Below are 57,671 nucleotides of genomic sequence, written 5' to 3' on the forward strand. Positions count from 1 at the left end.
TCTATGTCGAAATCCAGCGCGGCGGCCAGGCCAACCAGGAAGCGCAGGTGCGCCATGCGGTGGCGCTGGCGGCCAAGCTCGGTTTACCCGTGGTGGCCACGCATCCCGTCCAATTTATTTCCCCAGAGGAATTTATTGCCCACGAAGCCCGCACCTGTATCGCCGAAGGCGAAATGCTGGCCAACGCCAAGCGCGTGAAGCGCTTCAACGACAGCCAGCGCTTCCTGTCGCAGGCGGACATGGCGGAATTGTTCGCCGACTTGCCGGTCGCATTGGCCAATTCCGTGGAAATCGCCAAGCGCTGCAACCTGACCTTGACCCTGGGCAAGCCACAACTGCCGAACTTCCCCACGCCGCCCGGCATGACGATCGACGAGTTCCTCGTTGCCGAATCGCAGGCGGGCCTGGAAAAACGGCTATTGCAGCTGTATCCCGATCCCGAGCGCCGTGAAAAGGAGCGCCCGCGCTACGAGTCGCGCTTGAAATTCGAGACGGACACGATTTGCAACATGAAATTCCCCGGCTACTTCCTCATCGTGGCCGAGTTTATCCAGTGGGCCAAGGAAAACGGCGTACCCGTCGGCCCGGGCCGCGGTTCGGGTGCCGGTTCGCTGGTGGCGTATTCGCTGCTCATTACCGATCTGGATCCATTGCAATACAACCTGCTGTTCGAGCGTTTTCTCAATCCCGAACGCGTCTCGATGCCCGACTTCGATATCGACTTTTGCCAGGAAGGGCGCGACCGCGTCATCCAGCACGTCAAGGATTTGTATGGCAAGGAGGCCGTCTCGCAGATCGCCACCTTCGGTACCATGGCCGCCAAGGGCGCGATCCGCGACGTGGGCCGCGTGATGGACTTCGGCTACAACTTCTGCGACGGCATCTCGAAGCTGATCCCGTTCAAGCCGGGCAAGCCCGTGTCGATCGCCGACGCCATCGAGGAAGAGCCGCTGCTCAAGGAGCGGCTGGAGAACGAGGAAGAGGTCAAGCAGTTGCTGGAGCTGGCGCAGCAAGTCGAAGGCATCACGCGCAATATCGGCATGCACGCGGGGGGCGTGCTGATCGCCCCCGGCAAGCTGACAGACTTTTGCCCGCTGTACACGCAGGGTGGCGACTCGGGCGTCGTGTCGCAGTACGACAAGGATGACGTGGAGGCCGTCGGCCTGGTGAAGTTCGACTTTTTGGGTCTGACTACGCTCACCATCCTCGACCGCGCCGTACGCTACATCAAGCAGCTCGATCCCGCGCAAGCCGATTTCGACCTGGCCACCTTGCCGCTGAACGACAAGCCGTCCTACGACTTGCTGACCAAGGCCAAGACCGTGGCCGTGTTCCAGCTCGAGTCGCGCGGCATGCAGGGCATGCTGAAAGACGCGCGTCCCGACCGTTTCGAAGACATTATCGCGCTCGTGGCCCTGTACCGTCCGGGCCCGATGGACCTGATCCCCGACTTCTGCAAGCGCAAGCACGGCGAACGCTTCGATTACCCCGATCCGCGCACGGAAGCGATTCTGTCCGAAACCTACGGCATCATGGTGTATCAGGAGCAGGTGATGCAGATGGCGCAGATCGTCGGCGGCTACTCGCTGGGCGGCGCCGACATGCTGCGCCGCGCCATGGGTAAAAAGAAGGCCGAAGAGATGGCCGAGCACCGCGAGATCTTCCGTGCCGGTGCGGCCAAGGATGGCTTGACGGCCGCCAAGGCCGACGAGATCTTCGACTTGATGGAAAAGTTCGCCGGTTACGGTTTCAACAAATCGCACGCCGCCGCCTACGCCTTGCTGTCGTACCACACGGCGTATTTGAAGGCGCACCACACGGCCGCCTTCATGGCCGCCAACTTGTCGCTGGCCATGGATGACACGGACAAGATCAAGATCCTGGTGGAAGACTCGCTGGAAATCTGCAAGCTGACCTTGTTGCCGCCGGATATCAACGAATCGGACTACCGCTTCACGCCGAGCGGCGCGGCGCCGTCCGTGAGCGGCAAGAAAGTCACGCAGATCCGCTATGGCCTCGGCGCCGTGAAGGGTTCCGGCCAGAACGCCATCGAAGCCATCATCGCCGCGCGCGAAGCGGGCGGACCCTTCACCAGCCTGTTCGATTTCTGCAAGCGCGTGGATAAAAAGCAAATTAACCGCCGCACCATCGAGTCCCTGATACGCAGCGGTGCCTTCGACTGTCTGAAGGTCGACCGCGCCATCCTGCTCGCATCCGTGGCGTTCGCCATGGAATGCGCCGATCAGGCCGCCAAGGCGGCGAATCAGGTGAGCCTGTTCGGCGGCGACGACAGCGACATGGTGGCGCCGCCCGAGTACGTCAAAGTGCCCGTGTGGAGTGACAAGCAGCGCCTGACGGAAGAAAAGATCGCCCTGGGCTTTTACCTGTCCGGCCACCTGTTCGATTCGTATGCGCCCGAGGCGCGCCGTTTTGCGCGCACGAAACTGTCTGAATTGTCGCCGTCGCGCGAACCGCGCATGATGGCGGGCGTCATCACGGGCTTGCGCACGCAGATGACGCAGCGCGGCAAGATACTCATCGTCACCCTGGACGACAAGAGCGGTACGGTGGAAGTGACCGTGTATGGCGAATTGTTCGATGCCAACCGGAAAATCTTCAAGGAAGATGAATTCCTCGCCGTCGTGGGCAAGGTGTCGGAAGACCGTTTTTCGGGTGGCTTGCGGATTACGGCCGAGAGCGCCTTCGACATCATCGCCGCGCGCGTGCAGTATGGCCGCCAGTTGGGCCTGACCTTGCCGGCCACGCTGGATGCCAAGCGTATCCGTGACGTGATCCTGCCGCACCGGGCCGAGACGGGCTTGCCGATCGCTGCGCGGGTCAGCCCGCAAGGCGTCAGTTGCGTGCTGCAGTTCGGGGACGAGTGGAAAGTGGCGCCATCGGATGAATTGCAGATGGCACTCGAGCAAATGCTGGGTGCGCAAGAGGTGGCGGTCGAATACTGACCGGCACCGCCCGGCGCAGACAACAAAGCCAAACTGCAGACATGCTGGTTTGGCTTTTTTCGTTTACATGTCTTTCAGGCCCGTGATCGCGTAACCCTTGGCGGCGATCTGCTGGTGCGGCTGTTCGATATGGTAGTCGGGCAAGATCTCGGCATCGTCGGCCACTTCGCTGGCGCGTACTTCGAGTTGCCAGTCGGTATTGGTCACCTCTTCAGGAATGATCTTTCCTTCCGGCACGGCGAGGTAGGAAAAAATGCCGTCGTGCTCGGCCCGGCGGTAGATGTCTACGCGCATGAATGCCTCCTAGTAAACGTTGGGGGAACCGGCGCACCGCAGTGCGTGCCGATAGTGCTAGCGTAACAGGATTGTGCCGTGCGCGGGTTGAAGCGTGTGCCGCAGGGGGGCTCAGGCCGCAGCGTCAGCGTAGTCGTTGTCTTCCAGGTCGGTCGCTTGCCGTGCCTCGTTGGCGGCTGCCGCAGTGCCTGCCGTGGCGACCTGCACCGGGCTGCGATGGGCGTCGAGGCCGCTACGCAGACTGCCGATCATGGCCAGCGTCAGTTCGTGGCGTTTGCGTGCTTCCGAGCGTTTTTTTGACGGAATGTCTTCCAGGGCAGGCAGGGGCAGGTTTTCGCATGGCAGCTCAAAATCGCCATCCTTGCGTGCCTGGGCGCCAAGTTCTTGCCAAAGGGAATTGTAGTCGGCGAACAGCCGGCCCTTTTTGGCGGAATGGTGGACGGCGCGGTTGGCGTTGCCTACAAGCACCATGTTGCGGCAGCCATGTTCATGTCCCAACTGGCGCACCAGGCGTACCATCAGGGCCTTGGGGCGCATGCCATGCAGGTCGCGCGTGGCTTCGCGCACGCGGCGCAAGCCTTCCGCGCCGCGCGGACCCTGGATGCAGCCGATGCCCACGCCCATGCTGGCGCGTGCGCGGGAACCGAAAAAGGAAAACGCGACCGAGTAGATCACATCATCGCCATGCGCCAGTTGCAGGACCATCTCGCCTTCGCGGTCCATCGGTTGTAGCGAGCACAGCTGCAGGTGGTAGGGCGCACCCGATTTTCCCAGTACGGTACCCAGACGCACGGGCGCGCGCGCCGCCTGCGTCATCAACTTGCCCCAGCCTTGTTGCAGGATGAAATGATAGTGCTCGACCAGCAAGGCGACGCGCTGGCGGCATGACAGGTTCGTGCTCAGGTAATGGCGGTACACCTTGTGCATCATGCGCGGATAGGCTTGCAGCAAGTCCTTGAACACGGGATGGGAATTGAGCAGCTGTAACCAGATGCGCGTCTGCCGGCGCTGAAGCTGCGCCCGCAATTGCAGCTTGAGCAGTTCGCGCACGCGTGACATGCCCGGCTGCATATTGCTCAGGCCCGCATGCAGGGTAATAGTTTGTGTCATCAAAGAGTTTCCATGTGTGTGTATGGCGGGCGCCGGCGGCGCTTCAGGCAGGCGGCGGCCCGCTCATGCCGTCGGTATCGGCCAGCAAGACCGTGGCGCTGCGCGTGGCGCGCGCCAGCTTGCGTGCCAGCGCGCCGGCAAAGCGGCGCTGCCAGGGACCGTGCCGCAGGGCCGGCGGGACGATTTCGTGGCAACCGAGCAATTCAGCCGTATCGAGGATCGTAAACAGCAGCTCGCCGGCGACAATATGCGTGCTGAAGGCGAGCTGCGAACGGTCTTGCCGCCCGCGCCTGCGGCGCTGTCCCGGGCGCGGTGCATGCATGGAAGGGATGGCCATAGTCGGAAAACCATGCCATCTTATCCATGCTGTTCCCCTCTGTAAATTAGCGAAACAGCGTACGGGTTCCCCTTATGTCGCCCCGGTTTTAATAGCGGTAGGTGACATACACGGCGCCGATCGGGGATGTCTTGCGCTGCACGATGGGGCTCTTGGCCGCGTCGCCCATGCGGTGCTCGACGCCGACCAGGGTATTGATGCCCCAGCGCGCATCGAAGCGGTGCTCCCAGTTGACGGTGGCCTGTGCTTCATAGAAACCGCCCTTGGGCGTGTATTGCTTGAACGAAGTATTTGCGGCCTGGGTGGCCGTTACGCCATACATGGTCTGCACGTACTTGCGCTCGCCCCAGCCCAGCTGGCCACCAATGCTCACGCTGTCCTGCTGCACACCCTTGGCATCGGCGCGGCCGTAGATCTGGCCTGTTGCGCCGAAATGCACGTTCGCGCCATTTTCGCGATTCGACAGGGGAATGTCGCTCGACACGCTCAGCGACAGGCCCGGCAATGGCGAATAGCCTGCGCTGAGCAAGGCGCTGGCGTTGCCCTTGACCTCTCCCATGCCCTTCAGATAATCGCTGCCACCCCAGCCGTTGACGCCCGTGCGCTTGTGGTCTTCGCGCTTGCCGCGGTAGCCCAGCGCGGCGCCATAACTGAAGGACCCAGCCTGGCCGCCATAGCCGATGCCGCGCGAGGTGCTGATGAACAGGCCATTGGCCATGGCATAGTCGAGGATGATCAGCGGCGAAGCCGACAGTTTGTCGGAGCCGGAATAGCTGGATACGGCGGCGACGCCGCCACCGATGGTGAAGACGTTTTCCGCAGGCGGTTCGGCCGCCACGGCGGCCAGGGGGGTGAAGATCATGCCGCTGGCAAGTGCCAGCGAGGTCAGCAGGGTTGTGGGTGCGTGCATGGGTTTTCCGTCAGGTGGAGAACCGAGTCCGGAGTGGCTCGATTGACTGCTGACAGTATCGGCCTGTGCCATGAAGGAAAAATGAGCCTTTTATTAAGATTGCATGAAGAGCGTGTCTTTACCCATTCTTCAGCTTGTGATGGTTTAATACTCACCATGAAGATACTGCTGATTGAAGACGACATGGACCTGGGCAACGGCGTGCGCATCGCCTTGCGCGACCAGGGCATGCAAGTGGTGTGGGTGCGCAGCCTGGAGGATGCTGCGCGCAGCATCGAACACGACAGCTGCGAACTGGTGCTGCTGGACCTGGGCTTGCCGGACGGCGATGGCCTCGACTTGCTGGCCCGGCTGCGCGCAGCCCGCCTGCCGGTGCTGATCCTCAGCGCCCGCGATACGCTGGAACAGCGCCTGCGGGGTCTGGACGGCGGCGCCGACGATTACCTGGTGAAGCCGTTTGTGCTGGCCGAACTGCTGTCGCGCGTGCGCGCGCTGGCACGCCGCAGCTATGGCTTCGATGGCGACACCATCGAGTTGCGCGGCCTGTTGCTGCAAGTGCCCACGCGCCGTGTCAGCGTGCACGGCCGGCCGGTGGAGCTCACCGCCAGTGAATATGCCTTGCTGAAGACCTTGCTGATGCGCGCCAACCGCGTCATTACGCGCCGCGTGCTGGAGGAACATATCCTGCCCGGCGGGCTGGCCAATGCCAGCAATACCCTCGATGTGCATATGGGTAACCTGCGCCGCAAGATAGGCGAAGGCTATATCCGTACCGTGCGCGGCGTTGGCTATGTCATCGACCAGCAAGGCGAAACATCCACTCCGCCGGGTGCCGGCGCATGATGGGGCGTTTCTGGGCCATGCTGCGCCGGCCTACCCTGGTGCGCCGCCTGATGCTGGCGCAGATGCTGATGCTGACCGTGCTGTGGAGCCTGGCGGTCGCGTATGTGCTGATCGAGGGTACGGGCGAAGCGAGCAATGTGGGCCGTGGCGTCTTGCACGCCATTATCAGCGTGGCCGATAACCTGGCCGAGCAGCCGCCGCGACAGGAGCAAAGCTTGCGCGCCATCGACGAAGCCTTGCGCGAAGAGTTTGAAATGGGGAAAGTGCCGGAACTGGCGCCGCGCATCCTGGTCTGGCGCGAGGGCACGCTGGTCTACAAATCCCCCGCAGCACCCAGCGGTATTCGCAGCGCCGGCCCCGAGCAGATGGAAGTGATCTACATCAAGGGACAGGCCTGGCGCAGCCGTAGCCTGACTGAGGGGACCACGCGCGTGACGGTGCTGGAAGTGGGCGGGCCCTGGCAGTTTTTTATCACGATCAATTCACATGGCTATTACCTGTTGCCGCTGCTGATCAGCCTGCCGTTCTTGCTGGTGCCGGCCTGGCTGTCGATCCGCCTTGCCATGCGCCCGTGGCGCAAGGTGGCGCAGGAGGTAGCGGCGCGCGGGCCGCAGGATTTGCGTCCGCTGGCGTTCAAGCCGCCGCATGGCGAACTGGCGGCATTGGTCGACAATATCAACGCTCTGCTGCAACGGGTCGATGCCAGTGCCGCGCGTGAACGTAGCTTCATCGCCGACGCTACGCATGAGCTGCGCACGCCGCTGGCGGCCATGCGCGTGAATGTCGAGGCCTTGCAGGGCCAGGCACATGACGCACGCCAGCAAGAGTTGCTGGACGGTATCTTGAACAGTGGTAACCGTGCCGCGCGCCTGGTGGGGCAGTTGCTGCAACTGACGCGCAGCGAAGTGCAGGCAGGTGCTGGCGAGCTGCCGCGGCGGCAGGCGCTCGATACCTTGCTGCAAGATCGGCTGGCGGCCCTGTCCGGCCTGGCCCAGGCGGGCGATATCGAGCTCGAGTTGCAGGCCAGCGTTTCGCTCAGCGTGCCCGGACAGCGCGAGAGCCTGGTGTCGCTGATCGACAATCTGGTGGAAAACGCCATCAAGTACAGTCCGCGCGGCAGCAGCGTGACGGTGTCGCTGCATGCGGAGCGGGGCCAGGCCGTGTTGCATGTGGCCGATCAGGGGCCGGGTATCGCGCCGGCGCTGTATGCGCGCGTGTTCGATCGCTTTTTCCGCGCGCCGCAGCAGGTACAGCCGGGCAGTGGCCTGGGCTTGTCCATCGTCGCTTCTGTCGTGCGCCAGCACGGCGGCACGATTCAGTTACATAGCGGTAATGGCGGTATGGGCTTGCTGGTGGAGGTCAGGTTGCCCTTGGCCGATGCCTGAGTGCGCTGGGGAGCTTTGTGATATGGCATGAAGATTATTGCATGTGCTTGTAACGCAAGATGACATGGCGTGGCGCGCGCCTGCGATGCATAATGCGGGACAGTTAAAAAAACACCGTTATGCGCCCATTCCTGTCCCGCTACCTGCCGTATCCGTCCTTTGTCGGCCTGTATCTGCTGTTTGACTGGGCCACGTATATCGACCCGATGTAAGGGCTGAACATCACCCCCTGGAATCCCGATCCCGCGCTGGGCCTGGTGTTTTGGCTGATCCACGGCCGCAAGGCGGCTCTGCCGTGGTTTATTGCCTTGCTGGCTGGCGAGGTGCTGGTGCGCGGCATGCCGGCAGGTCTGCCCCTGACCTTGCTCTGTTCGGCGTGGCTGGTGCTCGGCTATGGCGGTATCGGCGCTGCTTTGCGCCGCAGTTTCAGCAGCGGCGATATCTTCGACAACCGGCGCCGCCTGGGTACCTGGGTCGCCATCGTGCTGTTGGGCACCGTGCTCAATGCGCTCGGCTATATTTCATTGCTGTCGCTCACGGGACGCATACCGGCCGGCGAGTGGGGCACGGCCGTATGGCGTTTCGGCATCGGCGACACGGTCGGGATGCTGGTGTCGATGCCGCTGATCTGGGTACTGTTCAGCGAGCGCGGGCGGGAGCGCCTGCATGCCGCCGTCTGGCGCTGGGAAACCCTGGCGTATCTGGCCCTGGCCAGCTTTGTGCTGTGGAGTGTCTTCGGTTCCATCGTGCGTTCCGAATACAAGCATTTCTATTTCCTGTTTCTTCCCGTGATCTGGGCCGCCTCGCGCCAGGGCTTGCATGGCGCCGTGCTGGCCGTGTTTGTATTGCAACTATGCATCATCACCCTGGTGAAATGGACGCATGCGGTCGATATTCAGTTTTATGAATTGCAACTGCTCGATGCTGTGCTGGCCCTGGTGGGATTTTTTATCGGCATCGTCGTCGATGAAATGCGCCAGGTGGCTGACGAACTGAAACACACGATGCGGCTGGCGGCTGCCGGCGAGATGGCAGCCGCGATCGCGCATGAGCTGAACCAGCCGTTGACGGCCTTGTCCACTTACGGCAAGGCGTGTGAATACCTGCTGGAACGGGGCGAGAACGGCGCCTTGCTGCAGAGCGCCATCGGGCACATGATCGTTGAATCGGGACGCGCCGCGGACGTGGTGCGCCGCCTGCGCGACTTTTTCCGTACCGGCGCGATGCAGCTCGAGGCGGTGGAGGCAAGCGCCTTGATCGAAGGCTTGGCGCGCCAGTTCACGCCGCTGTTCCATGAACATGGCATCGAGCTGCTGCTGGCGCCTCCGTCGCCGCTGGCCGTCAATGCGGACCGCCTGCAAATCGAGCTGGTACTGCGTAACTTGCTGGCCAATGCACAGGATGCGGTGATGGGCCAGCCGCGCGGCCAGCGCCGCATCACGGTCTCGGCCGAGCCCCTCGACGGCGGTCGGCTGCGCCTGTCCGTGGAAGATAGCGGGCCCGGCATTTCCAACAGCCTGGCCGCACGCCTGTTCGAACCGTTTGTCTCGACCAAGGCCAGCGGCCTGGGGCTGGGGCTGGTGCTCAGCCGTAGCATCGTCGAAGCGCATGGCGGCCAGCTATGGGCCGAAGTGGGCAAGCATGGGATTTTTCGTTTTATCCTGCCCTTGGCGCACGCCAGTGCAGCCGCGACGGGAGAGTGTGGTGACAAGTAATTTGACGGTATTTATCGTGGACGACGATCCCGCCGTGCGCGATGCGCTGGGTTTGCTGTTGGGTATACGCGGCTATCGCACGGCCCTGTTTTCCTGTGGCGAGGATTTCCTGCACAGCTGGCGGCCCGAGTGGGCCGGTTGCCTGCTGATCGATATCCGCATGTCGGGCATGGATGGCCTGAGTCTGCAGCGCCGCCTGCTGGAGCTCAACTGCATGCTGCCCGTCATTATCATCACGGGGCACGGCGACGTGGCGCTGGCACGTCAGGCATTCAAGGCGCAGGCCAGCGATTTCCTGGAAAAACCATTTGACCACGACAAGCTGCTGGCCGCCATCGATGAAGCGTTTTCGCGCGAGGCGCACGCACGCGGCCAGTTGCAGCGTCAGGTGGAGGGCCAAGCTTTGCTGCGCGCCTTGACGCCGCGCGAGCGCGAGGTGATGCAGTTGGTGGTGACGGGTCAGCACAACCGCGATATCGCCCCGGCGCTCGGCATTTCCGTGCGTACGGTGGAAGTGCACAAGGCGCGCCTGATGGACAAGCTCGGTGTCGATAATGTGGCCGACCTGGTGCGCATCAGCATGCTGGGCACCGGTTAGCCGCTGCGGCGTTGTCTAGGCGATGGTCTGCAATACCTGATCGACCGAGATCGCCTTGACCCAGTCGCTGCGTCGCGCCACCGTGATGACGGTGCTGTTGGCGCTGTCGAACGGGGCCCATTCGGGATTTTTCTTGCGCATCAGCGCCACCACGGGCACATGCACGGCGTTCGCCAGATGCATGATCGACGTTTCCACCGAAATAATCAGGTCACATTGCGCCAGCATGGCCGGCAGCTGGAAAAAGTTGTCGACGGCGCTGAAGGCTTGCGTGCGCGGCAAGCCATGCGCTTGCACCACGGCATTCACCTTGGCCAGTTCCTGCGGCATGGCATTGATCAGGAAGCAGGCATTTGCCCACTTCGGCATCGCCTGCATGCGTGCGATCAGCTCGGCAATGCGCTCCAGCGGCCAGCCGCGCTTGTGCGATTTGGCGAACGGATTCAGGAGTACGAGCGGACCCTGGCGCGGGGCGAAGCCCCAGGCGTTCAACTGTTCCTGCGCCTGCTGCAGCGCGAGTTCGGGAACGTGCACGAAGGGATAGCGTTCTGCCACGGGAATGTCGAGTCCCGTCAATTGATGGAACCAGTCCGCATACACGCTGCTGATATGGTGCTCGCCGGCATCCTGCCCCGCATACGACGCCAGCACGGCATCGATCTTGCGGTAGGCCAGGTAATGCCAGGGGCGTAGCGGGCTGAACGGTTTGCGCGTGCCGATCACCAGCCCACGCGGGCTGATCGCGCGGGCAAGATCCGCGTACTGCTGCGGCCGTACGTGGGCCAGCGACACGACGACAGGATAGTGCTCCGCCTGTGCTTCGCGCAAGGATTCTTCGTAGAGCGCGGGGCTGTAGGTCTTGCGGTACACCTTGGCGAACAGGCCCGACTGTTCTACCCAGTCATACAGCGAATAGGTGCGCAAGCCTTCCCATTGCCTGGCGTCGGACGTGCGGCGGACTTCGTCGACCCACAGGTGGATCTGGATATGGGGATAGGCCGCAGCAAAGGCGCGGAAACCGTTTTGCAGGTAGGTAAAGTCTCCCAGCGCCAGATGGGCGATGAAAAGAATTTTGTCCGTCTTTTGTAGAAGTTCGGCGGGAATCAGAGGCGTCATGTATCAGTACGATTTCAGGTATTCATTCGATGGTGTCAAATTACTGCTGGGAAAATTGCAGGCGATGCAGATTGGCATACGCGCCGTTGGCATCCAATAATTGCTGGTGACAGCCGGTTTCCATTATTTTCCCATGTGACAATACCACGATACGGTCCGCACGTTCAATTGTTGATAGCCGATGAGCAATAACTAAGGTGGTTTTACCTTGCATCAGGTATTCCAGTGCCGCTTGCACGGCCCGTTCCGCCTCCGTATCCAGTGCCGAGGTGGCTTCATCAAGGATCAGGATGGGCGCATCTTTGTAGATGGCGCGGGCGATGGCCACGCGCTGGCGCTGGCCGCCGGACAGGCGCGAGCCGTTGTCGCCCAAGCGTGTTTCCAGGCCATCGGGCAAGCCGTCGATGACGTCCGACAGGAAGGCGGCCGTGGCGGCCGCTTCGATGCGCTGCCGGTCCGGGGCCGCATCGCCATACGCGATATTCGCGGCCAGGGTATCGTCGAACAGTACCACCTGCTGGCTGACCATGGCGATCTGGCTGCGCAGGCTGGTCAGGGTGATGGCGTCGATATTCTGACCATCGAGCAAGATCTCGCCACTGCTGGCCGAGTAAAAGCCGGGCAGCAGGCTGACCAGAGTCGATTTGCCGCCGCCGGACATGCCGACAAAGGCGACCGTTTGTCCTGGCGCGATGCTCAGATCGATGTGCCGCAGGGCAGGCTCCTGATGTCCAGGGTAGGCAAAGCTCACGTCCTTGAATTCGATGCGGCCTTTGCTGCGGTCAGCGAGCGGCTTGCCACCCGTGCGTTCCGGCGTCTTGTCGATCAGCTGGAAGACTTCCTCGGCGGCGGCCATGCCGCGCTGCAGGGGGCCATTGACTTCGGCCAGCTGTTTTAACGGTGTCAGCAGCATCAGCATGGCCGTGATGAAGGAGACGAAGCCGCCGACCGTGATTTGGCCCTGTTCCGACTGAAACAGGGCCATCACGATGACCAGGGCCACGGCGGCGGCCGTGATCACCTGGGTGATGGGCACGGTGGCGGAAAAGGTCGTCGTCATGCGCATGCTGTAGCGGCGCAATTGCTCGGCACGCTCTTCGAAGCGCGATTTTTCGTAGTCCTGGCCGCCAAAGATCTTGATCACTTGCTGGGCGCGCGTGGTTTCCTCGATGACCTGGGTCAGCTCGGCATTGACGGCCAGCGAGTCGCGGTTGAGTTTTTTCAGGCGCTTGCCCGTGGTGCGCACGACGACGGTCAGCAGGGGCAGCAGCACCAGGGTCACCAGGGTCAGCACCCAGTTCAGGTACAGCAGCCACGCCAGCAGGCCCAGCACGGTCAGCGAGGAGCGCACGATCGACGTAAACACCTTGGTCACCATTTCGATGATCTGCTGCACTTCAAACATGATGGAGTTGATGACTTTGCCCACCGTGTGCGTGTTATAGAAGTCGATGGGCAAGTTCAGCATGCTGGCAAACATCCTGCGCCGCAGTTCGTTGAGGATGCGTGTGGAGACATAGCTCATCAGGTAACTGCTGGCAAACGTCGATGCGCCGCGGATGGCAAAGATACCGATGACGATCAGCGGCACCAGCCAGAAGGAAAAATTCACCTTGCCGCCAAAGCCATTGTCGAGCAGCAGCTTGAGCGCATACGGCAACAGCGGCTCCGTGGCCGCCGTGGCGACCATCGCCAGCAAGGCCAGGGCCAGATGTTTCTTATAGGGCGCGTGCAGCGCGGTGAGGCGCTTCAGGTCGGGCGTGAGCATCGGTATGGTTCCTTGCAGGGGACAGCAAAAACGGTCAGGCGGAAAACGAGCTCAGGGAGTGCGTTCTTGCTGGCGCAGCATGGACCACAATATCACCATCGGGAAAACCAGCATGATGATGCCGATATTTAAGGTGAGCGAGCTCGTTGTCAGGCCAAAAATCATGTAGCACGTGCATAGCACCACGCCGGCCAGCGCATAGGGCTGGGCCGCAGCGCTGTCGCGCCGCAAGGAGCGCGCGAAGAGCGCCAGCGGCACCAGGAACAGGGTCAGCAGGGCCAGTACGCCGGTGATGCCGCGCTTGACCAGCACATCCAGGTAATCGTTATGGGCATTTGTATAGTTACGGATCACTGCAGTCATTTTCCCCTCGTCCGCCAGCGCATATTTTCGCGCCAGGTAGCCCGTGCGTCCCATGCCTGTCCATATATTATGCGCGTCGACCATTTGCAGGGTCATGCGCCACATTTCCAGGCGTTCTCCGATGGAAGTGTTGATATTGTCATTGTTGTCGAACTTTTCCAGCTCGCTCATGGCGGTGGTTGTACGTTCGCGTAATGTCGAGTTCGGCATGAGATAGGCTGCGGCCCCTATGGCGAACAGGAGCGCCAAGGCGCCGCCAAGGTAACGTTGTCCATGTGCCTTGGCGTAGTGGACGGCGATGCAGCAGATACATATGGGTAGGGCGAGCCAGCCACTACGACTGCCGCTGATAAGGGAACCAAGGATGCCTGCCAGGCCGCCAGCGAGCAATAGAAGCGTCCAGGCCGTGCGCTGGCTCTGCGCGCGCGCCCAGCCCAGGCCGCATAGTGCAAGCATACCGAACAGCATGCTGACATTCCCGTAATGGATGGCATTGCTGGTTGCGGCCAGAGGACGTTCCATCTGCAGCGCGAGCAGTTGCCAGGTCGCCAGCATGACGCCAGCGATGGCACCGATGGACAGGCCGCCCCACCAGGCAGCGGGCGCAGGCGGATATGCAAGCAGCAGCAGCAGTACCGGCACGGCCAGCAGCGCCCTTAATGGTATGTCGAATTCGCGTCCAGGATCGCCGTGATACAGCATATTGGCGGTGAAAATAAGGAAATAGGCCAGCATCACGCCCATCAGCAGATAGTCCCGTCGCTGCAGATGCAGACGGGGGCGTTTCCAAAGCAGCCAGCTGCTGGCCAGCAACAGCACCAGCGCGCCAAGGGAGTATCCGCTGTTGACAGCCAGCGCCAATGCCGAAAAGAGAAAAACACAAACAGAGGTCAGGCCGAGCATGAAAATCCTTGGTAACGCACGTCATCGCCATTCTGGCAACTGTAGCAACATAAAGTAGGCGTCATTGTAATCGAAGGTGGCTGCAAAAACGCCTCCACGGAATTTGCTTTTTGATAACTATGTGCGCAATCTCAAGGGCGAAATGAAAAAACCATGGTTTTCAGCCATGGTTTTTTTGTAAGCAATGGTAACTTGCTGCTATTTTGCCAAGCCCGGCAGACCGCTCATGCGTTTCAGGCGCTGGCCGGCACGCGCGTGGCCACGCCGGTGGCGATGGCCGCTTGCGACACGGCAGGCGCGACCCAGCTGCGCAGGCGCTCGTCGAACGGCGACGGTATCAGTTGCAGCGGGCTCAAGGCGCTGGTTTCGTGGCCCGGCAATGGTTCTTTTGCCAGCGCGGCGATGGCGCGCACGCAGGCCAGCTTCATCTCTTCGTTGATGGTGGTGGCGCCCACGTCGAGCGCGCCACGGAAGATGTACGGGAAGCACAGCACGTTGTTGATCTGGTTCGGGTAATCCGAGCGCCCCGTGGCCACGATGGCGTCGTCGCGCACGGCATGCACCTTTTCCGGGGCGATTTCCGGATGCGGATTGGCCAGGGCGAAGATCAGCGGCTTGGCGGCCATCGATTCGACCATCTGCGCGCTGACCACGCCGCCCTTCGAGACGCCGATGAAGATGTCGGCGCCGAGCATGGCGTCGGCCAGGTCGCGGTCGCTCGTGTCGTTCGCGTAGCGCGCCTTGTTCTCCTCCATATTGGCATCGCGGCCCGGGTAGATCACGCCCTGGCTGTCGCACACTTTCAGCAGCGACTTGTTCAGGCCTAGCGAGACGAGCAGGTCGAGGCAGGCGATCGAGGCGGCGCCGGCGCCAGAGACGGCCACTTTCACATTGCCGATATCCTTGCCCACCAGTTCCAGGCCGTTCAGGATGCCGGCTGCGACGATGATGGCCGTGCCGTGCTGGTCGTCGTGGAAGACGGGAATGTTCATGCGCTTGCGCAATTGCTGCTCGATATAGAAGCAATCGGGCGCCTTGATGTCTTCCAGGTTGATGCCGCCGAAGGTCGGCTCCATGCGCACCACGGTGTCGATGAACAGGTCGGGATCGTTCTCGGCCAGTTCGATGTCGAACACGTCGACGTCGGCAAATTGCTTGAACAGGCAAGCCTTGCCTTCCATCACCGGTTTACTGGCCAGCGGGCCGATATCGCCCAGGCCCAGCACCGCCGTGCCATTCGTGATCACGGCCACCAGGTTGCTGCGCGAGGTGTAGATGCCGGCCGTGCGCGGATCTTCCACGATGGCTTCGCAGGCGAAGGCCACGCCTGGCGAGTATGCCAGGGTCAGGGCGCGGGCGTCGCCCAGCGGTTTGGTTGGCGTCACGGAAATCTTGCCTGCGCGGGGTTCCGCGTGATAGGCGAGGGCGGCTTCTTTCAGGTTGAAGGTTTCGCCGTTCTGTTCGGCGTGCTTGCTGTGGGAAGTAGACATAAGAATTCTGGGAAGGGCAACCAGGCCCGAGTGGTCAATCCGGGCCATGTTATGCAAGCGTTTGCACGCTGTCAAGGCTGGATTGTACTTAACAGTCTCAAAACCGCTTTGGGCAACGGCATTATTTCAATGCAAGCGTTTGCTCGGTTTTTGACGGCATGGGCATTTTTTGCGATAAAATCAGCGTATTGCGATCCGGGAAGCCCATGACAAACAAGAACCCCACCTTAAGCGACGTCGCGCGGGCCAGCGGCGTGCACTTTTCCACCGTCTCGCGCGTGATGAACCCGGCAACGCGGCAAATGGTCAGCGCCGAGGTGGCGACGCGCGTGCTGGCCGAAGCGGGCCGGCTCGGTTACCGGCCCAACCGCGCCGCCTCCACCCTGGTCACGCGCAAGTCGCGCATCATCGGCGTAGTCTTGCCCGACATAACCAACGCGGTATTCCCGCCTATCCTGCTGGGCATCGAGGAAGGCTTGCGCAAGCATGGCTACCTGGCCATCGTCGCCAACGTGGGTGCCGACGAGCAAGAGCAGCTGTTCGTCATCAACCGCCTGCTTGGGCAGCAGGTCGACGGCCTGATTTTGGCTACGGCACGGCGCCACGATCCCGTCATCAAGATGTGCATCGACCAGAATGTGCCTGTCGTCACCGTCAACCGCAGCGACGAGACGGGCGTCGCTTCCTGCGTCGTCAGCGACGACGTGGTCGGCATGCGCCTGGCCGTCGAACACTTGCTGGCGCTGGGCCACCGCCATATCGCGCACATTGCCGGCCCGGAAAACCTGTCCACGGGGCATGTGCGCCGGCTCGGTTTCCTGGCCGCCATCCAGGCCAGCGAACTCGATCCCTCGCAAGCGTTCGTGTTTGAAAGCAGCGGCTATTCGCGCGAATGCGGCAAGGCGGCCCTGCTGGCGCTGTTGCGCCAGTCGCCGCAGACGACGGCCGTGGTGACGGGCAGTGACCTGGTGGCCATCGGCTGCTACGATGCCATCCGCGAACTGGGCTTGAGCTGCCCGGAAGATATTTCCGTGGTGGGCCACAACGACATGCCGTACATGGACATGATCCGTCCACCGCTCACCACTATCCGCATCCGCCACCACGGCATCGGCACGGAAGCGGCGCGGCTGATCCTGCAAACCATCGCCTCGCCCGATTCCGCGGTGCTCGACGTGCGCCTGAAACCCGAGCTGGTGGTGCGCGAATCGACGGCGCCGCCGCGCGCTTGAACCGCCTCCGTTCCCCGGCTTGCCATTCCACTGGCGAACACCTGCTGACATGCAGGATCGTCCTGCGCCATCTGCTATAGTGAAATGCCAGACGCTATCGTTGGCCTGGCATTGCCGGCTGTGTTGGCCGGCTCAACGATGGTCATCTGTGCTCAATCTCACTTGACTAAGGAACTACATTGAAAACACCTTCTCCCCGTAAGATGCGCATGGCGCTCCTCGTGTTCAGCGTCGCCAACTTGCTGATGCTGTCAGGCTGCACTTGGCCGATCTTTAGAAACTGAGCCATCGGCGCCTGGCACGCGCACCAAAGGTGTCGCACCGTCCTGCTCCCGCCTGGCATGGCATGAAAGCGGCCGCAAGGTGTGCCGCTGCTGCCGCATGGTGTTAAACTGGCGGCCCTCATTGTTTCCCTTGCCCTCCATCGCCATGACAAAAACCACCACGCCTTCCCCGAAACGCCGCGAAGAGGGCGTCGCCAAGCTGACCGTCAATCCCTTCCTCGACGCCGAGTTTTACGCACGCATGCGCGATTACACGGAGCGCGATGCGGCCATCATCAAGGAATTGAAGGCGATCGCCGAAATTCGCGCTGGCAACAAGCAGCCCGATCCCCGCCTGGCGCCGTCGCTGCAAGCCCTGCGCGATACCGTCAAGAAAGGATTGAGCTTTGGCGAGATGCTGGAGCGCATGGCCGCCGGCAAGGAAAAAGGCCTGTGGGAACCGTGGATGACGACCTTCGGCATCGAGATCCGTGCCGTCAACTACGGCGCCGGCCCGCGCAACGCCTGCCTGGTGCTGGACCTGGCTGCAAATGCCCCCGCGCACGCGATGTTCGCCAAGGCCGGCATCCAGAACTGGCGCAGCCTGGCCGCCGACGACTGCTCCGTCGTGCGTTCGGAAAAAGCCACGGAAACGTCGCCACTGAAAGTGTACGCCGTGTTTTACCTGGATCCATTGCCGGCCTGATCCGCCAACAGCACCACCGCCAGCACGATCAGCATCACGCCCGACAGCCGCTCCAGCAGCGGCAGCGCGCGCGCAAAGCGCTGCCGCAGGGCGCTGCTGCCGATGGCCAGCGCCACCGCCATATCCCACGCCAGCACGGCAACGATCATCCACGCGCCATACGCCACCATCGCCACGGGACTCGTCTGCCTGGCGGCCAGCACGGTGGCCAGGCTGACGTAGAACAGCGCATTCTTCGGGTTCAGGATGGCGGAGACAAACCCCATCGCGACACCGCCGGGCCAGCGCGCCTTGCCGGTGGCGGGCTTGGCATCCAGGCGGCTCTTGCCCGCATGGCGCAGGAACAGCCAGCCCAGGTACAGCAGATAGGCGCATCCGGCCAGCCGCACCAGCATGAATGCCGTACTGCCTGCCTTGAGCACCGATAGTCCCGCAAACGCCGCCACGATAAACACCGCATTGGCCAGCGTAATGCCCACGCATGTGCCGGCTGCGCCGCGCCAGCCGTGGGCCAGCGAGGTGCGTGCGATCAGGAAAAAATCGGGACCGGGCGACAGCAGGGAAAGAAAGTGGGCGGCGGCGATGAAGAGGAAATCGTGCATGGAGGTTGGCTCCGGCAATGGCGATGCGCGAGTATGCAGGGGCTGACGACAGCCTGTATTGAAGAAAATTGCGGGCGCCTCAGCCGCGATAGCGCCCCGGCGTGATGCCCGCATGCGCCTTGAAGACGCGCTGCAGATGGCTCTGATCCGCAAAGCCGAGGTCGCAGGCGATATCGGCCAGCGCCGCGCCTGCATGCAAGCGATGGCGCGCGCGGTTCACGCTCAGGTTCAGCTGGTACGCATGCGGTGTCATGCCGGTGGCGGTATGGAAGGCTCGGATCAGCTGGTAGCGGCTCATGCCGGCCAGTTGCGACAGGTGTTCCAGGCTGACCGGCAGCTGACCCTGCAGTCGCTGCAGGACGGGGCGCAGCCGTGCAGGAATGACCTCCCTCCCGGAGGGAAGGGGCGTCATCTCGCTGGCGTTGACGCAAGCGTGCAGGAACGTCAGCAGTGCGGCGTTTTTCGCGTGTGTACCGGTGCTGGAAAACAGTAGCGCATTCATGGTGCAGAATTGCGCGTACAGGGCGGGAACATGCAGCACGCTGGCGTTGTCCATGCACAGTTGCGGCACGTTAGCCTGTAACCATACTGCATCGAGATGCAGCATCTGGTAGCTCCAGAAGGTGTCAGGCAGGGGATTGCAGGCGTGCACGCAGCCGGCCGGCACCAGCACCAGGCTGCCATTGCCGAGGGCGACCTTGCCGTCTTTGCTGCCCGTAAAGATGCTGCCGCCAGCGTCGACGGCGCCAATCGAAAACGTGGGATGGCTGTGCGGCTTGTAGCACGCCCGGCTGTGGCAGGCGCGCCGGCTCTCCACGTGGGGCAGCGCCGGGTCGCGCCAGAAGGCGGTGGTAGTATTCATGTATGAATCAAGACCATATCGTATGGTTTAGTTGCCTTGTATATATACATCTATTAAAAAGCTACTCATGAAGTATCTTTTGCGATAGCTACTCTTGAACGAAGTATTTCGTTGGTAAATCAGAAGAGCAAGTAGCGCCGCAGAGCCATCCTACAGGGAGATGTGATTTGTCGACAAGAGCTGGATCTCACGCGGGAAGAGGATTCCGATACCAGGACGCTGTGGCGGTCCATTTCTCAGTACAGGGGTTTGTTGGTCAATCAGAGTATGCGGTGGTCGTGCCAGAAGGTGGCGACGATCTCGAACTGCGAGCAAGTGGCTCTCGTGTATTGGCGCAGGTAAAGTCGCGTCGTGACCACCTCGGCCCGTTCACTGTATATGCAGCTGCCGCCTTCATTAAGAAGATGTGGGATGCGAAGGATGTGACTAACGATGACCACTTCATATTGGTGCTTGAGAGTAATGTTGGCGAACGTCGCAGCTCAGTAGCGCAGTTTCAGGAATTGTCCGCCTACCCAGCTGTCGTCGCGAAGCTGAAAGGCCACAAGTCGCTAGCGGCTATAGTCGCTAGAACCAAGATCCTCGTTTTGCCTGATCCTCGCTCCAGTGCAATTGACCTTATCTCAGCTTGGCAAAGCTGCACGCCCTTTGAGGCGGAAATTTACGTTGCAGACCTTCTGGGTTTGGTTGGACGAATCTCTGATGATAACGGCATGCGTGCGCCTGGAACATTCAGGGACATAGCACGATCCGACGTCCAGCAACGGTTAGATGCGCTGCAGCCTCTATTGACCTCTACGATCGTCGAAGAGGCGCTATTGGCAGGTTACTGCGAGGCGGTCGATTTCCTAACACCAGACGAAGACCCTCTCTTTTATCTTGGAGTCGACGCACAAGCTTCGCACGTTGCTGCTGGTCTTGTTGTTGAGCGACCAGAGCTGCGTTCAGCGGTACTGGCTGGCTTGGAAGGGCGACATAACGTGCTCATTCACGGTGCGTCTGGCTCCGGAAAGTCTGCGGTGCTCTGGGAGGCCGCCTATGCCAGCCGTCATGCGGTCCGTTGGTTTCAAATTCGTCACCTCCCGATGTCAGCAATGCAGCCGCTGTTGCAACTGGCCCGTTCAAGGCGCGCAACAGCCGATGCGCCGGTAGGTTTCATTATTGACGATGTGGGACGAGGATTCTCTGATGGCTGGACAGCTATGGCTTTTGAGGTGGGCCGTACTCCTGGGCTGTTGCTCCTCGCGTCCGTTAGAGAAGAGGACAAGTATCCACTGGCGGATAGTCGTCGTGCCATTCAAGTTAAGGTTCAGGGTGACAATGTTTTGGCGGAACGAGTGTGGCGGGAGCTACGCGATAGAGGACAAACATCCTGGCAGGGCTGGAAAGAGCCTTGGAAGCTGTCCAAGGGCCACCTGCTCGAGTACACGCACGCGTTGACTCAGGGGCGCCGACTTAGCGAGACGTTGCACGCCCAAATTTCTACCCGGATGAATAATGTTACACGACACGATGAACTTGATGTCCTTAGGGCCGTTGCATGCGCAAACGCGACAGGTTGCAGTGCCGAAATCGCGCAGTTACCTCAGATATTGGGCAAGCTCCCGTCAGTGATTTCGCATGCACTCACCAGATTGAAAGATGAGCACTTGGTGCAAGACACAAGTGACGGCAGGATTGTTGGACTGCATGAATTAAGGTCAACAGAACTGCTTCGCCTAGCTCATGAGTTCCCGCCGCCATTGTTGTCAGCGACTGCCGCAACCACGGTATGGCTTGTACCTGTAGGTGAGTTAGCCCGGTTCCTTGCGCGCATCCTTTCAAAGCATGATAAGTGCGACGAGGCGGTTCTCCAATCGCTTGCGCTTCGCTTGGAAGCAAATCCCTCTGCTGCGTTGTTCAATTCAATCATTACAGGTTTGGATCATGCAAACGCATATCGGATCATTTTTTTATGGCGGGGTACTCCTGAAGCACAGGCCGTGGCGAAGTCAGTGCAAGGGACGCCTGCCAGTTTAGCAATTGGAGACATTGAGCCACCAGATATTGGACCGACTGTACCGGCAACCCGTCGCTTCACCGAGATCCGGTCTGAAGTACTCGCTACAGGCTTGACAGCCTGTTTCCTGGCGTTGTTGTCCCAGATCGTTCTGCGACGGGTCCTGGAGAGTTCCAGTAAGATTGGAGACTTAACTTCATGCCTTGTTGCAATGCTGGGGCAGACCATGCCGCCGAAACATCGGGCGGAATTCGTTCGGCTTACTCCGCCGCTCGTTAATGCTAATTTTCAGGATGTAGTTGCGTTGCTCGAAGTTGCCGCACGAGTCGACCGATCATTGGCAATAGGTTGGGTCGATGCGGTTGGACAGCACGCTATGTTCCAGCGGTTCTCTGAACATGTTGCATGGGCCGACGCCCCGAGCATGTCGCCCTGTGAGGAAGGGCTCGAAGTTAGGGCAAACGTTTGGTACGTAGCCTCGTCTGTTCAGACTGACCTCAATATGGAGGTAGTGCGTACATGTGAAATGTTGTTGGCACTAGCACCCACAGCAGATGTAGTGTCTAGCGTCGCGTTGGGTGCTGACGGGATCGTCATTAGTTTCATGACTGGGGGGCATCCCCTTGTACAAAAGCGTATGTCCAGGAAAAACGTTCCTTGTCTAGCGCAGGTAGTGCGCAACCGTGCATGGATTGCCATACTCAACGCACAGCTTGCCACAGAGAGCTATACAGCGTATTTGGCAGAGTGCCTTGAACTTGTTCGCCTCGTCAATCGCAACTTGAAGCTGCTTCTGGATGGACGGCTCAGGGGGAAGACAGACACAGCAGCCGTTGAAGCCTTAGGTCATATCTATGACAGCAGCCAAGCTTTGTTTGCACCACAAGAGCCGCAGTCGGTAAGCCAGTCGGAGAGATGGTCGAGGTTGCAGTCGATTCTGTCCAGTTGCTCCTTAGATCTTATTGTTAGGTTCTTCGCGCTTCCTGACGGAGCACTCGCTTATCTGGGGTGGATCAAGGACCTTCTAAAGAGCATCTCGGTTGCTCAGGTAGAAGAGTCTTGGGAAGTTTTGTCTCTCGAATCACCAAAGGAACTGGATGAGCTGTTTCGCATTATTGAGGCATTGCAGGCTTTGGCGGGTGAAGCTTATGTAAGAGGGCGATCCCCATTTTTGACGCACCTCAGAAAAACAGCTGCCAAGGGTAGCTCGTTTGACAAGGCCGGACATGCTGCGCGCCAGTATCACGACACGGAGTTCAAGGCTTTGGAGGCAAAGCTTAGGACAAAACTGTGCAGTGTCAGTGAGGGGATAGGGGTATATCTGTTGGCTGACGCTGAGATCTCCACTCTATGGCCACCAGCAGACGTACTGATTACTGTTCCAGTGACTGCTGATGGCACGACTGTCGTTCTGGTTGATAGTTGGCCTGTGTGGCGCGCGTCTGTGGATCAGGGACGCAAGATTTGCATCCTGCCTGTTATGCAGAGTTTTGGGCTGACAAACCTCGCCATATCCGGTTTCGATACGCTCATGCCTGTACTTACTCCTGAGAAGGTACAGGTGTGGTGTTCCACTGCCGGAGTGGGAGTGGCGCCGTTGGACTCGGTAAATGCATTCACTCGCCTTACGAACTCTTTAGTAGAGCTTCAAAATATCCATGCTTACTGGAAGGGTAAAGATGGAAGAACGCCTGAAGAAAAGCAAATTTATCAGACGCTCTTGGGGGCACTCGACAATGCTCGTGCGGACTGGAGCAACCTAGGGCTTCCCGATGGTTTGAAGGACGCTGTGCTGACTCTCATCGAAGCGGGTCTGCACGGTGAATTTCCTCTTGCAGATGCCACCGCAAAGTTACTGCACGGTGAGCGTACTTCCACTATTGAAATGCTTGAGATGATCTTGGTAAACCTCACCGAGTTTGACTACTTCCTTGGCGTGCCTTCGCCTCATAATTATCCTGATTAAGTTTATGATTTTTTAATAATGTAATTACATCAGAATGACGTCGTACTGCTCCTGGTGGTAGGCATTTTCCACCTGCAGCGAGATTTTCTTGCCGATGAAATCACCGAGCATGGCCAGGTGCTGCGATTCTTCTTCCAGGAATAAATCGACGACTTCCTGCGAGGCGAGGATGCGGAATTCGCGCGGGTTGAACTGTTTTGCTTCGCGCAGCAGTTCGCGCAGGATTTCATAGCAGATGGTGCGCGAGGTCTTGACTTGTCCCTTGCCGGCGCAGGCGGGGCACGGTTCGCACAGGATGTGGGCGAGCGATTCGCGCGTGCGCTTGCGCGTCATTTCCACCAGGCCCAGCGGCGAGAAATTGCTCACCGATACCTTGGTGCGGTCGCGCGACAAGGTGCGTTTCAGCTCGGCCAGCACGGCGTTGCGGTGCTCGGCATTGTCCATGTCGATGAAGTCGAGGATGATGATGCCGCCCAGGTTGCGCAAGCGCAGCTGGCGTGCGATGGCGTGCGCCGCTTCCAGGTTGGTCTTGAAAATCGTGTCGGCGAAATTGCGCCCGCCCACAAAACCGCCCGTGTTGACGTCGATGGTGGTCATCGCTTCCGTCTGGTCGACGATCAGGTAGCCGCCCGATTTCAGGTCGACCCGGCGCCCCAGTGCGCGCAAAATTTCTTCTTCCACGCCATATAGATCGAACAGCGGGCGCTCGCCCGTGTAGTGCTGCAGGCGCGTCAGTTCGCTGGGCGTGTAGATTTCCGCGAATTCGCGCAATTTCACATAGTTTTCGCGCGAGTCGACCTGGATGGTGGCCGTTTCATCGCCGACGAAGTCGCGCAGCACGCGCTGCGCCAGGCTCAAGTCCTGGTGCAGCAGGCTGGTGGCGGGACGCGTGCGCGCACCGTGCGTGATGGTGCTCCAGGTCTTGCGCAGGTAGTCGACGTCCGCCTTCAGGTCCGCGTCGGACGCGTCTTCGGCCATGGTGCGCACGATGTAGCCGCCCTTTTCATCGGGCGGCAGCAGGCTTTGCAGGCGCACGCGCAATTGCTCGCGTTCCGCTTCCTTCTCGATTTTCTGCGAGATACCGATGTGCTTGTCTTGCGGCAGGTACACCAGCATGCGCCCGGCGATGGAGATCTGCGTCGACAGGCGCGCACCCTTGGTGCCGATCGGGTCCTTGATCACCTGCACCGTCAGCACCTGGCCGTCAAAGAGGATTTTTTCAATGGGAGCGGGCGTGGTGTTCTGGCCATCGTGGCCGCGCGCTTCCCAGATATCGGCCACGTGCAAAAACGCGGCGCGCTCCAGGCCGATGTCGATGAAGGCCGATTGCATGCCCGGCAACACCCGCACCACTTTGCCGGAATACACATTGCCGGCCAGGCCGCGCGTGAGCGTGCGCTCGATGTGCAATTCCTGCACGGCGCCCTGGAGGATGAGGGCGACGCGGGTTTCTTGCGGCGTGATATTGATCAGGATGTCTTCGTTCATGGAGGCGGGGAAGTGGAGGCAACGAATGACATCATACCCGGGATCAGGGCAGGGGCAAACCTGCTTCACGCAGCAATTGCGCCGTCTCGTACAGGGGCAGGCCCATGATGCCGGAATGGCTGCCTTCGATATGCTCGACGAACAGCGCGGCGCTGCCCTGGATGCCGTAGCCGCCGGCCTTGTCGTACGGTTCCGGCGTGGCGCAATACGCGGCGATGGACGCGGGCGAGAGCACGCCGAAGCGCACTTGCGACACCTGCGTACGCTGCTCGGCGAAGTTTTTGTAGTGCACGGCGATCGAGGTGAGTACCTGATGCGTGCGGCCCGACAGTTGCTGCAGCATCGCCACGGCTTCCGCGCGGTCGGCCGGCTTGCCGAGGATGATGCCGTCGATGGTGACGGTGGTGTCGGCCGCCAGCACGGGGCGCGCTGTCAGGTGGCGACGGCGCACCAGGTCCCAGGCGAAGGCGGCTTTTTCATTCGACACGCGGGCGACATAGTCGAGCGCCGACTCGCCGGGAAGGACTTCCTCGGTGACGTCGGCGCCGCGCGGGCCGTCGCTGCGCAGTAGCAGCAATTCGAAATCGATGCCGATCTGACGCAGCAGTTCGCGCCGGCGCGGACTTTTGGAAGCGAGGTAGATCTTGTGATCAGCCGTTTTCATGGGGGAGTTCAGACGCGGTGATAGGGGTGGTTTTGCGTGATCGACCAGGCACGATACAGCTGCTCGGCGAGGATCACGCGCACCACGCCGTGCGGCAGGGTCATGCTGGAAATGCGCAGCATGCCTTCGGCACGCGCCTTGAGCTGCGGATCGAGGCCGTCGGCACCGCCGATCAAAAAGGCGGTGTCGCGGCCATCCTGCTGCCACGCCATCAACTGCTGCGACAGGCCGACGCTGGTCAGGTCCTTGCCGCGTTCGTCGAGGGCGATGATGCGCACGCCCTTGGGCAGGACGGCTTCGATACGTTCGCGTTCCAGCGCCATCGCCGTAGCGGCGGTCTTGCTGCCGGAACGCTCCACCGGCTTGATTTCTTTCAGCACGATGCGCAGTTCCGGCGGCATGCGCTTCGCGTATTCCGCGAAGCCCGTCTCTATCCAGGCCGGCATTTTATGGCCGACCGCAGCGATGATGAGCTGCATCGACGCTTACGCTTCGACTTTTTTGATACGCTTGATCACGGTTTTTGCCGGTGCAGCATCGGCTGCCGGTTTGGCCGCGCGCGGGGTGCGCACTTTTTTCTCTGGCAGCGCTTTCAAGGCTTTCACGGCAGCCGCTTCGGTCTTGGTCGGCGCGATTTTCACGGTCTTGCCGACAGCTTTCGAGGCGGCTTTTTTCGCCGGGGCTTTCTTGGCGGCGGTGGCTGCCGTGGCTTTCTTCGCTGGTGTTTTCTTTTCGATCACGGGCGAAACTTCGACCTTGGCCTTGCTCGCTGCCAGATGGCCGCTGATTTTCTTCGGCTCGTCGTCGCCGGCTTTTTTCGGCGCGCGCTTGGCGGCACCGAGCTTGATCGGGGTATCGCCCCAGATTTCTTCCAGGCGGTAGTAGGCGCGGATAGGAGCTTGCATGATGTGAACGATCATGTCGCCCAGATCGACCAGCACCCATTCACCCGTTTCCTCGCCTTCCATGCCGATGATCTGGCCGCCGGCGTCCTTGACCTTGTCGCGCACCGAGGCGGCCAGCGCCTTGGTTTGACGGTTCGAGGTACCGGAGACGATCGCGATGCGGTCGAACAGGCTGGTCAGGTGACTCGTTTCGAAGACGGCGATGTCTTGGCCTTTGACGTCTTCAAGGGCGTCAACGACGAGGGTTTGCAGTTTTTTGATGTCCATTTAGCTTTTGTATAAATTATGTTGTTCAATATAGTCTAGCACTAGCGGGGAAACAAGCGAGTTTGCCCGATTCCCCCGTTGTAATGCCGCACGTATTTCGGTGGCGGAGATATCCACCGCGAAGTCCTGTGCCAGATAAGTCAGACCGTGCGGCGTGTTGCGGATGCTGTCCAGCGACCCCAGGCGGCGCGAAAACTCGTCGGCGACCACTTGCGGTACTGCTGTGTCATTCAGCGCGAAGCCGGGGCGGGCCGCGACGCAGATATGCGCGTATTCAAATAATTGCTGCCATTCGCGCCATGTCGCGAGCCGCTGCAGCTGGTCGGCGCCCATCAGGAAAACGATGCAAGCGCGCGCTCCCAGCTCGGCGCGTACCTGGCGCAAGGTATCGATGGTGTAGCTGGCCTGGCCATGTTCGCTGCGCTCGATTTCCTGGCGGTCGATCACCACGGGCAGGGGCAGGCCGGCAAAAGCCAGGCCGGCCATCTCGGCGCGCTGCAGGCCGGTGGCGCCCAGCTTGCTCTTTTGCCAGGGCGCGCCCGCCGGAATCACGCGCAGCTCATCGGCGTGCAGCAGGCTGGAAAAATGCGTGCCCAGCGCGACATGGCCCATGTGCACCGGATCGTAGCTGCCGCCCAGCAGCGCCACGCATGCCGTACTGCTCGCAGTACTACCGTCGTTCACGCCTGCAGCCAGTCGCGATGCACGAGGAAGTCAGTATACAACGCCGCTTCGGGACTGCCCGCTTCCGGGTGCCAGTCGTAGCGCCACTTGACCACTGGCGGCATCGACATCAGGATTGCCTCGGTGCGTCCGCCCGACTGCAGGCCGAACAGGGTGCCGCGGTCAAACACCAGGTTGAACTCGACATAGCGTCCGCGCCGGTAGCACTGGAAATCGCGTTCGCGTTCGCCGTAGGGCGTGTCCTTGCGCCGCGCCAGGATCGGCACATAGGCGTCGATGAAGGCGTCGCCGGCGCTGCGCAGCATCGCGAAACTGTCTTCAAAGCCCAGGGCATTGAAGTCGTCGAAGAAGATGCCGCCGGCGCCGCGCGCTTCGCGCCGGTGCTTCAGGTAGAAATAATCATCGCACCACTGCTTGAACTTCGGATGCAGCTGCGCGCCAAACGGCGCCAGCGCATCATGGCACACCTGGTGAAAGTGCTTCACGTCGCCCGCGTCGCCGTAGTACGGCGTCAGGTCCATGCCGCCGCCGAACCACCATACGGGAGCGCCATCGGCATTCACGGTGCTGAAAAAACGCACGTTCATGTGCACCGTTGGCGCGTAGGGATTGCGCGGATGCAGCACCAGCGACACGCCCATCGCTTCCCACGCCTTGCCACCGAGTTCAGGGCGCGCGGCCGCTGCCGATGGCGGCAGTGCGGCGCCGGTGACGTGCGAAAAATTCACGCCGCCACGCTCGAACACATTGCCTTCCTCGATCAGCCGCGAAATGCCGCCACCGCCCTCGGGGCGCTGCCAGGCATCGGTCAGGAAAGGCTTGCCGTCCTGCGCTTCGAGCGCCTGCACGATACGGCTTTGCAAATCGAGCAAATAGGCTTTGACGGCCGAAGGAGAGGGAGTTGACGACATCGCGTGGGCCGACGAGGCCGAAATAAAAAAGTAAGGACGGATTGTACCCTGTAACGGATTTTTGTGATAGCAAAACCGGCGATGCTGTTGCCGGCCCTGCTTTACTGAGGCGGCTTGTCCTGTATGACCTGCACCTCGAATTGGGGCGCATCCGCGCCTGGCTGGCGGGCGCCCTCCAGCATGCTTGCCGCGCGCTGTTGCAGGTCCGTGCGTTCGATCGTGTCGGCCGGCTGCGCCAGCGGTGCCACAGGCACTGCTTGCTCGCGCTTGAACCATGCGCGTCCTGCATACGTCAGCATCGTCAGTATCGCCAGCAGCAGTGCCGCAGCCATGATGGTGGAAGGGCGCGGGCGGGGCCGGCCATATTGAGTCGGCGGTTTGCCTGCGGCGTCGACGATCAAGCGCGCCAGTTGCGAGCCGTTCGCGCGCGTGCGCGCTTGCAGCTCCTTGTATTGCAGCGGCGATAGCGTGCCCTGTTTCAGCATGTGGCGCAAGGCCGTGACGGGCGTGGCGGCAAGGTGATCGGCAGGCAGGCTGTCGTGGGCGGCGTCGCGCTGCCAGGCGTTGATCAGGTTCTGCTGGTGCAGCGCATCGACGGCTTGCCGGTTCACCTGCCGCAGCGCGGCGCTGGCCAGTTCCCGGCGTGGTTCATCGGCGGGCAGCTTGCGTAGCATCCTGAAAAAACGCTCCTCGGGCACCAGTTCGGCGCCCAGCAGCCAGGCCAGCGTCTTGATCTGGTCGGCACTCATCGCCAGTTCGGGCACATCGATGTCTTCGGCGGCGTTGTGCGCGCGCTGGATCTCAATGATCTGCAGTTCGGCCAGCGTATCGTCGTATTCGTCGCTGGTGATCAGGTCCAGTTGCCGCAGTTCGCCGAGCGGTTTGAGGCGCGGATCGGTGCTCATGGCCGCAGGCCTCCGGTCACAACACCGTAAAGCACGGACATCACCAGGATCATGCCCAGCACGATCAAGGCGCCTTTCCAGGCCGGTGGCCGCTTGTACGGGATGCGGTCGTGACCATGACGCAGCCTGGACGCTTCCATGATTTCGCGCGCCAGTGCACTGCCATGTTCACGCACGTGCGCTTCAAGTGCCTCGAACTGCGCCGTGGGCAGGATGTCGTTTACCACCAGCCAGCGCATGGCGATCCACGGCGTATACAACATGCGGTCGGCCGGCACCGCCGCATGTGCAGCATCGCGCTGGAACTGGTTCAGCAAATCGAGCTCGTACAAGGCGTCGACCTCGCGGCGGTTGTAGTACCGCACCCCCTCTGCTGCCAGCGCCTGTTGCCGGGGTGGCAGTGTGGCCGCGCGCTTGTCGAAGTCATTCTTGGGCAGCAGATCGGTCAGCAGCAGCCAGCCCAGGGTGGTGGCTAGGTCGGCGTCCTGCGCCAGTTCCGGCATGTCGACCGGCTCCTCTGGCGGGTGCAGGCGCTCATGGGCGGCGACATCGCGTTCCGAGTTGGCCTCGTCGAGTTCCTGCGCGGTGATCAGGCCCAGCTGGTGCAGCTGGTCCAGCGATGCGTGGGGCGGTTCGGTATGCATGAATTTACTCTTTTATTTTGGCCTGGCGCAGCTCCAGGGCAAATTGTGGCGTGACCGACCAGCCATTGCCGGCAGCGTCGCGTTGGAAGGTAAACTCGCCTTCCTGCATCACTGCCGTGCCGCCGTTGAGCATGCCCAGCAAGGCGTCATTGCGTTCGATCAGCAGGCGGCAGGAATAGACGCCCGGCGAGATTTCCTTGCATGGTGCCAGCGGTTCGATTTCGGCGATTTCGCGCGTGCGCTCCATCGATTGCGTCAGCGAAAACGCTTGCCGTGGCTGGGGCATGATGCGCGCACCATCCATGCCGTCGCGGAAAGCCTTTTCCAGCGCCTCGCGCCCCAGGGGCTTGGCTTGCTGGGCAAAGTCGCCATCGCGGATGGTGCCAAAGCGCGCCTGGACCAGCAACGGTTGCGCACCCGTATAGCTGATGCGGCTCTTGCTGCCGCTGTCGTCGCGCGCGACGGTATAGGCATAGCCCATCTTCCTGCCATCGAGTGCTATCGTGGCCAGGCAGCCACGGATATGTTGTGACGAGGCGTAACCGGCTTCTTTCACATCGTGCAGGCTTGCTTTGCCCGTGCCTTCCGGCGCCGCCTTGTTGAGCATGCGTGTCATGGTGGTGAGCGTGTCGGTGGAGTCGCACTCGGGCACGGAATTGCCGCTCATCACATACCAGACCATGCCGGCCAGCGCCAGCGGCGCGCCGATCAGCCAGGCCAGGCGCGAGCCGGGAAACAAACCGTCGAGGACCACGCCGCGTACCGCCTTTTTATGCTCATCCTGGCGCGCTTGCGCATGCCGGACCACGCGCTTTGCATCGTCGCTGCCGCCGGCCTCGATGCGCTGCACCGTGGTCTTGAACTGCGCGCGCGGCAGCAGCCCCACATGCAGCATCCAGTTCAGCGCTTCGCCCGGCGTGGGCAGCAGAACGTCGCCGGGCAGGTGCGGCAGCGCCTGTTGATAAAGCTCTGGCGTAATGATCGCTTCGTCGCGCAGATGATCGAGCGATTCGCGATTGAGCACCTCCACCACCTGCTGCAAGATCGACAAGCGCAGTGCCAGCTCGTCGCCGCTGAAGTGGCGCGCCACGCTCGACGACAGGCTCGTCACATCCTCGGACGTAACGATCTGGCGCCGGTACAACCACAGCAAGGTGTCGGGTAGCGGCGTACCGATGGCAAGCTGCGGCAAGTCGGGATGCGCCAGCGCCTGCTCACGCTGGCGGCGCGTGAGCAGCTTCAGCACATGCAGCGCCTCGACGGAAGTATGCGGGGACACGGGGAGATTGCTTGTCATCGGGAGTGGGTTGATCAGGAATTAAGATGATAAACTTTACAATGCAATCTCGTTTCCCTAGCGCACTATTGAATCTGTGCCTGATCCAGTTCTGTCCTGAACTGCGGGATTACTGGCCAGTTCTTGCCATTTCACCGCCTCGCGCCCGATGGGCTGGCCCTGCTGCGCAAAGCCTCCATACCAGGCGAGGTGGCCAAAACGCGTTTGCACGATACCCGGATGCGCGTGGTCATACGCCAGGCGGCTTTTGCGGCGGCCCTCCACGCGCGTAGTGGTCCATGCGAATTGCAGCAGCTTGCCGTCCGCGGTGACGGTGGCCTGGCAGCCAAGGGTTCTTTCCGACCAGGCATACCTGCTGAACCAGTACCAGGCCAGGCCGGCAGCGAGCAAGGAAGTGAGGATCAGCCAGATCAGGGGACTCAGCGGGGCGTCCTTATCAGGTGCGGCAAGGCCGGCAGCAGTGGTCAAGGAGAGGGATGGGCAATGACAATCAAAATGAAAACGGGCCGGGGCGGATGATTCCGCGCCGGCCCGCCGTGTGATCACTATGGGGTGATCAATGCTTCAAACCGCGCCAGCCGATGTCGCGGCGGTACTGTGCGCCGTCGAAATGGATTTTTTCCACGGTTTCATACGCCTGCTTTTGCGCCATCTTGATGCTGTCGCCCAGACCGACCACGCACAACACGCGCCCGCCGTTGGTGACCAGGCGCTCGCCCTCGATGCGGGTGCCCGCATGGAAGGTGACGGAGTCGACGGTTTCGGCCGGGATGTCGCCAATCGGCGTACCCTTGACGGGATCGTCCGGATAGCCGGCGGCGGCCATGACGACGCCGACAGCCGTGCGGCGGTCCCATTCCAGTTCCACCGCGTCGAGCGTGCCGTTGACGGCGTGCTCCATGACGGTGACCAGGTCGGTCTTCAGGCGCGCCATGATCGGTTGCGTTTCCGGGTCGCCCATGCGGCAGTTGAATTCCAGCGTCTTCGGCGTGCCCTTGTCGTCGATCATCAGGCCGGCGTACAGGAAGCCCGTGAACGTGATGCCATCCTTGGCCATGCCCTGGATGGTCGGTACGATGATTTCGCGCATGACGCGCGCATGCATGGCCGGCGTGACGATGGGTGCCGGCGAGTACGCGCCCATGCCGCCCGTGTTCGGGCCCTGGTCGTGATCCTTCAGGCGTTTATGGTCCTGGCTGGTGGCCAGCGGCAGGATGTTTTTGCCGTCGCACATGACGATGAAGCTCGCTTCTTCGCCGGCGAGGAATTCCTCGATGACGATGCGCGCGCCGGCGTCGCCGAACTGGTTATCGGACAGCATCATGTCGACCGCCTGATGCGCTTCTTCCAGGGTCATGGCAACGACGACGCCCTTGCCGGCGGCCAGGCCGTCGGCCTTGATGACAATCGGCGCACCCATGGCGTCGATGTAGGCATGCGCGGGGGCGACGTCGGAAAACGTCTGATAGGCGGCCGTCGGGATGCCGTGGCGCTGCATGAAGGCCTTGGCGAAGTCTTTCGACGATTCCAGCTGCGCCGCTTCTTTCGTCGGGCCGAAGATTTTCAGGCCGCGCGAGCGGAACAGGTTGACGATGCCTGCCGCCAGTGGCACTTCCGGGCCGACGACGGTGAGGCTGATGTGTTCCTGCTGAACGAAGTCGGCCAGCAATTGCGGGTCGCTGATGTCGAGATTGACCAGGCGCGCGTCGCGCGCGGTGCCGCCGTTGCCCGGCGCGACATACACCATCTGTATGCGTTCGGACTGGGCCAGTTTCCAGGCCAGGGCGTGTTCGCGGCCGCCAGAGCCGACTACCAGAATTTTCATAGGGACCGTTCGTTCAAGGTGGGTTGCAGGGCGGCGGTGCCGCCCTTGTGTGCAGAGTGATTAATTCTCGATGAGGGCGTTGGTAAACACTTCCTGGACATCGTCCAGCAGCTCCAGCGCATCGATCAGCTTTTGCATCTTGATGGCGTCGTCGCCCGCGTAGACGGTTTCCGTCGCCGGCTTCATGATGACTTCGGCCACTTCGGCCTTGAAACCGGCCGCTTCCAGCGCTTCCTTGACGGTGGCGAAATCGTGCACGGGAGTGAGCACTTCGAAGCCGCCTTCTTCATCGGCGATGACGTCGTCGGCGCCCGCTTCCAGGGCCGCTTCCATCAGCTTGTCTTCGTCGGTGCCCGGCGCGAACAGCAATTGGCCGCAATGCTGGAACATGAAGGCGACGGAGCCTTCGTTGCCCATGTTGCCGCCATTCTTGTTGAAGGCGTTACGCACTTCGGCTACCGTGCGCACCTTGTTGTCGGTCATGCATTCGACGATGACGGCCGCGCCGCCCACGCCGTAGCCTTCGTAGCGCACTTCTTCATAGTTGGCGCCATCGACACCGCCGCTGCCGCGGTTGATCGCGCGCTGGACGTTGTCTTTCGGCATGTTCGCGTCAGCCGCCTTGTCGACCGCCAGGCGCAGGCGCGGATTGGTGATGGCGTCGGCACCGCCCATGCGGGCCGCGACCGTGATTTCCTTGATCAGGCGCGTCCAGATTTTGCCGCGCTTGGCATCGGTGGCAGCCTTTTTATGCTTGATATTGGCCCATTTGCTATGTCCTGCCATGTCGAATCTTCCTTAGACTAGGTGTTCAATTGTGGCCGACATTTTAGCATATCGGCCCCCGGCCAAGCGGCATGGCCCCGTCATCAGGATGACACAATCTGTTGCTAAAGTGACGCGCTTTCACCATATCGAGGGCGCGACATCATGGCAAGTCAAATGGACAGGCGGCAATTTCTGAAATTGGGTGGCTTTATTACCGTGTCGGTGGCCACCGTCGGCCTCGCCGCCTGCGGCAGCACCGATTACAGCGATCCTGGCGTGCCGCTGGCCTCGGGCAGCGACTGGAAATTCCCGCAAAGCGTGGCCTCGGGCGATCCGCGCGCCGACAGCGCCATGCTGTGGACGCGCGTCGTGCCCGCCAGTTTCGACGCCGTCGCGCCCGCCGTGGCCGGCAAGTCCGACGTGGCCGTGCGCCTGATCGTCAGCGCCACCGATAATACGGCCGCCCTGGGCGGCAACACGGCCCTGGCCGGCACGCCCATCGTCGACGCCAAGTTGCCGCTGAAAGCCGATTTCGACAACACTTTGCGCCACAAGGTGACGGGCTTGCAGCCGGGCCAGGTGTATTTTTACCAGTTCATCGCCGGCGACGTGCGCTCGAACGTGGGCCGCTTCAAGACGGCGCCTGCCGCCACGGCCGACGTAGCGCAGCTGCAGTTCGCCTACCTGACGTGCCAGGACTGGAGCATCAACCACTGGGGCGCGCTGTCGCACATCGCCGCCAATGAAAGCCTGGATTTCATCGTCCACCTGGGTGATTACATCTATGAAACGGTGGGCGAGGCCTTCCAGAGCGGCGCCGTGGAAAGCCGCCACGACCAGCTGAAATTGCCCGATGGCACGTTCAAGAGCGGCAGCGCGGGCGCCAAGTACGCCACCACGGTGGCCGACTACCGCTACCTGTACAAGAAATACCGCACCGATACGCGCCTGCAAGCCGTGCACGAGCGCTTCGCCTTCATCGCCATCTGGGACGACCACGAATTCACGGACGACGCCTGGCAGGACGCTTCTACCTATGAAGGCATCGTGGCCGCCGACGGCAGCGATTTGCACCAGCCGGCGCGCCGCCGCAGCGCCAACCAGGCCTGGTTCGAATACATGCCGGCCGACGTCACCTTCGATGCCGCCGCGACGACGTTCCAGAATATCCAGATTTACCGCGATTTCCAGTTCGGCAAACTGATGCAGCTGGTGATGACGGACGAGCGCCTGTACCGCGCCGACCACGCGATTGCCGAATCGACCATCAACCCGGCCACGGGCAAGCCGCTGGGCAGCATCGGCAGCCGCTACCTGGTGCCGCAAGCGCTGTTCGACAGCGTGGAAGGGCAGAAGATGGCGGCCGCCACCAAGGCCGGCGCCGATCCGCTGGCCGCCGTCGGCATGCTGGGCCCGACCCAGCGTGACTGGTGGAAAAGCAAGATGAAGGCGGCCACGTCGACCTGGAAGCTGTGGGGCAATGAAGTGTCCTTGCTGCGCATGGGCCTGAATGGCACGGATGCGATTGCCACCTTGCTGGCCTTGAGCGCCATGGCTAACGTGGGCAAGGCCATTGCCAGCACCCTGCCACTGGTGGGCGGCAGCGTGCCGCTGGCCTCGGCCATCGTGGCCGCCTCGACGGCAGGCGCATCGTCTGGCGTGGCGCAGGCTGCGGCCATGGCGATTGCCGGTGCGGCAGCGAACGCCAGCGCGCAGGGCGCCGCCGCCGTGGGCGCCGGCTTGAGCGCGGCCCAGGCCGGCATCACGGTGGCCGCCTACAACAGCGGCTCGCCGGCCGCCGCCGCGCAAGTGATCGCCTTCGGCTGGATCAAGCCCGACGTGCAGGCCAAGGGCGCCGCCTCGAGCTTTGTCGCCGCTTCCGGTCAACAAGCGGCGCTGGCGCCGTTCTTCACGCGTTTCCTGCTCAATTGCGACCAGTGGGATGGCTACAACAGCGAGCGCAAGCATCTGATGGCACACCTGAAAAACAATGCCATCGGCAACGTGGTGGCGCTGACCGGCGATATCCACTCCTTCTTTGCCGGCACCGTCAGCGATGATTTCGACGCCGCCGGTGGTGGCACGCCCGTGATGGTCGACCTGGTGTCGGCCGGCGTCAGCTCGGATTCCTTCTTCAGCTACCTGAAGTCGGCCGCCGGCACGATGGGCGACATCGGCACTCTCGTCAGCTACCCGCTGGCCATTCCCGTCACGGGCCTGGGCACGGTCAATCTCGACGTCAACCTGCTCGACTACACCATGGGCAAGGTCGCGCCCACCGTCGACAGCCTGCTGGAGCAACTGCGCGTGCAGCTGCGCGGCGCGCTGGCCGCCAAGGGCGTGCCGGAAGCGCAGCTCGACGCGACGGTAGCGGCCGTGCAGGCGGGCTTGAAAGCAAGCACCGACTTCAGCACGACCTTGCTGGGCCTGGCGCAGCAATTGTCCGGCCTGGGCAACAATCCGTGGATCAAGCATCTGAATACGGATGCGCAGGGTTATACGGTGGTGACCTTGACGCCTGGCAAGCTGGTGGCGCAGTTCAAGCAGGTGAATAAACTGATCGGCACGGCGGCGCCAAGCAGCGTGATTGCGCGGGTGACGACGGCGACGGTCAATGCAGGGGCGGCGGCGGTGGTTATTTCCTAACCCAAAATGCAAGGGCTGGGGTCGGACCCTCAGGGTCCGACCCCGGTATTTGCCGTTGGGGTTATCAGCTTGCTTTCGCTTTTGCCATTACAATCTGGGCATGAGCTCCAGTTCCCCGCAAGCATCCCCATCTTCGCTTCCCCGTTCCGTCTACCTCGGTGGCCTGGCCATCGCCGTGGGCGGGGCGGTGCTGTTTTCCACCAAGGCCATCGTCGCCAAGCTGCTGTACCGCTACCAGATCGACGCCGTCACCCTGATCGCCTTCAGGATGATTTTCTCTCTGCCCGTGTTCGCCGTCATCGCCTGGTGGAAGATGCGTACGCAGCCGCCGTTATCAAACAGCGACCGCTGGCGCCTGGTCGGGCTGGGCCTCGTCGGCTACTACCTGTCCAGCTATCTGGACTTCCTGGGATTGCAATATATTTCCGTGGGCCTGGAGCGGCTGATCCTGTTTCTCACGCCCACCTTCGTGCTGCTGATTACCACCGTGTACTTCAAACAGAGCATCAGCCGCTTGCAGTGGCTGGCCTTGCTCACCTCGTATTGCGGCATCGTGCTGGTGTTCGTGCACGACTTGCAGGGCGGCGCCAGCAATGTGGCGCTGGGGTCGACCCTGGTGCTGGGCTCGGCCTGTTCGTATGCCGTGTATCTGCTCGGTTCCGGTGAGCTGGTGAAACGCATCGGCTCCATGCGCCTGGTCAGCTACGCGATGTGCGTGGCCAGCTTTGCCTGCATCGCCCAATTCTTCATCTTGCGCCCCGTCGAGTTGCTGATCCAGCCCATGCCCGTGTATGGTTTGTCCTTGCTCAATGGTATCTTTTGCACGGTGATGCCCGTCTTCATGACGATGATCGCCGTCGAACGCATCGGCGCGCCCGTCGCCTCACAGGCGGGCATGATCGGCCCCGTGTCGACCCTGTTCCTGGGCGCCATGATTCTCGATGAACCGATCACCAACTGGCAACTGGCTGGCACCAGCCTGGTATTGGCCGGGATTTACTTGCTGTCGAAAAAGAAATAATTCCCCCACCCACTGAAAATGCTCTCAACATGAAAACACGCATCGCCCTGATTGCCCACGACAAGAAAAAAGATGACATGATTACCCTGGCGGGCGAATACCTGGACTTTTTGAAGGGTTGCGACCTGTCGGCCACGGGTACCACGGGTGGCCGCCTGATCAACGAGCTGGGCTTGCAAGTGGAGCGCAAGCATTCCGGCCCCTTCGGCGGCGACTTGCAGATCGGCTCGCTGCTGGTAGAAGGCATGATCGATTGCGTGATCTTCCTGCGCGACCCGATGACGCCGCAGCCGCACGAGCCCGACATCAATGCCCTGGTGCGCGCCTGCGACGTGCACAACGTGGCGTGCGCGACGAATCTGTCGTCGGCGCACCTGGTGCTGTCGCAGCTGCAGGCGCTGGCCGTTGCTGCCGCCTGATTCACCCAGACAAGGAGATGAGCATGAGCGCAACGATTACCACCAAGGCCATCCGCGTACAGCGCGTGGGCGGCCCGGAAGTGATGGAATACGTGGATGTGGAACTGCCGCCGCCCGGTCCCGGCGAGGCGCGCGTGAAACACGAGGCCATCGGCCTCAATTTCATCGACGTGTATTTCCGCACGGGCCTGTATCCGCAGCCGCTGCCCAATGGCCTCGGCGTCGAGGGCGCGGGTATCGTCGAGGCGGTGGGCGAGGGCGTCACGGAAGTCAAGGTCGGCGACCGCGTGGCCTACGCGGCGCGCATCAATGGCGCGTATGCGCAGCAGCGCAACTTGCCGGCGGCCCTGCTGCTGGCGCTGCCCGAGCGCATCGCTTTCGACACGGCCGCCGCCATGATGCTGCAAGGCTTGACGGTGCAATACCTGTTCCACCGCACGGTGGCGCTGAAGGCGGGCGATACCATCCTGTTCCACGCGGCCGCGGGCGGCGTGGGCCTGATCGCCTGCCAGTGGGCCAAGGTGCTGGGCGTGAACCTGATCGGCACGGCCGGCTCCGATGAAAAGGCGGCGCTGGCCAAGGCGCACGGCGCGGCCCACGTCATCAACTACAACACGGAAAACTTCGTCGAGCGCGTGCGCGAGATCACGGGCGGCAAAGGCGTCTCCGTGGTCTACGATTCCATCGGCAAGGATACGTTTACGGGCTCGCTCGACTGCCTGGCGCCGCTGGGCATGATGGTCAGCTTCGGCAACGCTTCCGGCCCCGTGCCGGCGTTCACCCTCAGTGAACTGGCGTCGCGCGGTTCGCTCTTCATCACGCGCCCCGCCTTGTTCAGCTATGCGTCGAACCGCGCGAACCTGGAAGAGATGGCTGCCTCGCTGTTCGGCGTCGTCAGCAGCGGCGAAGTCAAAATCGAGATCAACCAGCGCTACAATCTGGCCCATATCGCCCAGGCGCACACGGACCTGGAAGGGCGCAAGACGACTGGCTCGACCATCATCGTGCCATGAGCCGCGGCAGCGGAAACGACGGCGCGCCGAAATTCGGCCGCCTGCTGATCGTGCTGGCGCTGGCCGTGGCGCTGATCGGCGCGCTCACCTTTGCCGCCGAGGCGTATTACTCATAGGCATAAAACGCAGACATAAAAAAACCGGCTGGCGCATTGCTGCACCAGCCGGTTTTTTAGTGTTGCCACGTAATTATTCCACCTTGACTTCGACTTTACGGGGCACGCCGCTCTGACCGGGGAAGTCGGCAAAAGCGCTCGCTACCATGGCCGGCATCACTTGCGACGTGGCGCGCTTGTTGCTGGTCGATTGCACGGTCACGTCATACAGTTTCTTGCCGCTGCGGTCATTGATCGTCACGCGCAGTTCGCGTTCGTATTTATGGCGCACGCTTTCTTCGACATCCATCGGACCATACCAGTAAGGGTTATAGCCAAAGCGGCCATAGCCTGGCCATGCGCCGTAGCGATAGCCGTAGCGGCCAGGCCAGTAGCCGGGGCCATACCAGAATGGATCGGTGGCTTGCAGCACGCGCTCAGGATAGTCGACGGTGGAAAACTGCATCGCCACGCGCAAATTGGCTGCGGCAGGGCCGGAAGCTTCGCCGAAGCCGTGCTTGGCCAGTTCTGCGCGCACCAGATTCTGGTAGCTGCGGTATTCCAGCGTGTCGTTTTCCGCCGCTGGCGCTTCAAACGCATACGATTTGTCCTGCAATTGCGCAGGCCACTCGTGGAAGACGGTCACATCGCTGCGTATGGTGGTGGCGCATCCGGTCAGCAACACGGTCAATGCGGCCATCATGATGGTGAGATATCGTTTCATTGCATGATCTCCTGTTAGTAGACGCAATTCATCGCTTGGTATTATAAGAATAGTTCTATTTGTTTCCATGCATTATTACAGAATGTTACCTGGTATGTCGGCGTGTAAGGGAATCCAACATTCCTGCGCCGAATCGCGACTATCGGGGGGCTGGTGTTGGTAAAATAGGCTTTTGCCTCCGCTCCCACCCATTCCCTATGCGCACAGACAGCCCTCAGACGATTTACCGCAAAGATTACACGCCGCCCAGCTTCCTGGTCGACAGCGTCGAACTTGGTTTCGATCTTGATCCCGCCCGCACAGTGGTGGCGAGCCGGATCCTCATGCGCCACAACCCCGCCAGTACCAGTCGCAGCATCGAATTGCACGGCGAACACATCGAACTGGTGATGGTGCGCCTGAATGGCAAGGTATTGAAGTCGTCGCAGTACAAGCTGACGGCCGGCATGCTGACCATTCCCAAGGCGCCGGACGAGGTGCTGCTCGAGATCGAGACCGTACTGGCGCCACAGGACAACACCTCGCTGTCCGGCCTGTATGTGTCGAACCATAATTTCTTCACGCAGTGCGAAGCCGAAGGCTTCCGCCGCATCACCTTCTTCCCGGACCGCCCGGACGTGATGGCCAGGTACACCGTCATGCTGCGCGCCGACAAGGACAAGTATCCGGTGCTGTTATCGAACGGCAACCTGATCGAAGAGGGCGACCTCGGTGACGGCCGCCATTACGCCAAGTGGGAAGACCCGTTCAAGAAGCCATCCTACCTGTTCGCGCTGGTGGCGGCGCGCCTGGTGTGCCAGGAAGAGCGCTACACCTTGAAGTCCGGCCGCGAAGTGCTGCTGCAGGTGTGGGTGGAAGAGGGCAACCTCGATAAAACCGACTACGCCATGCAGTCGCTGGAAAACTCGATCCGCTGGGACGAGGAGCGCTTCGGCCTGGAGCTGGACCTGGACCGCTTCATGATCGTCGCCGTGGGCGATTTCAACATGGGCGCCATGGAAAACAAGGGCTTGAACATCTTCAATACCAAGTATGTGCTGGCCAATTCGCGCGTGGCGACCGACGTCGATTACGCCGGCATCGAGGCGGTGGTGGGCCACGAGTACTTCCACAACTGGACCGGTAACCGCGTGACGTGCCGCGACTGGTTTCAGCTGTCGCTGAAGGAAGGCTTGACGGTGTTCCGCGACCAGGAATTCTCGGCCGACATGATCGGCACGGACACGGGCCGCGCCGTCACGCGCATCGACCAGGTGCGCACCTTGCGCCAGGCGCAATTTCCCGAAGACGCGGGCCCGATGGCGCATCCCGTGCGTCCCGATTCCTTCGTCGAGATCAATAACTTTTATACGGTCACCATCTACGAAAAAGGCGCCGAAGTGGTGCGCATGTATCAGACCCTGGTGGGCCGCGACGGTTTCCGCAAGGGCATGGACCTGTACTTCGCGCGTCACGATGGCCAGGCGGTGCAGTGCGACGACTTCCGCGCCGCCATGGCGGACGCGAATGGCCGCGATTTCACCCAGTTCGAGCGCTGGTACAGCCAGGCCGGCACGCCTATCGTGAAAGCATCCACGCGCTATGACGCTGCCAGCCAGACGTTTGAACTGACGCTGGCGCAAAGCTGCCCCGCTACGCCGGGCCAGCCGAAAAAACTGCCATTCCACATTCCCGTCACCGTCGGCTTGCTGGGCGCGGATGGCCGCGACCTGCCGCTGCACGTGGACGGCGTGGCGTCGCATGGCGCCACCAGCGTCGTGCTGGAATTGACCGAGGCGTCGCAAACCTTCTGCTTCACCCAGGTGGCGGAAGTGCCCGTGCCATCGCTGCTGCGCGACTTTTCCGCGCCCGTGGTGCTGGAGTACGACTATACCGATGCGCAGCTGCTGCACCTGTTCCGTCACGACAGCGATCCTGTCAACCGCTGGGAAGCGGGCCAGCGCCTGGCCATGGAGCGTCTGCTGAAACTCACGGGCGCCGTCGCCGCCGGCGAGCCCCTGGTGCTGGACGAGACCTTTATCGCCGCGCAGCGCGCCTTGCTGGCCGATGACACGCTCGATCCTGCCTTCCGCGAGCTGGCCCTGATCCTGCCGTCGGAAACCATCATCGCCGAGCGCATGGCGCAAGTCGATCCGCAGGCGATCCATGCGGCGCGCCAGTTCATGCGCACGACCATCGCGGCAGCCTTGAAGCCCGAATTGCTGGCGCAGTACCACGCCAACCAGACGCCGGGCGAGTACAGCCCTGACGCCCTGTCGGCCGGCAAGCGGGCGTTGAAAAACCTGGCCCTGTCGTATCTGTTGATCGCGCCCGGGGCTGCGGAGCTGGACCTGGCGCGGCTGCAGTTCGACAATGCCGGCAACATGACCGACCGCGCCGCGGCGCTGGCCGCGCTGATTCATTCCGGCTCGCAGCCGCATGCGCAGGCGGCGCTGACCAGCTTCTATGCCGATTTCGAGAACGAAGCGCTGGTGGTCGACAAGTGGTTCGCCATGCAGGCGGCCGCGCCAACGACCGATGTGCAAGCCGTGCGCCAACTGATGACGCACCCGGCCTTCACCTTGAAAAATCCGAACCGCGCGCGCAGCCTGATCTTCAATTTCACCAACGGCAATCCATCGCAGTTCCATGCGGCGGATGGCAGCGGCTACGCTTTCTGGGCCGAGCAAGTCATCGCGCTCGACGCCCTGAACCCGCAAGTGGCCGCCCGCCTGGCGCGCTCGATGGACCGCTGGCGCCGTTACGTGCCCGCACTGCAAAGCCACATGCGCGACGCGCTGGAACAAGTCGCCGGCCAGGCCAGCTTGTCGAATGACGTGATGGAAGTCGTTTCCAAGGCATTGGCGAACTAGGCGCAGATTATTTACACCCCCAGGCAGAGACTGGGGTCGGACCCTCAGGGACTAGGCGTCCCCGTCCGACCCCGGCCTTTCTTTTTGGGGCAATGGTTAATCATTAAAACAAAAGGGAATTCATGAAACGCATCAGTCTTACGCAATACCTGGTTGAAGAGCAGCGCTCGAACAACAGCATCCCGGCCGAACTGCGCCTGCTGATCGAAGTCGTCGCGCGTGCCTGCAAGACCATCAGCCACGCCGTCGGCAAGGGTGCGCTCGGTGAAGTGCTGGGCACGGCCGACACGGAAAACGTGCAGGGCGAAGTACAGAAAAAACTCGACATCATCTCCAACGAGATCCTGCTCGAAGCGAACGAATGGGGTGGCCATCTGGCGGCCATGGCGTCGGAAGAGATGGAATCGATCCACCCGATCCCGAACCGCTATCCGAAGGGCGAATACATGCTGCTGTTCGACCCACTCGATGGCTCGTCGAACATCGACGTCAACGTCTCGATCGGCACCATTTTTTCGGTACTGAAAGCGCCGGAAGGCATGGGGCAGCCGACCGAGCAGGACTTCATGCAGGCGGGCACCAAGCAGGTCGCCGCCGGCTACGCCGTGTACGGTCCGCAAACCATGCTGGTGCTGACCTTCGGCAATGGCGTGAACTGCTTTACCCTGGACCGGGAAATGGGTTCGTGGGTCCTCACGCAAAGCAATATGCAGATTCCGCCAACGACGAAGGAGTTCGCCATCAACATGTCGAACGCGCGCCACTGGCATCCACCCGTGAAACGCTATGTCGACGAACTGCTGGCCGGCGACACGGGCCCGCGCGGCACCAATTTCAATATGCGCTGGATCGCCTCGATGGTAGCCGACGTGCACCGCATCCTGAACCGCGGCGGCATCTTCATGTACCCGGCCGACCTGCGCGACACCTCGATGCCGGGCAAGCTGCGCCTGATGTATGAAGCGAACCCGATGGCCTTCATCGTCGAGCAAGCCGGCGGCGCGGCCACCGACGGCCAGCAGCGCATCATGGACATCGCCCCGCACAAGCTGCACCAGCGCGTGCCCGTGTTCCTTGGCTCGAAAGACGAAGTGGCCCGCGTCACGGCCTACCACGCGGAGTAAAAAGCCGCACTTTCCCGCGATTTTCCGCGGCCCGCAGCCGGGCCGCGAAAAAAATGCAAAAAAGTTCGCGTTGACACTAGCAAATTTTGTGCATTGTTTGTAGAATGTGGGTCTTCGCCGTTGTAGCTCAGTTGGTAGAGCAGCACATTCGTAATGTGAAGGTCGCCAGTTCGATTCCGGCCAACGGCACCAAGTATTCGCAGTAGAAAAAAACCACCGCACAAACGGTGGTTTTTTTTCGTCTGAAGCTTTGTTCCCCGCCCGCCTGCGCCGACGCGCGCATCTACCGCCTAAATGACGAACTCCTGGTGCACCACCGGCTTGTGCGCCAGCAGCAGCGACAGTTTTTTTAATGCGCTGGCCAGGCGTGCGCGGTCGCGGATGCTGCCCAGGGAGATGCGGATGGCGTTCGGTGGTTTGCTGGCGTGGAAGGCGTCCGAGGCCGTCACGGCCACACCCTGGGCGCGGGCGGTGGCAGCCAGTTCGCGCGAGGTCCAGTAGCTGGGCAGTGAAAACCAGACGTGGATGCCGTCGCTGCGCGGGTGGCTGGTGCCCGTCAGAATCGTGCGGATGACGTCCTGCCGGGCATCTGCTTCGCTGCGCACGCCGGCCAGCAGTGCGTGCGCGGAGCCGTCGTGTATCCATTGCGTCGCCAGCGCCGTCGTCAGCGGCGTGGCCATCAGGGAAAACGAGCGCAGGGCTTGCACGAAGCGTTCGCGCAGCTGCGCGTCGGGAACCAGCGCGTAGGCCATGCGCAAGCCGGGCGCCAGGCATTTCGACAGTGTGGCGATATACGACACGTTGCCCGGCGCGTAATGGGCCAGCGGCGGCGGCGCGTCGGAGGCCAGCAGCCAGTACGGGTCGTCCTCGATGATATGCATGCCGCAGCGTATGGCCACCTGCGTGATGGCCAGGCGCCGCGCGGCCGGCATGGTGTGTGCGGTGGGGTTTTGCAGCGTGGGATTGAGGTAGACCAGGCGCGCACGGTGCTTGCGGCCGGCTTTTTCCAGCGCATCGGGCAGCATGCCCTCCGCGTCCGTTTCCACGACGATGGTCTTGCGATTGAGCAGTCCCGCTGCCGAGCGCAAGCCCGGATACACGGCTGGCTCCGTCAATATGCTGTCGCCGGGCCGGCTCAGGGTCAGTATCAGCGCTGCCAGCGCCGCCTGCGCGCCGGGGCAGGCTACCACCTGCTCGGCCTCGACGTGGTCGAACATGGGCGCGAGCCAGACGGCGCCCGCCGCGCGGTCGGCCTTGCCGCCGCCGCCCAGGTGATAACTCATCAACAGATCGCTGTCCGTGCGCATCAGCACCTGTGCCACGCCCTGTTTCAGCAGGTCGTCGAAATCCACGCCTGCGGGCGGCGGCGGGATGTTCATGCTCAGGTCCAGCATCTGCGTCAATTCCACTTTTGGCGCAGCCACATAGGTGCCGCGCGCGCCGTGCCCTTCCAGCAGATTGCGGCGCTTGGCCTCGTCGTAGGCGCGCGTCACCGTCGTCAGGTCGATCTGGAACAGGGCGGCCAGGCGGCGCTGCGGCGGCAGGCGGTCACCAGGGCGCAGGCTGCCGTCGGACAGCGCGCGCTCGAGCATGTCGGCGATCTGCAGGTAGCGCGGGCCGCCGTGCTGCACGAATGGCGTGATCCACGCACTGGCCTGGCTTTCTTCTTGTATGGCTTTTGATTTGGACATTCTGTCTATATGTATGGATATTGCCTCTCGCAATTATGCGGAAAATCCCGTTAAATATCCATACATGTTTGTATTCCCCGCTGGCCTCACCAGGCCGGCGGAGATTGTTATTTCCATCAGGCATTTAAGTCTGGGTCACAAGGTGTGGCAGCGCACGGTGGCGCACGGCGGGCGCGGTTAAAGTAGTGCCAACAGCTTGCTGCTGATCCTGTATTTGATATGGCTCAGCCCGGCAGCGTTTAGCCGCTTCTTTTTCCCTGAAGCGAGGAGAATCATGATTCGGTCACGGCATCGAGCATGGTTGAAATTATTCACTGTTAAAGGAAACCACCATGAACGCGATTGAAAAAACCAGCTCCGATATGAACGGCACCACCCAGGACACGCGCCAGGACTTGCACCGCACCATCGACAAGGTGGCTAGCCAGGCCCAGCCCCTGGCCGACAAGATGGCCACGCGCGCCCATGACGGCGTGGACCAGGTGGGCGACCGCATCGGCCAGGTCAGCGATACCGTCAGCAAGGCTTCAGAAACCCTGATGGTGCGCGGCAAGCAATTGGGTGCCGCCTGCCAGCGCGCTGGCGAGACGGGACGCGGTTATGTGCGCGAGCGCCCGGCCATGTCGCTGCTGATTGCGGCCGCGGCCGGCTATGGCCTGTCGAAATTGCTGGGTTCGCGTAAATAAGTTTTACGCCTTCCTGAAAGTATTTGTCGTGGGCGCTGTTCCCTTCGCCGTCATGGCGGGGCGGGCCGGCGCCCACGCGCACAAGGTACAAGGTAGTAGCAGGCAGTAAAGGAGCGTGATGATGCGCTCCGTTTTGTTGTGGTTGATCGGCATACCTATTCCCATCATTGTTTTGATTGCCCTGTTCGTGCGCTCAATGAGCGAGTTGTAGCGTTGCTTCCCGGGGCAAACTACTCACAGGAGATGTCATGGCTAGCAACAAGAAAACGCCGTCCACGGACGGTGCGGGTTCCATCTTGAGCAGCATGTCCGGCCCATCCGACAGCACTGCGCCGCACAGTCTGGGTGCGGACAATGATGTGACGCGCGCGCTGCTGCAAAAAACCGCTGCCAGCCAGCAACTGGCTGCCGCCATGGCCGTCAATCCCAAGGAGGACGGCCAGTACGGCGAGGCAGCGCGCACGCCGGTCGAAGGCGTGCATGTGGCCACCGGCGAAGCGCTGGCCACGGCCAGCACTGCGGGCGAAACGATAGCTTCTGCGAAGACGGGCGCTGGCCAGCCCGCGCTGGGCGAGAACGCGCGCAGCGCTTCCCTCGATGGCGCCCGCAGCGACGACAGCGGCTGCGTGCTGACGACCAACCAGGGCGTGCCTGTGGGCGACAACCAGAATTCGCTGAAGGCGGGCTTGCGCGGTCCCACCCTGATGGAAGATTTTATCTTGCGTGAAAAGCTCACGCATTTCGACCATGAGCGCATCCCCGAGCGCGTCGTGCATGCGCGCGGTTCGGCCGCCCACGGTTACTTCGAATGCTACAAGGAGCAAAGCAAGCTGACGCGCGCGGCGCTGTTCGCCAAGGCAGGCAAGCGCACGCCCGTCTTCGTGCGCTTTTCCACCGTGGCCGGTGAACGCGGTTCGACCGATACGGCGCGCGATGTGCGCGGCTTCGCCGTGAAGTTTTATACGGACGAGGGCAACTGGGATTTGGTCGGCAATAACATCCCCGTCTTCTTCATCCAGGATGCGATGAAATTCCCTGACCTGATCCACGCCGTCAAGCCCGAGCCGCACCATGGCATGCCGCAGGCGGCCAGCGCGCACGACACCTTCTGGGATTTCGCTTCGCTGTCGCCGGAAATTACGCACATGCTGATGTGGGCCATGTCCGACCGCGCCATCCCGCGCAGTTATCGCATGATGCAGGGCTTCGGCGTGCATACCTTCCGTCTCGTGAATGCCAAGGGCCAGTCCGTGTTCTGCAAATTCCACTGGTCGCCCATGGCCGGCACGCATTCCCTCGTGTGGGACGAAGCCGTCAAGATCAGCGGCGCCGATTCCGACTTCCACCGGCGCGACCTGTGGGAAGCCATCGAGTGCGGTGAGTATCCCGAGTACGAGCTGGCCTTCCAGATCTTCACGGAAGCGCAGGCGGAAGCGTTTCCCTTCGACGTGCTCGATCCCACCAAACTGATTCCCGAAGAACTGGTGCCGCTGGTCCCCGTCGGGAAAATGGTCTTGAACCGCAATCCTGACAATTTTTTCGCCGAGACGGAGCAGGTGGCCTTTTGCACGGCGCACATCGTGCCCGGCATCGATTTCAGTAACGACCCGCTGCTGCAGGGGCGCATCCACTCGTACGTCGACACGCAGATCACGCGCCTGGGCGGCGCCAATTTTCATGAAATCCCCATCAATGCGCCGCTGGCGCCACTGCACAACAACCAGCGCGACGGCATCCACCGCCAGGCCATCAACCGTGGCCGGGTCGCGTACGAACCCAATTCGCTGGCGGGCGGCTGTCCGTTCCAGGCGGGGGCGCAAGGTTTCAACAGTTTTCCCGCCTCCGCCGAAGGCGACAAGGTGCGCGGCAAGCCCGAGAAATTCGCCGAGCATTATGGTCAGGCGCGCCTGTTCTGGATCAGCCAGACGCCCGTCGAGCAAGATCACATTGTGCACGCGTTCCGCTTTGAGCTGAGCAAGGTGCAGACGGTGGCGATTCGCCAGCGCATCGTCGCCATGCTGCGCAATGTCGACGAAGACCTGGCGCAGGACCTGGCCGATGCCTTGGGCCTGGCGCTGCCGCCGGCCATGCCGCGCGCCTCCCTGCAGCCGCTGCCCGCGTATGCGCCGTCGCCAGCGCTGTCGCTCTTTTTCCGGCCCGGCAAGACGGGCATCCATACCCTCCGCGTGGCCATCCTGGCGGGGCCGGGCAGCGATGGCGCGCAGGTGCGCAATATCTATGCCGCGTTGCTGTCCGATGGCGCCGTGCCGCGCCTGGTGGGCAGCCTCCTGGGGAAAGTCGACACCAGCGGCGGCGCGCCGCTCGATGTGGAAATCTCGCTCGAAGCGGGACCGTCCGTGCTGTTCGACGCCGTCGTCGTGCCCGACGGTCAGGGCGCCGTGCAGCAACTGGGCGAGGACGCCAACGCGCTCGACTTCCTGCGCCTGCAATACCGCCACTGCAAGCCGCTGCTGGCCATCGGCGCGGGCAAGGGCTTGCTGGACAAGGCTGGCGTGCCGGCGACCCTGCCCGACGGCAAGCCGGATCCCGCCGTCATCGTCGCGCCGTCCGGCGACGTGGTGAAAGCCGTGGCGGCCTTTAAAAAGGCGCTGGCGGCGCACCGGGCGTTCGCGCGCGAAACGGACCCGCCGCGCGTGTAAGTGTCTGCATCCGCGCAGGGGCGGGATCGGCCGGCCCCTGCCGGTCCCGTTGCCTACCCTGTTTTCGCCGCACGCGCAACGCCATGCAACAATGTAAACAATAAAAACGTTCTGCGGTGATATGCTGCTGACTAGAACTGTTCATTTGCAACTATTTCTATAACACCAGCAAAGAACGGCTTCAGCAAACCGGATCGCGATTACCGCATGGACAAGTACACACCTCGCACCTGGGGGCCGGGCGAACGCCCGACCTTGCCCGGGTCGCCATCGATGCCCGAACATTCGACGCCCAAGCGTGTCGCGTATTTCATCGTCGGCCTGATCGTCGCGCTGACGGGGGGACTGGGCAACGGCCTGGTGACGGCCAATCTGCTGAACCTGCAAGGTTCGCTGGCCGCCTATGCCTACCAGATGCAATGGCTGCCGGCCGCCTACGTGATGACCATCGTCTCCATGAATCTGCTGCTGGTGAAGTTCCGCCAGCAATTCGGCCTGCGCCTGTTTACGGAAGCGTTCCTGGTGCTGTATGCGCTCGTCACCTTCGCCCACTTGTATGCGAATACCTTGCCGTCGGCGATCGCCGTGCGCGCCGCGCATGGCATGGTGGGCGGCGCGCTGGGCGTGCTGGGGCTGTACTACACCCTGCAGGCGTTTCCCGCGCGCCACCGCCTCAAAGGCGTGGTGCTGGGCCTGGGCTTTGCCCAGTTGGCGCTGCCCCTGGCGCGCATCTTCACTTCCGAACTGCTGCAGATCGGCGAATGGCATGGCCTGTACCTGTTCGAACTGGGACTGGCGCTGCTGGCGCTGGGCTGCGTGCTGGCCCTGAAACTGCCACCCGGCGACCGCGTGCAAACGTTCGAGCCGCTCGACTTCCTCACCTTTATTTTGTTCGCGCCCGGCGTGGCCCTGCTGTGCGCCGTGCTGGCGCAGGGGCGTACGGCGTGGTGGATGGAGTCCGAGTGGGTGGGTGTGTGCCTGGCGTGTTCCATCGTGCTGATCGCCGCCTCGCTGGCCATCGAGCATAACCGCGCGCGCCCGCTGCTCAATACGCGCTGGCTCACCACGGGCAAGATCGCCAAGCTGTTTTTATCGGTGCTGCTGTTTCGCATCGTGCTGTCCGAATCGACGGGGGCCGTCGGCTTCCTGCAGGCGCTGGGCCTGAACACGGACCAGATGCAGCACCTGTTCATCGTGGTGCTCCTGGGCAGCGTGGCAGGGTTGGTGGTCAGCGCGCTGACGATCAATCCGAAGACGCTGAACCGCTCGCTGATGTTCGCGCTGCTGCTGATCGCTGCCGGGGCGCTCATCGACGCGCACGCCACCAGCCAGACGCGCCCCGTCAACATGTATGTCAGCCAGTTCCTGCTGGCCTTTGGCGGCACGTATTTCCTCGGCCCCACCATGGTGGCCGGCATGGGCGCCGTGATCGCCGAACCGCGCAATCTGGTGAGTTTTTCCGTGATGTTTACCATGACGCAGAACCTGGGCGGCCTGCTTGGTTCGGCCATCGTCGGCACCATCCAGACGGCGCGCGAAAAATACCATTCCAGCTACCTGGTCGAGCATCTCACCATGCTCGACCCGCAGGTGGCCGCGCGCGTGCAGTCGGGCGCCGCAAGCTACGGCGGCGTGCTGACGGATCCCGCCTTGCGCAGCGCCCAGGGCGTGGCGCGCCTGGGCGCCATCGCCACGCGCGAAGCCAATGTGCTGGCCTACAACGACGTCTTTCTGATGATCGCCGGCGTCGCCATCGCCACCTTGCTGTGGATGCTGGTCAGCCAGTCCTGGACCCGCATCACCATCGGCGCACGCCGCCTGGCCGGCCCCGTGCGCGATGCGCAGACGGCCATGGCCATCGTCCCCATTACCAATTCGGAACCAAGCAATGACAGAAAATAACAGCACACCGCCAATACCGCCCACCGCACCCGCACCCGCCGCTCCTTCCATGGCGCAGCCGGACCGGCGCCACCAGTGGCTGTCCGCGCTGGCCTTTGCCGCCGTGGCTCTGGTGGGCGTGCTGATCGTGCTGTACGCGTGGCGTTTGCCACCGTTCACCAGTCCCATCGTGACGACGGAAAACGCCACCGTGCGCGGTCAGGTGACCATCATCGGCACGCAGCTGTCCGGCTACGTGGTGGAAGTGACGGTGCAGGATTTCATGGATGTGAAGGAAGGGCAGCTGCTGGTGCGCATCGATGACCGCATCTACCAGCAGCGCTACGAGCAGGCGCAGGCCCAGCTGGCGGCGCAGCAGGCGGCGCTGTCGAACTGGGCGCAGCAAAAGGCCAGCGCGCAGGCGGGCATTTCCGTCAGCGAGGCCGTGATGGCGAATGCGGAAGCGCAGGCGCGCAAGGCCAGCGCCGATTTGAATCGCGTGGAGCAGCTGGTGGCTGACGGTTCGCTGTCGCAGCGCGAACACGATCAGTCGCGCGCCACGCAGGCGCAGATGGCAGCCGCGCTGGCGCAGGCGCGCGCCAATCTCGACATCGCCCAGCAAAGCGTGCATAGCGTGGTGGTCAACAAGCAGGCTTTGGAAGCGGCCGTGGCGAACGCGCAGGCGGCCGTCAAGGCGGCGAAGATCGACCTCGATAACACGCGCATCGTGGCGCCATCCGACGGCCAGCTGGGCCAGGTGACGGTGCGTCAGGGCGCGTACGTGAATTCGGGCGCGCAGCTGATGGCGCTGGTGCCGCGCCAGATGTGGGTGATCGCCAATTTCAAGGAAACGCAGATGAACGGCGTGCAGGAAGGGCAGAGCGCCACCTTCCACGTCGACGCGCTCGACGGCGCCGTGCTGACGGGCCAGGTGGAGCGCATTTCGCCGGCCACCGGTTCCGAATTTTCCGTGCTGCCGGCCGATAACGCGACGGGCAACTACCTCAAAATTGCCCAGCGCATTCCCGTGCGCATCCGCATCGATGCGGGGCAGGCGAATGCGCGCCGGCTCGTGCCGGGCATGTCGGTGGTGGTCAGCGTCGACACGTCCGCCGTGCTGAATGACTCGGCGGACAATCCCGCGCCTCCGCCTGCGCCAAAGAAAGCCAAGCCATGAAGCGCCGCGTATGGCTGATGGCCGGCGTGCTGGCGCTGGCCGGCTGCGCCGCCAATGCGCCACCGCAGCCCGCATCGGCATTACAGTTGCCGTCCGGCTGGCGCGCGCAGGCGGCTGGTGCGCCTGCGGCGACCGAGGCCCAAGTCGAGCAGTTGTGGTGGCAAACCTTCGGCGACCCGGTACTGAGCGATCTGGTTGGCGAAGCGCTGGCGCGCAATGGCGACTTGCGCGTGGCGCGCGCCCGCGTGCAGGAATACCGCGCCCGCCTGGCGCAGGCCGATGCGAACCGCGCGCCGAACCTGGCGTTCGATGGCTCGCCGACGCGCACGCGCACCCTGGCGTCGAGCGGCAATCCGTATGTGACGAATATCTTCCAGGCCGAACTGCAGGCCAGCTATGAAATCGACGTGTGGGGCCGGCTGGGCAATCTGAGTGACGCGGCCGGCGAGAGTTACCGCGCCGAACAGGCCAGCCTCGATGCGGCGGCCCTGTCGATCGCCGCCAGCGTGGCGACGAGTTACCTGAATCTGCGCGGACTCGACGCGCAGCTGGCGCTGACGCAATCGACCTTGCAGCTGCGCGCACAGTCGCGCGAGCTGGCGCGCAAGCAGTTCGAGGTGGGCTACAGTTCGCGGCTGGAATGGCTGCAGGCGCAATCGGAATACCATGCGGCGGCCGAGCAGGTGCCGCAGCTGCAGCGGCAGATCTTTGAACAGGAAAACGCACTGGCGATCCTCGTCGGCGGCAATCCTGGTGCCATCGCGCGCGGCTTGCCGCTGGCCGAGCTGGCGGCGCCGGGCGTGCCTGCCGGCCTGCCGTCCGAACTGCTGCGCCGGCGGCCCGACATCGCGCGCGCGGAACACAATCTGGCGGCCGCCAACGCCAGCCTGGCCGCCACGCGCGACCAGCTGCTGCCCTCGTTCAAGCTGACGGCCATCGGCGGCGGGCAAGCGACGACCCTCACCGATTTCCTGCATGCGCCGACGGCCCTGTGGCGCCTGACGGCGCTGGCGGCCGGCCCCCTGTTCGACGGCGGGCGCGTGCAGGCGCAGACGGATGCGGCCGGCGCGCAGCGCGACCAGCTCGTGTACACGTATGAAAACGTGGTGCGCAATGCCTTCGCCGAAACGGAGAACAGCCTGGGCGCCATCTACCGGCTGCAGCAGCAAGCCGTGGAAAACGACGCGCGCCGCGCCACGGCGGCGGACACCTTGCGCATCGCGCACAACCGCTACCGCAATGGCTATGCATCCTACCTGGAAGAACTTGACGCCCAGCGTACCCTGTACAGCGCCGACGTGGGCTTGCTGCAGCTGAAGACGCGCATCCTCGTCGCCTCGGTGGACCTGTACCGGGCCATGGGCGGCGGCTGGTCGGCCAAGGTGCAATAGGCCAGCGTGCCTGGCGTGGCCGTTTGCCGCGGCCAGTGTAATATTCTGAGCAGGGAAAGCGGCGGCATGGTGCCAGCCGCTCCCATCACGAACGAACGAGGTCGCAGCATGACGATTTTTGGCATAGGCATCCACATTCTGATCGCGGTATTTTTTGCGATTCACGTGGTGCGCAACGGGCAGCAGCTGTACTGGCTGCTCATTTTATTCATGTTCCCGCTGCTGGGCAGCGTGGTGTATTTCTTCGCCATCTACCTGCCCAATTCGCGCCTGCCGCAAGGCGCGCGCAAGGTCGCTTCGGTGGCCGTGCAGGTGCTCGATCCGAATCGGGAATTGCGTGAGGCGAAGGCCGCCTTCGAGTACACGCCGACGGCGCAAAACCAGATGCGCCTGGCCAGCGCGCTGCTCGAAGCGGGCGATGCGCAGGAAGCGGCATCGACGTATGAAGCCTGCTTGCGGGGAGCGTTTTCATCGGACCTGGAAATTCGCCTGGGCGCGGCACGCGCCTACCTGGAATGCGCGCGTGGCGCCGAGGCCTTGACGCACCTGGAATTCATTCGCCGCACGGATATGCATTTCCGTCCCGAGATGGTGTCGCTGCTGACGGCGCGCGCGCTGGCGCAAAGCGGGCGCCAGGTGGAGGCGAAGGCGGAATTCGACGACGCGCTGACGCGCTACAACAGCTTCGACTGCCGCGCCGAGTGTGCGATCTGGGCGCTGCAGCAGGGCGACAAGGTGTTGTCGGAACGCCTGCTGCTCGACATCGACAGCGCCATGGCCCGCTGGAGCAGCCATACGCGGGCTATGTATGCGCCGCTGCTGGCGCGCCTGGAAGCGGCGCGCAAGTAGCTCGCTTGCGTGGGGTCAGACTGAGCTAGCCCGGATTTGATGGAGGGTCACTAATTTGAGAAAATAGTGACATCCAAAGGAATCCATCATGACCAAGAAGCCATCGCTTGCCGTATCAGACGCTGTTCCCGCTACGCAAGTGCGGCGGGAACGCACCGTTTTCTCCAGGCAGTTCAAACTCACTGCTGTAGAGCGCATGCAGGAACCTGACTGCAGCCCGGCCGCCTTGGCGCTGGAACTGGGCATCCGCCGCAATCAGCTGTACAAGTGGGCTGCCGCGCTCAAGCAAGCTGGCGAACTGCCGGCGCCGAAAGTGGTAACGCCTGTCTCGACCACGGATCTGGCCAAAGAGAATGTCCGTTTAAAGCGTGCACTGCAGGCTTCGCTGGAGGAGAACGCCATCTTAAAAAAGCTCGATGCGTACTTAACGCGGCGTTAAAGCACAAGTACGCTTTCATTACCGCGCACCAAGCCGAGTTTCGGCTCGCCGCGATGTGCCGGGTACTGCAGGTCAGTCCCAGCAGTTATTATGCGGCCGCGAAACGGTTGCCCAGCTTGCATGACACTGTCGATCTGGCGCTGCGCGAGGACATCAAGCGCCTCCATGCAGAACATCGCTGTGCGCCGGGCGCGGTCAAGACCTGGCGGCTGTTGCATGCGCAGGGAATCATCTGCGGCAAGCACCGCGTGGCACGCCTGCGCAAGCTCGATGGCATTACGTCGATGCGCCGGCAGCGCTTTCGTGTCATGCAGACACATCAACACACCGAGCCTCCAGCGCCTGATTTGTTGCAACGGAAGTTCAATGTTGCCGCGCCCAATACGGCCTGGGTGGGCGATATCACGTCGATACGTACGCGTGAAGGATGGCTGCATCTGGCCATCGTGCTCGACCTGTTTGCACGCCGGGTGGTGGGATGGTCGATGGATACGTCGCAGCCTGCCATGCTACCCATCGCGGCCTTGAGGATGGCCATTGCGCAGCGCAAGCCGCCTGCCAATCTGATCTGTCATACCGATCAGGGCAGTGTGTACGGATCGGCGGCCTATCGCAGCGTGCTGCAGGAACATCAGTTGCGGCCCAGCATGAGCCGGCGTGGTAACTGCCACGATAACGCCGTGGCCGAGAGCTTCTTCTCGCAGCTGAAAAACGAAATCACGCACAATACGACGTATGCCACACGCGAAGAGGCCAAGGCTGCTATCGTCGATTACATCGAGGTGTATTACAATCGGATGCGCTTGCATCAAAGCTTGAAATACCGCACCCCAATCGAGGTTGAGGTGCATTACGCATCGATTAAAAATCCCCCGCACCGCGAGGGAGTGACTCTCCATTAAAACCGGGACACCTCAGACCCGGCGGGTCTGACCCCGGTGCTGATCTCATTAAACGCCAGGCACCGTATTTTTCCCTTCAATTAATTTATATCCCTTGCCATCGAAGCCATAACGCGCATGGCCATTCAAGGGCGTGGCGATGCGCGGCGGGTCCTGGTCCGGTTTGACCGTAACGCCTGGCTTGATCTTTTCTGATGCGCCCGTGAAATCGATCAGCAAGTCGTCGTAGGCGCCGCCATTGCGCGCCGGGGCGAAGCGCCACTTGCCGTCGACCATCCAGCACTCGTCCATGTCCGGCGTGCAGGCGCCCATATTGTCCGAGTACAGGTCCATGCCGCCATCGAGCGAGGTCACTTTGCCGTCGCCGATTTCAAACAGGGCCAGTTGCGTGATGGTGTAACCCTGGCCCGTATAGCCGTGGCGGATTGCCAGCCCAGGCTTGTTCGCACCCAGCATGATCCAGTGGACTTCGCCGAGTTGTCCCGACGAACCCAGGGCGGCGATGTTTTCCAGCCGTTTCACGACTTGCCACTGGCCGTCTTCCGGCTGACCCTTGGGTGCCAGGAAAAACACGTTCAACAGCCCCGGCGAGGCGTGCGCCGATTCTGCCGTGCCTTCCGTGTTGGCCGTTTCCGCATTTGCCACCAGGATGGCGCGGCCATCGGGCAGCAGCCTGTGGCTGACGGCACTGACGACATAACTGAGTTTGTCGACGTGGTTGTCCGGATCGGGCAGGTCGGCCAGCGCATCGTCGCTGTCGCCGCGGTAGTCCTTGCCAAAGACGGCACGCATCATGCCCGCCTCGCGCTTGCGCGCCTGCGGCGTGTTCATCTCTTCCGTCTTGGGCGCGGTGGCGGCCGGTGGCGGCACGTGTTCGGCCGATGCGGCATCGTCAGCGGCAGCGGCGGCGGGGACATCGGCTACCACGTCAGCTGCCAGGTCGGCGCTGGCGGGAGTGGTCTTGTCCGAACAGGCGCCGAGCAGTGCGGATACCATTAGCAGGACGAGCGGAGTGCGGTAATTCATAGGCAGGGCAGATTGCGTTCATGGAGAATGGGCGCAGTATGCCAGATAGATGGAAGCGAGGGAGCGCGGCCTGGCGGCCGGTCCCTCGCTTCCTTGCCCGCAGGGGGCGATTTTGCAAACAATGGCGGTGCTTATTTTTCCAGCGCCGCCCTGTCATCGCGCCGCAGCGGGGCCTTCTGGCGGCGCAGTTTCGCCATGCCGCGCTTGAGCAGGTGCTCGAGGTCGTCGATATAGGTGAACACGGCCGGCACCACCAGCAGGCTCAATAAAGTCGAGGTGATCAAGCCGCCGATGACGGTAATCGCCATCGGCGAACGGAAGCTGGGATCGGCGCCCCAGCCCAGCGCCAGCGGCATCATGCCGGCGCCCATGGCAATCGTCGTCATCAGGATGGGCCGGCTGCGCTTGTGGCAGGCGTCGACCAGTGCATCGAAGCGGTTCATGCCGGCCTGGCGCGCCAGGATCGCATAGTCGACCAGCAGGATCGAGTTTTTCGTGACGATCCCCATCAGCATGATCAGGCCTATCATCGACGGCATCGACAGGGCGCTGCCCGTGATCAGCAGCGCCACGAAGGCGCCGCCGATCGACAGCGGTAGCGCCGCCAGGATCGTCACCGGCTGCATGAAGTCCTTGAACAGCAGCACCAGCACGCAGTAGATGCACAGCACGCCGATCAGCATGGCCAGGCCGAAGCTGGCAAACAGCGAAGCCATTTCCTGCGCGTCGCCCAGTTCGGCGATCTTCACGGAAGGCGGCAAATTTTTCATCGACGGCAGTGCGCGCGCTTCTTCATTCAATTCGCCGAGGGTGCGCGAACCGAGTTCCACGTCGAGCGTCACGTTGCGGCTGCGGTTCAAACGGTCGATCTGTGCCGGGCCGCTTTCCATCGTCACGCTGGCCACGTTCGCCAGGCGCACGGGACCATTCTTGCCGGGTACGCTCAGGCGCTCGATGGCGGCCAGGTCGGCGCGCACGCTGTTGGGCAGCTTGACGCGGATCGGCACTTGCCGCTCGGGCAGGTTCATTTTCGTCAGGTCCGTATCGTAGTCGCCGGCCGTGGCCACGCGCACCGTCTCGCCGATGGCTGCCGCCGTCACACCCAGGTCTGCCGCCTTGGCAAAATCGGGACGCACGATGATTTCCGGGCGTACCAGCGAGGCGCTGGAATTGACGTTGCCGATGCCTTTCAGGCCGCGCAGCTCGCGCTCGACCTTTTGCGCCGCCGCCATCAATGCCACCGGGTCTTCCGAACGCAGCACCAGCTGCATCTTGACGCCCGTGTCGGGCGG

General features: G+C 62.2%; 47 protein-coding genes, 1 tRNA gene and 1 pseudogene (2 of these 49 only partly in view). 23 read left to right on the forward strand and 26 right to left on the reverse strand.

Annotation, left to right across the window (positions count from 1 at the left end; translation table 11 throughout):
• Window positions 1-2,963, forward strand: partial view of a DNA polymerase III subunit alpha gene (gene dnaE, locus CLU93_RS16350; protein WP_243420342.1) — the 3' portion only. The gene continues 577 nt to the left of window position 1, outside the view; 2,963 of the gene's 3,540 nt are visible here — the last part of the coding sequence; its start codon lies off the left edge, out of view; it ends in the stop codon at window positions 2,961-2,963.
• A gap of 63 nt (window positions 2,964-3,026) precedes the next feature.
• On the opposite strand, the gene CLU93_RS16355 is transcribed toward dnaE, so the two are convergent.
• The 4 genes from CLU93_RS16355 to CLU93_RS16370 form a co-directional block, all read right to left on the reverse strand.
• On the reverse strand, window positions 3,027-3,257 hold the full coding sequence (locus tag CLU93_RS16355) for a DUF6139 family protein (RefSeq protein ID WP_071075660.1): 231 nt from the start codon (window positions 3,255-3,257) through the stop codon (window positions 3,027-3,029).
• Window positions 3,258-3,368: 111 nt separating this feature from the next.
• Window positions 3,369-4,367: a VirK/YbjX family protein gene (locus CLU93_RS16360; RefSeq protein WP_099762313.1), complete on the reverse strand. Its 999-nt coding sequence runs from the start codon at window positions 4,365-4,367 to the stop codon at window positions 3,369-3,371.
• Window positions 4,368-4,410: 43 nt separating this feature from the next.
• Entirely contained in the window at window positions 4,411-4,689 is a 279-nt protein-coding gene (locus CLU93_RS16365; RefSeq protein WP_133250821.1) for a hypothetical protein, read from the reverse strand.
• A gap of 103 nt (window positions 4,690-4,792) precedes the next feature.
• A complete protein-coding gene (locus CLU93_RS16370) occupies window positions 4,793-5,614 on the reverse strand; it encodes a MipA/OmpV family protein (protein WP_165829531.1) in 822 nt (273 codons plus the stop codon).
• A gap of 156 nt (window positions 5,615-5,770) precedes the next feature.
• Here CLU93_RS16370 and CLU93_RS16375 point away from each other — a divergent pair, with 156 nt between their 5' ends.
• The 4 genes from CLU93_RS16375 to CLU93_RS16390 all read left to right on the forward strand — a co-directional run bounded on the left by CLU93_RS16375 (window position 5,771) and on the right by CLU93_RS16390 (window position 10,155).
• Window positions 5,771-6,457: a response regulator gene (locus CLU93_RS16375; protein WP_034786469.1), complete on the forward strand. Its 687-nt coding sequence runs from the start codon at window positions 5,771-5,773 to the stop codon at window positions 6,455-6,457.
• Window positions 6,454-7,842, forward strand: coding sequence for an ATP-binding protein (locus tag CLU93_RS16380; protein ID WP_099762316.1), 1,389 nt, complete (start codon window positions 6,454-6,456; stop codon window positions 7,840-7,842). Before CLU93_RS16375 ends, CLU93_RS16380 begins: the two co-directional genes overlap by 4 nt.
• Before the next feature lie 221 nt (window positions 7,843-8,063).
• Window positions 8,064-9,557: a sensor histidine kinase gene (locus CLU93_RS16385; RefSeq protein WP_257225134.1), complete on the forward strand. Its 1,494-nt coding sequence runs from the start codon at window positions 8,064-8,066 to the stop codon at window positions 9,555-9,557.
• Window positions 9,547-10,155, forward strand: a complete 609-nt coding sequence (locus CLU93_RS16390; protein WP_207781041.1) for a response regulator transcription factor — start codon at window positions 9,547-9,549, stop codon at window positions 10,153-10,155. Before CLU93_RS16385 ends, CLU93_RS16390 begins: the two co-directional genes overlap by 11 nt.
• Window positions 10,156-10,170: 15 nt before the next feature.
• Here CLU93_RS16390 and CLU93_RS16395 read toward each other — a convergent pair whose 3' ends face one another.
• The 4 genes and pseudogenes from CLU93_RS16395 to CLU93_RS16410 all read right to left on the reverse strand — a co-directional run.
• Complete coding sequence (locus CLU93_RS16395) at window positions 10,171-11,271, reverse strand: glycosyltransferase family 9 protein (protein ID WP_099762317.1); 1,101 nt, start codon at window positions 11,269-11,271, stop codon at window positions 10,171-10,173.
• Between the two features lie 40 nt (window positions 11,272-11,311).
• A complete protein-coding gene (msbA, locus tag CLU93_RS16400; RefSeq protein ID WP_099762318.1) occupies window positions 11,312-13,039 on the reverse strand; it encodes a lipid A export permease/ATP-binding protein MsbA in 1,728 nt (575 codons plus the stop codon).
• Window positions 13,040-13,090: 51 nt separating this feature from the next.
• A complete protein-coding gene (locus CLU93_RS16405; RefSeq protein WP_099762319.1) occupies window positions 13,091-14,305 on the reverse strand; it encodes an O-antigen ligase family protein in 1,215 nt (404 codons plus the stop codon).
• 251 nt (window positions 14,306-14,556) lie between these two features.
• Window positions 14,557-15,795, reverse strand: a pseudogene (locus tag CLU93_RS16410) (malic enzyme-like NAD(P)-binding protein); the annotation flags it as partial.
• Between the two features lie 206 nt (window positions 15,796-16,001).
• On the opposite strand from CLU93_RS16410, the gene CLU93_RS16415 reads away from it, so the two are divergent.
• Both CLU93_RS16415 and CLU93_RS16420 read left to right on the forward strand, forming a co-directional pair.
• On the forward strand, window positions 16,002-17,027 hold the full coding sequence (locus tag CLU93_RS16415; protein WP_099764423.1) for a LacI family DNA-binding transcriptional regulator: 1,026 nt from the start codon (window positions 16,002-16,004) through the stop codon (window positions 17,025-17,027).
• A gap of 429 nt (window positions 17,028-17,456) precedes the next feature.
• Window positions 17,457-17,996: a hypothetical protein gene (locus CLU93_RS16420; RefSeq protein ID WP_243420341.1), complete on the forward strand. Its 540-nt coding sequence runs from the start codon at window positions 17,457-17,459 to the stop codon at window positions 17,994-17,996.
• Here the strand turns inward: CLU93_RS16420 and CLU93_RS16425 are convergent.
• The gene (locus CLU93_RS16425) at window positions 17,972-18,598 is read right to left on the reverse strand and encodes a LysE family translocator (RefSeq protein ID WP_099762321.1); all 627 of its coding nucleotides are present in this window, start codon (window positions 18,596-18,598) and stop codon (window positions 17,972-17,974) included. The two genes, CLU93_RS16420 and CLU93_RS16425, sit on opposite strands and share 25 nt — an antisense overlap.
• Window positions 18,599-18,677: 79 nt before the next feature.
• Window positions 18,678-19,460: a helix-turn-helix domain-containing protein gene (locus CLU93_RS16430; RefSeq protein WP_099762322.1), complete on the reverse strand. Its 783-nt coding sequence runs from the start codon at window positions 19,458-19,460 to the stop codon at window positions 18,678-18,680.
• Window positions 19,461-19,681: 221 nt separating this feature from the next.
• Here CLU93_RS16430 and CLU93_RS16435 point away from each other — a divergent pair, with 221 nt between their 5' ends.
• Window positions 19,682-23,425 carry an ATP-binding protein gene (locus CLU93_RS16435; RefSeq protein WP_143451753.1) on the forward strand — a complete coding sequence of 1,248 codons (3,744 nt, stop codon included), beginning with the start codon at window positions 19,682-19,684 and terminating at the stop codon, window positions 23,423-23,425.
• 24 nt (window positions 23,426-23,449) lie between these two features.
• Here the strand turns inward: CLU93_RS16435 and rng are convergent, their stop codons facing one another.
• The 12 genes from rng to CLU93_RS16495 form a co-directional block, all read right to left on the reverse strand.
• On the reverse strand, window positions 23,450-24,913 hold the full coding sequence (rng, locus tag CLU93_RS16440; RefSeq protein WP_010401074.1) for a ribonuclease G: 1,464 nt from the start codon (window positions 24,911-24,913) through the stop codon (window positions 23,450-23,452).
• Between the two features lie 43 nt (window positions 24,914-24,956).
• Entirely contained in the window at window positions 24,957-25,577 is a 621-nt protein-coding gene (locus tag CLU93_RS16445) for a Maf family protein (RefSeq protein ID WP_099762324.1), read from the reverse strand.
• Window positions 25,578-25,585: 8 nt separating this feature from the next.
• Window positions 25,586-26,056: a 23S rRNA (pseudouridine(1915)-N(3))-methyltransferase RlmH gene (gene rlmH / locus CLU93_RS16450; RefSeq protein ID WP_034747108.1), complete on the reverse strand. Its 471-nt coding sequence runs from the start codon at window positions 26,054-26,056 to the stop codon at window positions 25,586-25,588.
• A gap of 6 nt (window positions 26,057-26,062) precedes the next feature.
• Window positions 26,063-26,749, reverse strand: coding sequence for a ribosome silencing factor (gene rsfS / locus CLU93_RS16455; RefSeq protein ID WP_071075674.1), 687 nt, complete (start codon window positions 26,747-26,749; stop codon window positions 26,063-26,065).
• Window positions 26,750-27,433, reverse strand: coding sequence for a nicotinate (nicotinamide) nucleotide adenylyltransferase (gene nadD / locus CLU93_RS16460; protein WP_257224988.1), 684 nt, complete (start codon window positions 27,431-27,433; stop codon window positions 26,750-26,752). It lies immediately after the preceding gene.
• Complete coding sequence (gene hemF / locus CLU93_RS16465) at window positions 27,430-28,344, reverse strand: oxygen-dependent coproporphyrinogen oxidase (RefSeq protein WP_099762326.1); 915 nt, start codon at window positions 28,342-28,344, stop codon at window positions 27,430-27,432. Before hemF ends, nadD begins: the two co-directional genes overlap by 4 nt.
• A 101-nt stretch (window positions 28,345-28,445) precedes the next feature.
• Complete coding sequence (locus CLU93_RS16470; RefSeq protein WP_099762327.1) at window positions 28,446-29,249, reverse strand: hypothetical protein; 804 nt, start codon at window positions 29,247-29,249, stop codon at window positions 28,446-28,448.
• Entirely contained in the window at window positions 29,246-29,893 is a 648-nt protein-coding gene (locus tag CLU93_RS16475; protein WP_099762328.1) for a hypothetical protein, read from the reverse strand. Before CLU93_RS16475 ends, CLU93_RS16470 begins: the two co-directional genes overlap by 4 nt.
• 4 nt (window positions 29,894-29,897) lie before the next feature.
• Window positions 29,898-31,172: a hypothetical protein gene (locus CLU93_RS16480; RefSeq protein ID WP_099762329.1), complete on the reverse strand. Its 1,275-nt coding sequence runs from the start codon at window positions 31,170-31,172 to the stop codon at window positions 29,898-29,900.
• Between the two features lie 75 nt (window positions 31,173-31,247).
• Window positions 31,248-31,658 carry a hypothetical protein gene (locus CLU93_RS16485; RefSeq protein ID WP_099762330.1) on the reverse strand — a complete coding sequence of 137 codons (411 nt, stop codon included), beginning with the start codon at window positions 31,656-31,658 and terminating at the stop codon, window positions 31,248-31,250.
• 88 nt (window positions 31,659-31,746) lie between these two features.
• Window positions 31,747-33,015, reverse strand: coding sequence for a phosphoribosylamine--glycine ligase (gene purD / locus CLU93_RS16490; protein ID WP_099762331.1), 1,269 nt, complete (start codon window positions 33,013-33,015; stop codon window positions 31,747-31,749).
• A 60-nt stretch (window positions 33,016-33,075) separates the two neighbouring features.
• Window positions 33,076-33,801, reverse strand: a complete 726-nt coding sequence (locus tag CLU93_RS16495) for a YebC/PmpR family DNA-binding transcriptional regulator (protein ID WP_010401062.1) — start codon at window positions 33,799-33,801, stop codon at window positions 33,076-33,078.
• Between the two features lie 144 nt (window positions 33,802-33,945).
• Here CLU93_RS16495 and CLU93_RS16500 point away from each other — a divergent pair, with 144 nt between their 5' ends.
• The 4 genes from CLU93_RS16500 (at window position 33,946) to CLU93_RS16515 (ending at window position 38,882) form a co-directional block, all read left to right on the forward strand.
• Window positions 33,946-36,429 carry an alkaline phosphatase D family protein gene (locus CLU93_RS16500; protein ID WP_257224989.1) on the forward strand — a complete coding sequence of 828 codons (2,484 nt, stop codon included), beginning with the start codon at window positions 33,946-33,948 and terminating at the stop codon, window positions 36,427-36,429.
• Between the two features lie 100 nt (window positions 36,430-36,529).
• Window positions 36,530-37,450, forward strand: coding sequence for a DMT family transporter (locus CLU93_RS16505; RefSeq protein WP_099762333.1), 921 nt, complete (start codon window positions 36,530-36,532; stop codon window positions 37,448-37,450).
• A gap of 29 nt (window positions 37,451-37,479) precedes the next feature.
• Complete coding sequence (locus tag CLU93_RS16510; RefSeq protein WP_099762334.1) at window positions 37,480-37,869, forward strand: methylglyoxal synthase; 390 nt, start codon at window positions 37,480-37,482, stop codon at window positions 37,867-37,869.
• Window positions 37,870-37,892: 23 nt separating this feature from the next.
• Entirely contained in the window at window positions 37,893-38,882 is a 990-nt protein-coding gene (locus CLU93_RS16515) for a quinone oxidoreductase family protein (RefSeq protein ID WP_099762335.1), read from the forward strand.
• 189 nt (window positions 38,883-39,071) lie between these two features.
• Here the strand turns inward: CLU93_RS16515 and CLU93_RS16520 are convergent, their stop codons facing one another.
• Complete coding sequence (locus tag CLU93_RS16520; protein ID WP_099762336.1) at window positions 39,072-39,701, reverse strand: DUF4136 domain-containing protein; 630 nt, start codon at window positions 39,699-39,701, stop codon at window positions 39,072-39,074.
• Between the two features lie 197 nt (window positions 39,702-39,898).
• Here CLU93_RS16520 and pepN point away from each other — a divergent pair, with 197 nt between their 5' ends.
• From pepN to CLU93_RS16535, 3 genes are all read left to right on the forward strand, one after another.
• Window positions 39,899-42,553: an aminopeptidase N gene (gene pepN / locus CLU93_RS16525; protein ID WP_099762337.1), complete on the forward strand. Its 2,655-nt coding sequence runs from the start codon at window positions 39,899-39,901 to the stop codon at window positions 42,551-42,553.
• Between the two features lie 122 nt (window positions 42,554-42,675).
• The gene (locus tag CLU93_RS16530) at window positions 42,676-43,677 is read left to right on the forward strand and encodes a class 1 fructose-bisphosphatase (protein ID WP_010401051.1); all 1,002 of its coding nucleotides are present in this window, start codon (window positions 42,676-42,678) and stop codon (window positions 43,675-43,677) included.
• A 116-nt stretch (window positions 43,678-43,793) separates the two neighbouring features.
• Window positions 43,794-43,869: transfer RNA gene (locus CLU93_RS16535), tRNA-Thr, on the forward strand.
• A gap of 98 nt (window positions 43,870-43,967) precedes the next feature.
• On the opposite strand, the gene CLU93_RS16540 is transcribed toward CLU93_RS16535, so the two are convergent.
• Window positions 43,968-45,368 carry an aminotransferase-like domain-containing protein gene (locus CLU93_RS16540; RefSeq protein WP_099762338.1) on the reverse strand — a complete coding sequence of 467 codons (1,401 nt, stop codon included), beginning with the start codon at window positions 45,366-45,368 and terminating at the stop codon, window positions 43,968-43,970.
• Between the two features lie 332 nt (window positions 45,369-45,700).
• Here CLU93_RS16540 and CLU93_RS16545 point away from each other — a divergent pair, with 332 nt between their 5' ends.
• The 8 genes from CLU93_RS16545 (at window position 45,701) to CLU93_RS16580 (ending at window position 55,353) form a co-directional block, all read left to right on the forward strand.
• Window positions 45,701-46,054, forward strand: a complete 354-nt coding sequence (locus CLU93_RS16545; RefSeq protein WP_099762339.1) for a YtxH domain-containing protein — start codon at window positions 45,701-45,703, stop codon at window positions 46,052-46,054.
• A 248-nt stretch (window positions 46,055-46,302) separates the two neighbouring features.
• Window positions 46,303-48,714 carry a catalase gene (locus CLU93_RS16550; protein ID WP_099762340.1) on the forward strand — a complete coding sequence of 804 codons (2,412 nt, stop codon included), beginning with the start codon at window positions 46,303-46,305 and terminating at the stop codon, window positions 48,712-48,714.
• A gap of 207 nt (window positions 48,715-48,921) precedes the next feature.
• Entirely contained in the window at window positions 48,922-50,616 is a 1,695-nt protein-coding gene (locus CLU93_RS16555; protein WP_180287869.1) for an MFS transporter, read from the forward strand.
• Window positions 50,603-51,772: an HlyD family secretion protein gene (locus CLU93_RS16560; RefSeq protein WP_257224990.1), complete on the forward strand. Its 1,170-nt coding sequence runs from the start codon at window positions 50,603-50,605 to the stop codon at window positions 51,770-51,772. Before CLU93_RS16555 ends, CLU93_RS16560 begins: the two co-directional genes overlap by 14 nt.
• Window positions 51,769-53,163, forward strand: a complete 1,395-nt coding sequence (locus CLU93_RS16565) for an efflux transporter outer membrane subunit (RefSeq protein ID WP_099762342.1) — start codon at window positions 51,769-51,771, stop codon at window positions 53,161-53,163. Before CLU93_RS16560 ends, CLU93_RS16565 begins: the two co-directional genes overlap by 4 nt.
• Window positions 53,164-53,271: 108 nt before the next feature.
• A complete protein-coding gene (locus CLU93_RS16570; protein ID WP_165829529.1) occupies window positions 53,272-54,012 on the forward strand; it encodes a tetratricopeptide repeat protein in 741 nt (246 codons plus the stop codon).
• Between the two features lie 88 nt (window positions 54,013-54,100).
• Window positions 54,101-54,451, forward strand: a complete 351-nt coding sequence (locus tag CLU93_RS16575; RefSeq protein WP_099762344.1) for a transposase — start codon at window positions 54,101-54,103, stop codon at window positions 54,449-54,451.
• 17 nt (window positions 54,452-54,468) lie between these two features.
• On the forward strand, window positions 54,469-55,353 hold the full coding sequence (locus tag CLU93_RS16580) for an IS3 family transposase (protein WP_243420400.1): 885 nt from the start codon (window positions 54,469-54,471) through the stop codon (window positions 55,351-55,353).
• Between the two features lie 48 nt (window positions 55,354-55,401).
• On the opposite strand, the gene CLU93_RS16585 is transcribed toward CLU93_RS16580, so the two are convergent.
• Both CLU93_RS16585 and CLU93_RS16590 read right to left on the reverse strand, forming a co-directional pair.
• Window positions 55,402-56,379 (reverse strand): hypothetical protein, encoded by a 978-nt coding sequence (locus CLU93_RS16585; protein ID WP_143451754.1) that lies wholly within the window; start codon window positions 56,377-56,379, stop codon window positions 55,402-55,404.
• A 131-nt stretch (window positions 56,380-56,510) separates the two neighbouring features.
• Window positions 56,511-57,671, reverse strand: the final stretch of a protein-coding gene (locus CLU93_RS16590; RefSeq protein WP_099762346.1) for an efflux RND transporter permease subunit. The gene runs 1,956 nt beyond the window's last position; the window shows 1,161 of its 3,117 coding nt (coding positions 1,957-3,117); its start codon lies off the right edge, out of view; its stop codon occupies window positions 56,511-56,513.

This window comes from Janthinobacterium sp. 35 (assembly GCF_002754575.1).
Taxonomy (GTDB): Bacteria; Pseudomonadota; Gammaproteobacteria; order Burkholderiales; family Burkholderiaceae_D; genus Janthinobacterium; species Janthinobacterium tructae.

Excerpts from the sequence above, each read along its gene's own strand:
- CLU93_RS16355 (WP_071075660.1), bottom strand. The coding sequence starts at position 3,257 with ATGCGCGTAGACATCTACCGCCGGGCCGAGCACGACGGCATTTTTTCC.
- CLU93_RS16360 (WP_099762313.1), bottom strand. The coding sequence starts at position 4,367 with ATGACACAAACTATTACCCTGCATGCGGGCCTGAGCAATATGCAGCCG.
- CLU93_RS16365 (WP_133250821.1), bottom strand. The coding sequence starts at position 4,689 with ATGCATGCACCGCGCCCGGGACAGCGCCGCAGGCGCGGGCGGCAAGAC.
- CLU93_RS16370 (WP_165829531.1), bottom strand. The coding sequence starts at position 5,614 with ATGCACGCACCCACAACCCTGCTGACCTCGCTGGCACTTGCCAGCGGC.
- CLU93_RS16375 (WP_034786469.1), top strand. The coding sequence starts at position 5,771 with ATGAAGATACTGCTGATTGAAGACGACATGGACCTGGGCAACGGCGTG.
- CLU93_RS16380 (WP_099762316.1), top strand. The coding sequence starts at position 6,454 with ATGATGGGGCGTTTCTGGGCCATGCTGCGCCGGCCTACCCTGGTGCGC.
- CLU93_RS16395 (WP_099762317.1), bottom strand. The coding sequence starts at position 11,271 with ATGACGCCTCTGATTCCCGCCGAACTTCTACAAAAGACGGACAAAATT.
- msbA (WP_099762318.1), bottom strand. The coding sequence starts at position 13,039 with ATGCTCACGCCCGACCTGAAGCGCCTCACCGCGCTGCACGCGCCCTAT.
- CLU93_RS16405 (WP_099762319.1), bottom strand. The coding sequence starts at position 14,305 with ATGCTCGGCCTGACCTCTGTTTGTGTTTTTCTCTTTTCGGCATTGGCG.
- CLU93_RS16415 (WP_099764423.1), top strand. The coding sequence starts at position 16,002 with ATGACAAACAAGAACCCCACCTTAAGCGACGTCGCGCGGGCCAGCGGC.
- CLU93_RS16420 (WP_243420341.1), top strand. The coding sequence starts at position 17,457 with ATGACAAAAACCACCACGCCTTCCCCGAAACGCCGCGAAGAGGGCGTC.
- CLU93_RS16425 (WP_099762321.1), bottom strand. The coding sequence starts at position 18,598 with ATGCACGATTTCCTCTTCATCGCCGCCGCCCACTTTCTTTCCCTGCTG.
- CLU93_RS16430 (WP_099762322.1), bottom strand. The coding sequence starts at position 19,460 with ATGAATACTACCACCGCCTTCTGGCGCGACCCGGCGCTGCCCCACGTG.
- rng (WP_010401074.1), bottom strand. The coding sequence starts at position 24,913 with ATGAACGAAGACATCCTGATCAATATCACGCCGCAAGAAACCCGCGTC.
- CLU93_RS16445 (WP_099762324.1), bottom strand. The coding sequence starts at position 25,577 with ATGAAAACGGCTGATCACAAGATCTACCTCGCTTCCAAAAGTCCGCGC.
- rlmH (WP_034747108.1), bottom strand. The coding sequence starts at position 26,056 with ATGCAGCTCATCATCGCTGCGGTCGGCCATAAAATGCCGGCCTGGATA.
- rsfS (WP_071075674.1), bottom strand. The coding sequence starts at position 26,749 with ATGGACATCAAAAAACTGCAAACCCTCGTCGTTGACGCCCTTGAAGAC.
- hemF (WP_099762326.1), bottom strand. The coding sequence starts at position 28,344 with ATGTCGTCAACTCCCTCTCCTTCGGCCGTCAAAGCCTATTTGCTCGAT.
- CLU93_RS16470 (WP_099762327.1), bottom strand. The coding sequence starts at position 29,249 with ATGAGCACCGATCCGCGCCTCAAACCGCTCGGCGAACTGCGGCAACTG.
- CLU93_RS16475 (WP_099762328.1), bottom strand. The coding sequence starts at position 29,893 with ATGCATACCGAACCGCCCCACGCATCGCTGGACCAGCTGCACCAGCTG.
- purD (WP_099762331.1), bottom strand. The coding sequence starts at position 33,015 with ATGAAAATTCTGGTAGTCGGCTCTGGCGGCCGCGAACACGCCCTGGCC.
- CLU93_RS16495 (WP_010401062.1), bottom strand. The coding sequence starts at position 33,801 with ATGGCAGGACATAGCAAATGGGCCAATATCAAGCATAAAAAGGCTGCC.
- CLU93_RS16500 (WP_257224989.1), top strand. The coding sequence starts at position 33,946 with ATGGCAAGTCAAATGGACAGGCGGCAATTTCTGAAATTGGGTGGCTTT.
- CLU93_RS16505 (WP_099762333.1), top strand. The coding sequence starts at position 36,530 with ATGAGCTCCAGTTCCCCGCAAGCATCCCCATCTTCGCTTCCCCGTTCC.
- CLU93_RS16510 (WP_099762334.1), top strand. The coding sequence starts at position 37,480 with ATGAAAACACGCATCGCCCTGATTGCCCACGACAAGAAAAAAGATGAC.
- CLU93_RS16515 (WP_099762335.1), top strand. The coding sequence starts at position 37,893 with ATGAGCGCAACGATTACCACCAAGGCCATCCGCGTACAGCGCGTGGGC.
- CLU93_RS16520 (WP_099762336.1), bottom strand. The coding sequence starts at position 39,701 with ATGAAACGATATCTCACCATCATGATGGCCGCATTGACCGTGTTGCTG.
- pepN (WP_099762337.1), top strand. The coding sequence starts at position 39,899 with ATGCGCACAGACAGCCCTCAGACGATTTACCGCAAAGATTACACGCCG.
- CLU93_RS16530 (WP_010401051.1), top strand. The coding sequence starts at position 42,676 with ATGAAACGCATCAGTCTTACGCAATACCTGGTTGAAGAGCAGCGCTCG.
- CLU93_RS16540 (WP_099762338.1), bottom strand. The coding sequence starts at position 45,368 with ATGTCCAAATCAAAAGCCATACAAGAAGAAAGCCAGGCCAGTGCGTGG.
- CLU93_RS16545 (WP_099762339.1), top strand. The coding sequence starts at position 45,701 with ATGAACGCGATTGAAAAAACCAGCTCCGATATGAACGGCACCACCCAG.
- CLU93_RS16550 (WP_099762340.1), top strand. The coding sequence starts at position 46,303 with ATGGCTAGCAACAAGAAAACGCCGTCCACGGACGGTGCGGGTTCCATC.
- CLU93_RS16555 (WP_180287869.1), top strand. The coding sequence starts at position 48,922 with ATGGACAAGTACACACCTCGCACCTGGGGGCCGGGCGAACGCCCGACC.
- CLU93_RS16560 (WP_257224990.1), top strand. The coding sequence starts at position 50,603 with ATGACAGAAAATAACAGCACACCGCCAATACCGCCCACCGCACCCGCA.
- CLU93_RS16565 (WP_099762342.1), top strand. The coding sequence starts at position 51,769 with ATGAAGCGCCGCGTATGGCTGATGGCCGGCGTGCTGGCGCTGGCCGGC.
- CLU93_RS16570 (WP_165829529.1), top strand. The coding sequence starts at position 53,272 with ATGACGATTTTTGGCATAGGCATCCACATTCTGATCGCGGTATTTTTT.
- CLU93_RS16575 (WP_099762344.1), top strand. The coding sequence starts at position 54,101 with ATGACCAAGAAGCCATCGCTTGCCGTATCAGACGCTGTTCCCGCTACG.
- CLU93_RS16585 (WP_143451754.1), bottom strand. The coding sequence starts at position 56,379 with ATGAATTACCGCACTCCGCTCGTCCTGCTAATGGTATCCGCACTGCTC.